The sequence below is a fragment of the Streptomyces sp. AMJ-169 genome (genome assembly GCF_055597585.1).
On sequence record NZ_JBVLTJ010000004.1, the window covers coordinates 340,514 to 398,184 of the forward strand.

General features: G+C 74.5%; 24 protein-coding genes (2 of these 24 running past the window's edge). 3 read left to right on the forward strand and 21 right to left on the reverse strand.

Going from position 1 to position 57,671, the window contains the following annotated elements; all coding sequences use genetic code 11:
* The 4 genes from ACYUD3_RS12315 to ACYUD3_RS12330 form a co-directional block, all read right to left on the reverse strand.
* Window positions 1-9,566, reverse strand: the 5' portion of a protein-coding gene (locus ACYUD3_RS12315; RefSeq protein ID WP_470967994.1) for a type I polyketide synthase. It extends 2,509 nt beyond the left edge of the window; only the first 9,566 of its 12,075 coding nucleotides appear in the window; the start codon lies at window positions 9,564-9,566; its stop codon lies beyond the left edge, outside the window.
* A gap of 50 nt (window positions 9,567-9,616) precedes the next feature.
* Window positions 9,617-20,446 carry a type I polyketide synthase gene (locus ACYUD3_RS12320; protein ID WP_470967997.1) on the reverse strand — a complete coding sequence of 3,610 codons (10,830 nt, stop codon included), beginning with the start codon at window positions 20,444-20,446 and terminating at the stop codon, window positions 9,617-9,619.
* A 5-nt stretch (window positions 20,447-20,451) separates the two neighbouring features.
* Window positions 20,452-28,851, reverse strand: a complete 8,400-nt coding sequence (locus ACYUD3_RS12325) for a type I polyketide synthase (RefSeq protein ID WP_470967999.1) — start codon at window positions 28,849-28,851, stop codon at window positions 20,452-20,454.
* 77 nt (window positions 28,852-28,928) lie between these two features.
* On the reverse strand, window positions 28,929-29,357 hold the full coding sequence (locus ACYUD3_RS12330; protein WP_470968002.1) for an NlmOI: 429 nt from the start codon (window positions 29,355-29,357) through the stop codon (window positions 28,929-28,931).
* 312 nt (window positions 29,358-29,669) lie between these two features.
* On the opposite strand from ACYUD3_RS12330, the gene ACYUD3_RS12335 reads away from it, so the two are divergent.
* A complete protein-coding gene (locus ACYUD3_RS12335) occupies window positions 29,670-30,875 on the forward strand; it encodes a cytochrome P450 (RefSeq protein ID WP_470968004.1) in 1,206 nt (401 codons plus the stop codon).
* 100 nt (window positions 30,876-30,975) lie between these two features.
* On the opposite strand, the gene ACYUD3_RS12340 is transcribed toward ACYUD3_RS12335, so the two are convergent.
* The 7 genes from ACYUD3_RS12340 to ACYUD3_RS12370 all read right to left on the reverse strand — a co-directional run bounded on the left by ACYUD3_RS12340 (window position 30,976) and on the right by ACYUD3_RS12370 (window position 37,764).
* Window positions 30,976-32,196, reverse strand: a complete 1,221-nt coding sequence (locus ACYUD3_RS12340; protein ID WP_470968007.1) for a cytochrome P450 — start codon at window positions 32,194-32,196, stop codon at window positions 30,976-30,978.
* 69 nt (window positions 32,197-32,265) lie between these two features.
* On the reverse strand, window positions 32,266-33,249 hold the full coding sequence (locus ACYUD3_RS12345) for a 3-oxoacyl-ACP synthase III family protein (RefSeq protein ID WP_470968010.1): 984 nt from the start codon (window positions 33,247-33,249) through the stop codon (window positions 32,266-32,268).
* Window positions 33,246-34,616, reverse strand: coding sequence for a crotonyl-CoA carboxylase/reductase (ccrA, locus tag ACYUD3_RS12350; protein ID WP_470968013.1), 1,371 nt, complete (start codon window positions 34,614-34,616; stop codon window positions 33,246-33,248). Before ccrA ends, ACYUD3_RS12345 begins: the two co-directional genes overlap by 4 nt.
* A 62-nt stretch (window positions 34,617-34,678) precedes the next feature.
* Complete coding sequence (locus ACYUD3_RS12355; protein ID WP_470968016.1) at window positions 34,679-34,888, reverse strand: DUF5988 family protein; 210 nt, start codon at window positions 34,886-34,888, stop codon at window positions 34,679-34,681.
* 171 nt (window positions 34,889-35,059) lie between these two features.
* Window positions 35,060-36,079 (reverse strand): zinc-dependent alcohol dehydrogenase, encoded by a 1,020-nt coding sequence (locus ACYUD3_RS12360; protein WP_470968019.1) that lies wholly within the window; start codon window positions 36,077-36,079, stop codon window positions 35,060-35,062.
* A complete protein-coding gene (locus tag ACYUD3_RS12365; RefSeq protein WP_470968021.1) occupies window positions 36,076-36,948 on the reverse strand; it encodes a fumarylacetoacetate hydrolase family protein in 873 nt (290 codons plus the stop codon). Before ACYUD3_RS12365 ends, ACYUD3_RS12360 begins: the two co-directional genes overlap by 4 nt.
* Window positions 36,949-36,963: 15 nt before the next feature.
* A complete protein-coding gene (locus ACYUD3_RS12370) occupies window positions 36,964-37,764 on the reverse strand; it encodes an IclR family transcriptional regulator (RefSeq protein WP_470968023.1) in 801 nt (266 codons plus the stop codon).
* A 48-nt stretch (window positions 37,765-37,812) separates the two neighbouring features.
* Between ACYUD3_RS12370 and ACYUD3_RS12375 the strand changes: the two genes are divergently transcribed.
* Window positions 37,813-39,519 (forward strand): IlvD/Edd family dehydratase, encoded by a 1,707-nt coding sequence (locus tag ACYUD3_RS12375; RefSeq protein ID WP_470968026.1) that lies wholly within the window; start codon window positions 37,813-37,815, stop codon window positions 39,517-39,519.
* Window positions 39,506-40,219: an SDR family NAD(P)-dependent oxidoreductase gene (locus tag ACYUD3_RS12380; protein ID WP_470968028.1), complete on the forward strand. Its 714-nt coding sequence runs from the start codon at window positions 39,506-39,508 to the stop codon at window positions 40,217-40,219. Before ACYUD3_RS12375 ends, ACYUD3_RS12380 begins: the two co-directional genes overlap by 14 nt.
* Before the next feature lie 24 nt (window positions 40,220-40,243).
* Here the strand turns inward: ACYUD3_RS12380 and ACYUD3_RS12385 are convergent, their stop codons facing one another.
* The 10 genes from ACYUD3_RS12385 to ACYUD3_RS12430 all read right to left on the reverse strand — a co-directional run.
* A complete protein-coding gene (locus ACYUD3_RS12385) occupies window positions 40,244-41,083 on the reverse strand; it encodes a DUF3592 domain-containing protein (protein ID WP_470968031.1) in 840 nt (279 codons plus the stop codon).
* Complete coding sequence (locus ACYUD3_RS12390) at window positions 41,080-42,150, reverse strand: hypothetical protein (protein ID WP_470968033.1); 1,071 nt, start codon at window positions 42,148-42,150, stop codon at window positions 41,080-41,082. Before ACYUD3_RS12390 ends, ACYUD3_RS12385 begins: the two co-directional genes overlap by 4 nt.
* Window positions 42,151-42,225: 75 nt before the next feature.
* Window positions 42,226-43,746, reverse strand: a complete 1,521-nt coding sequence (locus tag ACYUD3_RS12395) for an MFS transporter (RefSeq protein WP_470968036.1) — start codon at window positions 43,744-43,746, stop codon at window positions 42,226-42,228.
* Window positions 43,747-44,000: 254 nt separating this feature from the next.
* Window positions 44,001-44,774, reverse strand: a complete 774-nt coding sequence (locus ACYUD3_RS12400) for a thioesterase II family protein (RefSeq protein ID WP_470968039.1) — start codon at window positions 44,772-44,774, stop codon at window positions 44,001-44,003.
* Between the two features lie 23 nt (window positions 44,775-44,797).
* Window positions 44,798-45,406, reverse strand: coding sequence for a helix-turn-helix transcriptional regulator (locus tag ACYUD3_RS12405; RefSeq protein WP_470968041.1), 609 nt, complete (start codon window positions 45,404-45,406; stop codon window positions 44,798-44,800).
* A 131-nt stretch (window positions 45,407-45,537) separates the two neighbouring features.
* Window positions 45,538-46,761: a cytochrome P450 gene (locus tag ACYUD3_RS12410; RefSeq protein WP_470968044.1), complete on the reverse strand. Its 1,224-nt coding sequence runs from the start codon at window positions 46,759-46,761 to the stop codon at window positions 45,538-45,540.
* Window positions 46,758-48,710 carry an amino acid adenylation domain-containing protein gene (locus ACYUD3_RS12415; protein WP_470968046.1) on the reverse strand — a complete coding sequence of 651 codons (1,953 nt, stop codon included), beginning with the start codon at window positions 48,708-48,710 and terminating at the stop codon, window positions 46,758-46,760. Before ACYUD3_RS12415 ends, ACYUD3_RS12410 begins: the two co-directional genes overlap by 4 nt.
* Window positions 48,703-49,983, reverse strand: coding sequence for a cytochrome P450 family protein (locus tag ACYUD3_RS12420; RefSeq protein WP_470968049.1), 1,281 nt, complete (start codon window positions 49,981-49,983; stop codon window positions 48,703-48,705). Before ACYUD3_RS12420 ends, ACYUD3_RS12415 begins: the two co-directional genes overlap by 8 nt.
* Complete coding sequence (locus tag ACYUD3_RS12425) at window positions 49,980-55,916, reverse strand: type I polyketide synthase (RefSeq protein WP_470968051.1); 5,937 nt, start codon at window positions 55,914-55,916, stop codon at window positions 49,980-49,982. Before ACYUD3_RS12425 ends, ACYUD3_RS12420 begins: the two co-directional genes overlap by 4 nt.
* Window positions 55,913-57,671: the end of an amino acid adenylation domain-containing protein gene (locus ACYUD3_RS12430; protein WP_470968053.1), read on the reverse strand. 4,586 nt of this gene lie beyond the right edge of the window; 1,759 of the gene's 6,345 nt are visible here — the last part of the coding sequence; its start codon lies off the right edge, out of view — the gene reads right to left on this strand; it ends in the stop codon at window positions 55,913-55,915. The genes ACYUD3_RS12425 and ACYUD3_RS12430 overlap by 4 nt, the downstream gene beginning before the upstream one ends.

Consider the following 57,671-nt stretch of genomic DNA (forward strand, 5'->3'; position numbering starts at 1 on the left):
TCCGCTTCCACCGCCCACATGACCCCACCGGACGGCAGCTCCTGCATCAGGCGACCACGAGCGGCGACCACCCGGCAGGCATCCTCCAGCGACCACACTCCGGCGACGTGCGCGGCCACCAACTCGCCCAGGGAATGCCCGAACACCACATCCGGACGCACCCCCCACGACTCCAGCAGCCGGTACAGCGCGACTTCCACCGCGAACAACGCCGGCTGCGCAAGCCCCGTCTCCGCCAGCTCCTCCGCCGAACCCTCGAACACAGCCTCCTTCAACGACAGTTCGCCAAAACCGGCACACACCTCGTCGAAAGCGGCGGCGAACACCTCATACGCCTCGTACAACTCCCGCCCCATACCGACCCGTTGCGACCCCTGCCCCGAGAACACCACCGCGAGCCCGCCGTCCGCCGGGACGTCGGTGACGGTCGGGCCGTCGGTGGCGAGGGCGGTGAGGGCGCGGTGGAGGTCGTCGCGGTCGGTGGCGGCGAGGACGGTGGCGGCCGGCAGGACGGCCCGGGTGGTGGCCAGGGAGAGGGCGAGGTCCGCCGGGGCCGGCCCGTCGTGCCGGGCGAGATGCTCGGCGTGCCGGGCGGCCTGGGCGCGCAGGGCGGTGGCGTCCCAGGCGGAGAGGACGACCGGCGCGGTGCCTGCGGCGGTGGCGGCCGGGGCCGGGGCCAGCTCTTCGTCGGCCTGTTCGAGGATGACGTGGGCGTTGGTGCCGCTGATACCGAAGGAGGAGACGCCCGCGCGGCGCGGCCGGCCGGTGACCGGCCAGTCCACGGCTTCCGTGAGGAGTTCGACGGACCCGGAGGCCCAGTCGACCTCGGGGGTGGGCGCGTCGACGTGCAGGGTCTTCGGCAGCAGGCCTTCGCGCAGGGCGAGGACGGTCTTGATGACGCCGCCGACGCCGGCCGCTGCCTGGGTGTGGCCGATGTTGGACTTCAACGAGCCGAGCAGCAGCGGCCGTTCACGGTTCTGGCCGTAGGTCTCCAGGAGGGCCTGGGCCTCGATGGGGTCACCCAACCGGGTGCCGGTGCCGTGTGCCTCGACGGCGTCGACCTCGTCGGGGGCGAGCCCGGCGGCGGCCAGCGCGTCGCGGATCACGCGCTGCTGGGAAGGGCCGTTGGGGGCGGTGAGTCCGTTGGAGGCGCCGTCCTGGTTGACGGCAGAGCCGCGTACGACCGCCAGCACGGGGTGTCCGTTGCGGCGCGCGTCCGAGAGGCGTTCGACGACGAGGACGCCCGCGCCCTCGGCGAGCGCGAATCCGTCCGCCGCCGCCGCGAAGGCCTTGCTGCGGCCGTCGCGGGCGAGCGCCTGCTGGCGGCTGAAGCCGACGAAGGAGGCGGGTTCGGACATGACGGCCGCGCCGCCCGCGAGGGCGAGGTCGCACTCCCCGGCGCGCAGGGCCTGCGCGGCGAGGTGCAGGGCGACGAGGGAGGAGGAGCAGGCGGTGTCGACGGTGACGGCCGGTCCCTCCAGGCCGAGGGTGTAGGAGATGCGGCCGGAGGCGACGCTGGCGGCGGCGCCGGTCGCGAAGTAGCCCTGGACGTCGCCGACGGCGTCCAGCAGCCGCGCGGTGTGGCCTTGTTCGCTGATGCCGACGTAGACCCCGGTGCGCGAGCCGCGCAGGGTCGACGGGGCGATCCCGGCCCGCTCCAGCGCCTCCCAGGACGTCTCCAGCAGCAGCCGCTGCTGGGGGTCCATGGAGAGGGCCTCGCGCGGGGAGATCCCGAAGAATCCGGCGTCGAAGAGGGCCGCGTCGTGCAGGAAGCCGCCCTGGTCGACGTAGCTGGAGTCGGTGGTGGTCTCCTCCGGGTCGTGCAGCCGGTGCAGGGGCCAGCCCCGGTCGGCGGGGAAGGCGCTGACGAGGTCGGCGCCCTCGGTGACCGCCCGCCACAGCTCCTCGGGGGAGCCGATGCCGCCGGGGAAGCGGCAGCCCATGGCGACGACGGCGATCGGCTCGTCCCGGTCGGCGGCGCGCACCACGACGGGCGCCGGGCGGTCCTGGGCGCCGAACAGCTTCTCGCCGAGGTAGCCGGCCAGCGCGGTCGCGGTGGGCTGGTCGAAGATGAGCGTGGCGGGCAGCCGGACGCCGGTCGCGGTCGCGAGCCGGTTGCGCAGGTCGATGGCGGTCAGCGAGTCGAAGCCCAGGTCGCGGAAGGCCCGCTTGGGGTCGACGGCGTCGGCGCCCGGGTGGCCGAGGACGCCGGCGGCGTGTTCGCGGACGAGGTCGCGCAGGGCGCGGGTGCGGGCGCCCTGGTCGAGTCCGGCGAGGGTGCGGGCCAGTTCGGAGGCGGGGGCGGCGGACCCGGCCGACGGCTCGTCCTGCTGCGGGCGGGCCTCGGGGAGTTCGTCGAGGAGGTGGCTGGGCCGGCCGGTCGTGAAGACCTCGGCGAAGCGCGGCCAGTCCACGTCGGCGAGGAGCACGGAGACGTCGCCGTCGGCGAGGACCGTGCGCAGTCCGGCGACGGCCGTCTCCGGTTCGATGACGGGCAGTCCGGTGAGCCGCAGCTGGTCGTAGATCGTCTCGGAGACCATGCCGCCGCCCGCCCAGGGGCCCCAGGCCACCGAGAGCGTGGGGATGCCGTCGGCGCTGCGCCGTTCGGCGCGGGCGTCGAGGACGGCGTTGCCGGCCGCGTACACGCCGTGGTCGGCGGCGCCCCAGACGGCGGTGACCGAGGAGAAGTAGACGACGGCGTCCAGCTGGGCCGGGTCCAGGGCGGCCTCGACGTTGTCGATGCCGGTGACCTTCGCCGCCAGCACGGCCGCGAGGTCCGCGAAGGGCGCGTCCGCGACGGGCCCGCCGACGCCGACGCCGGCCGCGTGGACGACGGCCCGGATCAGGTCGCCGTCGCGCTGGAGGGCGTCCAGCGTCTCGGCGACGGCGGCCCGGTCGCCGGTGTCGCAGCCGACGAGGGTCACGCGGACGCCCGACTCCCGTATCTCGGCGGCGAGTTCGGCGGCGCCCGGGGCCTCGGGGCCGCGCCGGCTGAGCAGGATCAGGTGTTCGGCGCCGTCACCGGCGAGCCAGCGCGCGATGTGCGTGCCGAGGGCGCCGGTGCCGCCGGTCACCAGGACGGTGCCGTGCGCGCGCCAGCCGGGGTTGCCGTGCGCGGGCGGTCCGGTGCGCACGAGGCGGCGGGCGAGGACGCCGGCGGGGCGCAGGGCGACCTGGTCCTCCCCGGCGAGCCCGGCGGGTGCGGCCAGGACGGTGACGAGCTGGTCGGCGGTGGCCGCGTCGATCGCGGCCGGCAGGTCGATCAACCCGCCCCAGAGCCGGGGGAGTTCGAGGGCGGCGCAGCGGCCCAGCGCCCACACGGCGGTCTGCGCCGGATCGGCGGGCCCGGCGTCGTCGGCGGTGCCCTGCGCGCCCTGGGTCAGGCACCACAGGGGGGCGTCGGTCCCGGCCTTCACGAGCGCCTGGAAGAGGGTGAGCGTGGTCGCGAGGCCGGTCGGCACGTCGGCGCTCGCCGGGTGCGGGGTGGTGTCGGCGCCGGTCAGCGCGACCACGGCGGCCGGGGCGGCCTCGCGGATCCGGCCGGCGAGGGTGTCGGGGGTGTCGTGGGGCGAGACGGTCAGGACGACGGCGTGTTCGGCGCGCTGCCGCAGGGTCTGTGCGACGTCGCCGAGCGCGGTGGTCTCCGGGACGGCGATCAGCCAGGTGCCCGGCAGGGTCGCGGGCGCGGCCGGGGTGTCGAGGGGCCGCCAGTCGACGGCGTACCGCCAGGCGTCGACGGTGTCCCGTTCCCGCCGTTCGCGCCGCCAGTTCGACAGCGCGGGCAGGACGGCCGTCAGCGCGTCGCCGTCGGGCAGGTCGAGCACGGCGGCCAGCGCGCCGGCGTCCCGTGCCTCGACGGCTCGCCAGAAGTCGTCGTGCGCCGGGTCCGCGCCGCCCGCCGAGGGCAGCGTCTGCGGCCAGATCCGGGTGTGCTGGAAGGCGTACGTCGGCAGGGTGACCGGGGTGGCGGGCCCCGGCGGGTAGGCGGGCGTCCAGTCGACGGGGACGCCGCCGGCGTGGAGTTCGGCGAGCGAGGCCAGCATCCGGGCGGGGCCGCCCTCGTCGCGCCGCAGGGTGCCGGTGACCAGCGGTTCGGCCTCGGCGCGCTCGGCGGTCTCGGTGAGCGGGGAGGTCAGCACGGGGTGCGGGCTGATCTCGACGAAGACGTGGTGTCCGGCCTCGACGAGGCCGCGCACGGTGGGTTCGAGGCGGACGGTCGAGCGCAGGTTGCGGTACCAGTACCCGGCGTCGAGCCCCGCCGTGTCGAACGGCCCGGCCTCGACCGTGGAGTGGAAGGGGACGGCGGCCGTCGTGGGCGTGATCCCCTCCAGCGCGGAGACGACCGTGTGCCGGATCTCCTCGACCTGTGCCGAGTGCGACGCGTAGTCGACGTCGATCCGGCGGGCCCGGCCGCCGCTCGCGGTGACCTCGGCGAGGACCTCTTCCGTGTCGGCGGGGGCGCCCGCGACGACCACCGAGGCGGGGCCGTTGACGGCGGCCACGTCGACCCGCCCCTCGGCGACGGCCTTGAGCGAGCGCACCGCGTCGGCGGACAGCTGGACGGAGACCATGGCCCCCCGTCCGGACAGCGCGAGGATGGCCTGCGAGCGCAGCGCGACCACCCGCGCGCCGTCCGCCAGGGACAGCGCCCCCGCGACGACGGCCGCCGCGATCTCACCCTGGGAGTGGCCCACCACAGCGGCGGGTTCGACCCCGTACGAACGCCAGACCTCGGCGAGGGAGACCATCACCGCCCACAGCACGGGCTGGACGACGTCCACCCGCTCCAACTCGCCTTGTCCGCGCAGGACTTCGGTCAGCGACCAGTCCGTGAACTCCGACAGCGCCGTCTCACACTCAGCCATCCGGGCGGCGAACACCGGCGAGGAATCGAGGAGTTCGACCGCCATCCCCGCCCACTGCGACCCCTGGCCCGGGAACACGAACACCGGTCCGCGTCCGGCAGGCCTGGCCGATCCGGTGGTCACGGCGGGCGCGGTGGCGGTTCCGTCCGCCAGCGCCCTGACGGCGTCGAGGAGTTCGTCCCGGTCCTGGCCGACGGCGACGGCCCGGTGCTCGAAGAGGGTGCGGCCGGACAGCAGGGCCCGGCCGACGGCCGTGGCGGAGTCGGTGGTGCCGTCCAGGCGCGCGGCGAGGCGGGCGGCCTGGGCGCGCAGGGCCTCGGGGGTGCGCGCCGACAGCAGCCAGGGACGCGGCGCCGCCGCCTCGTCCGGGGTCTCGGCGGGCGCGGTCTCGGGGGCCTGTTCGAGGACGACGTGGGCGTTGGTGCCGCTCATCCCGAACGAGGAGACCCCGGCCCGGCGCGGGCGCCCCGTGTCGGGCCACTCCCGCTGCTCAGTAAGGAGTTCGACCGCGCCGGAGGTCCAGTCGACCTGGGTGGTCGGCCGGTCGGCGTGGAGGGTGCGGGGCAGGACGCCCGCGCGCAGGGCGAGGACCGTCTTGATCACGCCGCCGACGCCGGCCGCCGCCATGGAGTGCCCGATGTTGGACTTCAACGAGCCGAGATACAGGGGGTGTTGGCGGTCCTGTCCGTAGGTGGCAAGGACCGCCTGCGCCTCGATGGGGTCGCCGAGCCTCGTGCCGGTGCCGTGCGCCTCGACGGCGTCGACCTCGTCGGGGGCGAGCCCGGCGTTGGCGAGGGCCTGGGCGATGACGCGCTGCTGGGCCGGACCGCTGGGCGCGGTCAGGCCGTTGGAGGCGCCGTCCTGGTTGATCGCGGAGCCCTTGACGACGGCGAGGACCTGGTGGCCGGCCCGGCGCGCGTCGGAGAGCCGTTCCAGGACGAGCACGCCGACGCCTTCCGACCAGCCGGTGCCGTCGGCGTCGTCGGAGAACGCCTTGCAGCGGCCGTCGGCGGCGAGGCCGCCCTGGCGGGCGAACTCCAGGAAGCCGCCCAGGGTGTTCATGACGGTGACGCCGCCCGCGAGCGCGAGGTCGCACTCCCCGGAGCGCAGCGCCTGCCCGGCGAGGTGCAGGGCGACGAGGGAGGAGGAGCAGGCGGTGTCGACGGAGACGGCCGGTCCCTCCAGGCCGAGGAGGTAGGAGACGCGGCCGGAGACGACGCTCCCGGCCGTGCCGGTCATCACGTGCCCCTCGGTCTCGGGGGACGCGGCCAGCACCCCGGCGTAGTCGGAGCCGGCGGTGCCGGTGAAGACTCCGGTGCGGGAGCCGCGCAGTGCGGCCGGGTCGAGGCCGGCGCTCTCCAGGGCCTCCCAGGAGGTCTCCAGGAGTTGGCGCTGCTGGGGGTCCATGGCGAGGGCTTCGCGCGGGGAGATGCCGAAGAAGGCGGCGTCGAAGTCGGCGGCGGCGTGCAGGAATCCGCCGGCCGTGGGCGCGCCCGCGTCGATGCGGCGCAGGGTGGCGGTGTCCCAGCCTCGGTCGCGCGGGAAGGGGGTGATGCCGTCGGTGCCCTCGGTGAGCAGCCGCCACAGCGACTCGGGTCCGGTGACGCCGCCGGGGTAGCGGCAGGCCATGCCGACCACCGCGAGGGGTTCGTCGAGGAGGGTGGCGCGGGTGACGGCGGGCAGGCCGTCCGTTTCTCCGGCGAGGAAGGCGACGACGGCCTGCGGCGTCGGGTGGTCGAAGACCAGGGTCGCGGGCAGCGTGCGGCCGGTCTCCTGGGCGAGGAGGTCGCGGAAGCGGACGGCGGACAGGGAGTCGAAGCCCAGTTCGCTGAAGGAGCGGTCGGCCGGTACGGCGTCGGCGCTCGCGTGTCCGAGGACGGCCGCCGCGGCGCCGCGCACCAGGTCGAGGACGTCGGCGGACACCGGCGCGGCGGCCCGGCGGGGCGCGGCGAGCAGCGGGGCGGCGGGCAGGAGGTTCGCGGAACCCGGGGTCGCGGGCAGCCAGTAGCGCTCGCGCTGGAAGGGGTAGGTCGGGAGGGAGGCCGCCAGGTGCGGGTCGGCGGCGGCGCCGAGGACGGCCGTCCAGTCGATGGGGGTGCCCTGGATGTGCAGGGTCGCGAGCGCGGTGAGCAGGGCGACGGGCTCGGGGTGGTCGCGGGGCAGCGCGGGGACGCAGACCGGGCCGCCCTCGGGGACGCAGTCCCGGGCCAGGACGCTGAGCGCGCCGCCGGGGCCGACCTCCAGGCAGGCGGTGACGCCTTCGGCGGCCAGCGTGCGCACACCGTCGTGGAAGCGGACGGCCTCCCGGACGTGCCGCACCCAGTAGTCGGCGGTGAGCAGTTCCCCGCCCGCGATCTCGCCGGTCAGGTTGGAGACGACGGGGATCGCCGGGGCCGTGTAGGTGACGCCCTGCGCGATCTGCCGGAACCGCGCCAGCATCGGTTCCATCAGCGGGGAGTGGAAGGCGTGGCTGACCTTGAGGCGGCGCACGCGCAGCCCGCGCTCGACGCACAGGGCGGCGGTCGCGTCGACGGCGGTCGCGGGTCCGGAGAGGACGGTCGCGCGCGGCCCGTTGACGGCGGCGACAGCCAGCGCCGCCGTAGTGCCGGCCGCTTCGAGCAGCTGCGCCACCTCGTCCTCGGGAATCTCCACGGCGAGCATCGCGCCGCCCTCGGGCAGCTCCTGCATCAGCGTGGCGCGGGCGGCGACCAGGGCGCAGGCGTCGTCGAGGGAGAACACCCCGGCGGCGTGCGCGGCGGCCAGTTCGCCCACGGAGTGGCCGAGCAGCAGGTCAGGTGCGATGCCCCAGTGTTCGAGCAGCCGGAAGAGAGCGACCTCGACGGCGAACAGGGCGGTCTGCGTGTACCCGGTGCGGCCGAGCAGCTCTTCGGAGTCCAGCGCCTCTTCCAGCGGGCGCTCCAGCAGCGGGTCGAGCCGGGTCCGTACGGCGTCGAAGGCCTCGGCGAAGACGGGGTGGGCGGCGTACAGCTGCCGTCCCATTCCCGCGCGCTGGGCGCCCTGGCCGGTGAAGAGGAAGGCGAGCTTGCCGCCGGGTCCTGCGGTGCCGCGTACGGCGTGGGCGTGCGGGCGGCCCTCGGCGAGGGCGTCGAGGCCGGCGTGGAGTTCCCCGGGGGTGGTGCCGGTGACGGCGGCGCGGTGCGGGAGGCGGGCGGCGGCCGGGGCGAGGGCGCGGGCCAGCGCGGGGGCGGCGGGGGCGCCGGGGCGGGCGGCGTGCTCGCGCAGCCGGGCGGCGCTGTCGCGGAGGGCTTCGGGGGTGCGGGCGGACAGGAGGAGGGTGACCGGGCGGGCGGGGTCGTCCTGCGGCGGCTCGGCGGGCTCGGTGTCCGGCGCCTGCTCCAGGATCACGTGCGCGTTCGTCCCGCTGATCCCGAAGGACGACACCCCGGCCCGGCGCGGGCGTCCCGTCTCGGGCCACTCCCGCTCCTCGGTGAGGAGTTCGACCGCACCGGACGTCCAGTCGACTTCGGTGCTCGGCGTCTGGAGGTGCAGTGTCCTGGGCAGGATCCCGGCCCGCAGCGCCATGACGGTCTTGATGACGCCGCCGAGCCCCGACGCGGCCTGGGTGTGCCCGATGTTGGACTTCAACGAGCCCAGGTACAGCGGGAGTTCACGGTCCTGCCCGTAGGTCGCGAGCAGTGCCTGTGCCTCGACGGGGTCGCCGAGCCGCGTCCCCGTGCCGTGCGCCTCGACGGCGTCGACCTGGCCGGGGCTGAGGCCCGCGTCGCCGAGGGCGGCGCGGATGACGCGTTCCTGGGAGGGCCCGTTGGGCGCGGTGAGCCCGTTGGAGGCGCCGTCCTGGTTGACGGCGGAGCCCCGGATCACGGCGAGGACGGGCCGGCCCTCGCGCACGGCGTCGGAGAGCCGGCACAGGACGAGCACGCCGGCGCCCTCGCCCCAGCCGGTGCCGTCGGCGGTGTCGGCGAACGACTTGCAGCGGCCGTCGCCCGCGAGCCCGCCCTGGAGCAGGAACTCCTCGTACAGGCCCGGCGCGGCCATGACGGTGGCGCCGCCGGCGAGCGCGAGGGAGCACTCGCGGGCGCGCAGGGCGCGGACGGCGAGGTGCAGGGCGACCAGGGAGGACGAGCAGGCGGTGTCGACGGTGAAGGCGGGGCCTTCGAGGCCGTAGTGGTAGGAGAGCCGGCCGGAAGCGACGCTGCTGGTGGTGCCGGTGAGGACATGGCCGCGGACCTCACCGAGGGCGGCCTCGCCGTGCGGTCCGTACTTCTGGTCGGTCATGCCGATGAACACGCCGCCGTCGGTGCCCTTGAGGGCGGCGGGGTCGAGTCCTGCGCGCTGGACCGCTTCCCAGGAGGTCTCCAGCAGCAGCCGCTGCTGGGGGTCCATGGCGAGCGCCTCGCGCGGGGAGATACCGAAGAAGGCGGCGTCGAACTCGCCCGCGTCGTACAGGAATCCGCCTTCGAGGCGGACTCCGGCGGCGGCGAGCGCCCTGGTCTGCCAGCCGCGGTCCCCGGGGAACGGGCCGATGGCGTCGCGGCCGTCCCGCACGAGGTCCCACAGGGCCTCGGGGGTGTCGGCCGCGCCGGGGAAGCGGCAGGCCATCGCGACGATGGCCACCGGCTCCCGGCGGTCGGCCTCCAGCTCACTGAGCCGGCTGCGGGTGCGCTGGAGGTCGGCGGTCACCCGCTTGAGGTAGTCAACAACCTTGTCGTCGTTCGCCACGGGTTCTCCGATGAGCCGCTTCGGTACGTACAGGGGCAGAGGGGGGCCGGTCAGGTGAGGTCGCCGAACTCGCTGTCGATGAAGGCGAGGAGTTCGTCGGCACTGGCGTCGCCGAGCTCGGTGCGCGGGCCGTCGTCCGGGGCGGCCGTGGTGAGCCGGGTGAGGATGCGGCGCAGCCGTTCGGCGGTCTCGGCGTGGGCCGGGTCGCCGGGGGCGAGCGCCTCGGCGGCCGTCTCCAGCCGGTCGAGGTCGCGCCGCAGCCGCTCGGCCGGGTCCGCCCCGGCGGGCAGCAGCAGCCGCAGCAGGTGTTCGGCGAGCGCGGCCGGGGAGGGGTGGTCGAAGACCAGGGTGGCGGGGACGGTGAGGCCGGTGGCCGCCGTGAGCCGGTTGCGCAGTTCGACGGCGGTCAGCGAGTCGAACCCCTGGTCCTTGAAGGCCTGTTCGGGGTCGACGGCTGTGGCGTGGGCGTGGCCGAGGACCTGGGCGGTGCGTTCGACGACGAGCGCCAGCATCCGCGCGGGGCGCTCCTCCTCGGGCAGCGCGGCCAGGGTCTCCTTGAGGTCCCCGGTGTCGGCGACCGCCCGGCTCGCGGCCCGGCGCTGGGGCTGGCCGAGGAGTCCGGTGAGCAGGGCGGGCGCGGGCTGCTCGCGGTGGCGGGCGCGCAGCGCGGGCAGGTCGAACGGCGCGGCGGTGACCGCCGGTTCGCGGCCGGCGAGGGCGGCGTCGAACAGGGCGAGGCCCTGCGCGGTGGTCAGCGGCCGGGTGCCGGTGCGGCGCAGCCGCTCCAGGTCCCGTTCGCCGAGCGCCGCCGTCATCCCGCTGGCCTCCTCCCACAGCCCCCACGCGATCGCCACGGCGGGCCTGCCCTCGCCCGCGCGTTCGGCGGCGAGGGCGTCCAGTGCCGCGTTGGCGGCGCAGTAGTTGGCCTGTCCGGCGGCGCCGAAGGTCGCGGACGCGGAGGAGAACAGGGCGAAGAACGCCAGGTCCGCGTCGGCGGTCAGGTCGTGCAGGTGGCGGGCGCCGTACGCCTTGGCGTGCAGGACGGCGGCGGTCCGCTCGGGGGTGAGCGCGGTCAGGACGCCGTCGTCGGTGACGCCCGCGCAGTGCACGATCCCGCTCAGCCCGTCGATGCCGGCGAGCAGGCCGGCCACGGCGTCCCGGTCGCCCGTGTCGCAGGCGGCGATCCGCGCCTCGGCGCCTGCCTCGGCCAGTTCGGCGAGCAGTTCCGGGGCGCCTTGGGCGGCGGCGCCGGAGCGGGAGGTGAGCACGAGCCGTCGTACGCCGTGTTCCCGGACGAGGTGGCGGGCGATGTGGGCGCCGAGGGTGCCGGTGCCGCCGGTGACCAGGACGGTGTCGGTGGGGGCGGGCAGGGTCAGGACGGCCTTGCCGACCAGGCGGGCCTGGGCGACGGCCCGGAAGGCGTCCGGGGCCCGGCGGACGTCCCAGGCGGTGACCGGCGGCGGGGTCAGCTCACCGGCCGTGAACAGGGGGTGCAGTGCGGCGAAGATCTCCCGGATGCGGTCGGGCCCGGCGTCCCCGAGGTCGAAGTGCCGGTACACGACCCCCGCGTGCGCGGCGGCCACCTGCGCCGGGTCCCGCAGATCGGTCTTCCCGATCTCCACGAACCGCCCACCGCGCGGCAGGAGTTGGAGGGTGGCGTCGGTGAACTCACCGGCGAGGCAGTTGAGGACGACGTCCATGCCGGCGCCGCCGGTGGTGTCGAGGAAGGCGTCGCGGAAGGCGAGTGTGCGGGAGTCGGCGATGTGGTCGTCGTCGAGCCCGGCCGCGCGCAGGGCGTCCCACTTCCCGCGTGACGCGGTCGCGAACACCTCGGCGCCCAGGTGCCGGGCCAGCTGCACGGCGGCCGTGCCGACCCCGCCCGCCCCGGCGTGGATCAGCACCCGCTGCCCGGCCGCCAACCGCCCCAGATCCACCAGCCCGTAGAACGCGGTGAGGTGGACGACGGGCACGGCGGCGGCCTGCGCGTGGCTCCAGCCGGCCGGCACCGGGGTCAGCAGCCGCTCGTCGGTGACCGCCTCGGGGGCGAAAGCGGCGTCCAGCATCCCGGTCACCCGGTCACCGGCCCTGAAGCGGGTCGCGCCGGGACCGGTCTCCACGACCACTCCGGCGCCCTCGATACCGAGTTCGGCGGCGCCCGGATACATGTCGAGGGCGATGAGGGTGTCCCGGAAGTTGACCCCGGCGGCCCGGACCGCGATCCGCACCTCACCGGCGGCGAGCTCACGCGGCGCGGCGGGCACCAGCCCGAGGTCGCCGATCGAGCCGCGCCGGACGCAGTCGAGGCGCCACGGCCCGTCCGGCTCCGCCAGCGGGGAGACCGGCGCGACCCGCTCCAGCCGGCGCCCGTACAACCGCCCCTGGCGCACCGCCAGATCGGGTTCACCGGCCGCCAGCAGCGCGGCGGCCGGCAGCTCCCCGCCGACCTGCCCGTCCGTGTCGACCAGCACGATCCGCCCGGGGTGCTCGGCCTGCGCCGCCCGTACCAGGCCGGCGGCGGCCGCGTGCGCCGCCGAGAGGGCGGCGGGCACGGCCTCCGTCAGCAGCCCGGCGGCCGGGACACCCGCCGCCCGCCGGGTCACGAACAGCAGCGGCACCTCGGCGGCCCGCTCGTTCACCAGCCACCCCTGAAGCAGTTCCAGGACCCGCCCGGTGACGGAATCCAGCTCCCCGTCGGGGCAGTCGGCGACGACGGCGTCCGAGACGACGACCGCGTCCCCGGCCCCCGACCAGTCCCCGATGTCCAGCGTCTCGGCCGGCGGCAGCTCCCCGGACACCGTCAGCTCGCTCCACCCGACCCGGTACAGCGTCTCCTGGTCGGCGGCGGACAGCCGCTCGGCGCTCGTCTCCCGCAGCACCAGCCCGCGCACGCTCACCACGGGCGCGCCCGCCGCGTCCACGGCGCTCAGCGACACCGTCCCGTCGGAATCCCGGCCGATCCGGGCCCGTACGGCGTCGGCGCCGGCCGCGTGCACCCGCACCCCCGTCCAGGCGAAGGGCAGCCGGGGCGCGTCCCCCGGCGGCAGGTCGACGCCGAGGGCGTGCAGGACGGCGTCCAGCAGCGCCGGGTGCAGGGCGAACCGGGCGGCGGCGGGCCGCTCGTCCTCGGGCAGCTCGGCCTCGGCCCACAGGGTGCCGTCCGCGCCCCGCAGGACCGCGCGCAGCCCCTGGAAGACGGGCCCGTAGTCGAAACCGGTGTCGGTCAAGCCTGCGTAGAAGCCGTCCAGGGACACCGGATCGGCCTCGCCCGCAGGCCAGTCGAACCCGTCCGCGACGCTGTCCCCCGCCGGGGCGAGGAAGCCTTCGGCGTGCCGGGTCCAGGGCGCCTGGTCGTCGTCGGAGACCGTGCGGGAGTACACGGCGACCGCGCGCCGCCCGCTCCCGTCCGCCTCGGCCACGGTGAGCTGGAGGTCGGCGACCGCGTCCCGGGCCAGGGCCAGCGGGGTGGCCAGGGTCAGTTCGGCCAGCTCCGGGCAGCCGAGCCGGTCACCGGCCCAGCAGACCAGGTCGACGAAGCCGGTGCCGGGCAGCAGGGCCGTGCCGAGGACGCCGTGGTCGGCGATCCAGGGGTGCGTGGCCTGCGAGATCCGCCCGGTGGCGATGACCTCGCCGCCCCCGGCCGACGCGATCCAGGTCCGCAGCAGCGGATGCCCGGCGGCCCCGACCCCGGCCGCCTCCAGCGCCCCGGCGGACACCCCGGCACCCTCGGGCCAGTAGCGGCGGTGCTGGAAGGCGTACGTCGGCAGCGGCACCCGCCGGGCGCCCGTGCCGTCGTACACCGCGCCCCAGTCGACGCGCACGCCGTGGACGTACGCCTCCCCCAGCGCGCCCAGCAGAGCCTGTGCCTCCGGCCGGTTCCGGCGCAGCGCGGCCACCGCCGCCAGCGCGGGCGCGGTCTCCTGGACCGTCGCCAGCAGGGAGCCGTCGGGGCCGAGTTCGAGGACCGTGGCGATGTCCTGCGCCTGGACCGTACGGACACCGTCGGCGAATCGCACGGCGGCGCGGATGTGCTTCAACCAGTAGGCAGAGGTGGCCAGTTCAGCACCCGCGAGTTCGCCCGTGACGTTGGAGACGACCGGGATCGCCGGTTCCTCGTACGCCACCTCGGCCAGCACCCGGCCGAACTCCTCCAGCATCGGCTCCATCAAGCCCGAGTGGAACGCGTGACTGACCCTGAGCTGCTTGACCCGGCGGCCCTTCGCCGCGAAACCGTCCGCCATCTCTTTCACGGCGATCTCTTCGCCGGAAAGCACCAGCGCGCGAGGGCCGTTGACCGCAGCCAGCCACACGCCCTCGGTCTCCGTCAGCTCGCTCTCCTCCGCCTCCACGGCCCACATCGCGCCGCCGGACGGCAGTTCCTGCATCAGGCGCCCGCGAGCGGCGACCACCCGGCAGGCGTCCGCCAGGGACCACACCCCGGCGACGTGCGCGGCCACCAACTCGCCCAGGGAATGCCCGAACACCACATCCGGTGTCACCCCCCACGACTCCAGCAACCGGTAGAGAGCCACCTCGACCGCGAACAGCGCGGGCTGCGCGAGACCCGTCTCCGCCAGCTCCTCCGCAGAGCCTTCGAAAACAGCTTCCTTCAGGGACAGTTCGCCAAAACCGGCACACACTTCATCGAAAGCGGCGGCGAACACCTCATACGCCTCATACAACTCCCGCCCCATACCGACCCGTTGCGACCCCTGCCCCGAGAACACCACCGCGAGCCCGCCGTCCGGGACGGTGGTGGGGGCGTCGGTGGAGGTGGCCAGGGTGTCGAGGGCGGTGCGCAGGGTGTCGGTGTCGGTGGCGAGGAGTGCGGCGCGGTGGTCGAGGGCGGCGCGGTGGACGGCGAGGGTCAGGCCGAGGTCGGGCAGGGCCGAGTCTTGCGTGAGGGTGTCCCGCAGCCGTGCGGCCTGGGCGCGCAGGGCGGGTGCGCTGCGGGCGGACAGCAGGACGGGGACGGCCGGCAGGGTGCGCGTGGGCTTGGGCTGCGGGGCGGGTTCGGGGGCCTGTTCGAGGACGACGTGGGCGTTGGTGCCGCTGACGCCGAACGCGGAGACGGCGGCGCGGCGCGGGCGTCCGGTGGCCGGCCAGTCCACGGCTTCCGTGAGCAGTTCGACGGCGCCGGAGGTCCAGTCGACCTGCCGGCTGGGCTCGTCGACGTGCAGGGTCTTGGGGAGGACGCCTCGGCGCAGGGCGAGGACGGTCTTGATGACCCCGGCGACGCCCGCGGTGGCCTGGGTGTGGCCGATGTTGGACTTCAACGAGCCCAGGTACAGCGGGTGTTCGCGGTCCTGGCCGTAGGTCGCGAGCAGTGCCTGGGCCTCGATGGGGTCGCCGAGGCGGGTGCCGGTGCCGTGCGCCTCGACGGCGTCGACCTCGCCGGCGGTGAGCCCGGCGTTCGCGAGGGCGTCGCGGATGACGCGCTGCTGGGCGGGGCCGCTCGGCGCGGTCAGGCCGTTGGAGGCGCCGTCCTGGTTGATCGCGGAGCCCCGGACGAGCGCGAGGACCTCGTGGCCACCCCGGCGGGCGTCGGAGAGGCGTTCCACGAGCAGGACGCCGACGCCCTCGCCCCAGCCGGTGCCGTCGGCGGCGTCGGCGAAGGACTTGCAGCGGCCGTCGGCGGCGAGTCCGCCCTGGCGGGTGAAGGACTCGAAGGCGGTGGTGGTGGCCATGACGGCGGCGCCGCCGACGAGCGCCAGGTCGCACTCGCCGGCGCCGAGGGCGCGGGCCGCGCTGTGCAGGGCGACCAGGGAGGAGGAGCAGGCGGTGTCGAAGGTGACCGCCGGGCCCTCCAGGCCGAGGGTGTAGGAGATCCGGCCGGAGGCGACGCTGCCCACGGCGCCGGTGAGGGCGTAGTCCTTGCCTTCCTCGGTGGTGAGGGCGAGCGTGGCGTAGTCGAAGTTGCCCGCGCCGACGTAGACGCCGGTGCGCGAGCCGCGCAGGGCGGTCGGGGCGATGCCGGCGTTCTCCAGGGCCTCCCAGGAGACTTCGAGGAGCAGGCGTTGCTGGGGGTCCATGGAGAGGGCCTCGCGCGGGGAGATGCCGAAGAATCCGGCGTCGAAGCCGGCGAGCGCGGGCAGGAAGCCGCCCCGGTCGGTGGCGACGTCGAGCCCTGCGGCCCAGCCCCGGTCGGTGGGGAAGCCGCTGGTGCCGTCGCGGCCTTCGGCGAGCAACTGCCACAGGTCCTCGGGGCTTTCGACGCCGCCGGGGAAGCGGCAGGCCATGCCGACGATCGCGATGGGGTCGTCGGTCTCTGCGCCGGCCGGGTCCTGGTGGGTGGCGGGGGTCTCGGGGGCGGGCGGGGCGGTGTGCAGCCGGGTGCGGAGTTCGGCGGCGACGGCGGCGGGGGTGGGGTGGTCGTAGACGAGGGTGCTGGGGAGGGTCAGGCCGGTCGCGGCCATGAGCCGGTTGCGCAGGTCGACGGCGGTGACGGAGTCGAGGCCGAGGTCGCGGAAGGCGCCGGTCGCGGTGACCGCCTCCGGGTCGGGGTGGCCGAGGGCCGCTGCGGCGGCGGTGCGGACCAGGCGCAGGAGGTGGCGGTCGCGTTCGCGGTCGGTGAGGGGGGCCAGCCGGGCGGCGAGCGCGGGGCCTTCGGCCGGGGCCGGGTCGGTCTCGGGCGCGGTGGCCTCGGGGAGGTCGTCGAGGAGGGGGCGGTGGCGGGCGGCGCGGTAACTGGCGGCGAACACCGGCCAGTCCGTGGCGGTGACGGTGAGGGTGGTCTCGCCGGCGCCGACGGCGTCGAAGAGCGCGGTGAGGGCGGTGTCGGGGTCGATGCCGCGCAGGCCGATCCGGTCGAAGGCGCGCTGGATGGCGGCGTCGACCATGCCGCCGCCGGCCCAGCTGCCCCAGGCGACGGAGGTCGCGGCGGCGCCCCGGGCGCGGCGCCGGGCGGCGAGGGCGTCGAGGTGGGCGTTGGCGGCGGCGTACGCGGCCTGGTGGGCGCCGCCCCAGACCGCGGCGCCGGAGGAGAACAGGACGAACGCGTCCAGGTCGAGGTGGGCGGTCAGTTCGTCGAGGTTGCGGGCGCCGTCGGCCTTGCCCGCGGCGGCCTGGGCGAGGCCGGCGGGGGTGAGCTCGTCGAGCGGGCAAAAACCGCTGGTCCCGGCGGTGTGCACGACGGCGGTCGGGGGGTGTGCGGCGATGACGGCGGCGAGCGCGTCCCGGTCCCCGGCGTCGCAGGCGACGACGGTGACCTCGGCCCCCAAGGCCCTTATCTCGTCGGCGAGTTCGGCCGCTCCGGGCGCCTCGGGGCCGCGCCTGCCGGTGAGAACGAGGTGCTGTGCGCCGTCGCTCGCGAGCTTGCGGGCGACCCGGGCGCCGAGGGCTCCGGTGCCGCCGGTGACCAGGACGGTGCCGCGCGGGGTCCAGGGGGCGGCTTCGGGCCGGGGGGCGTGGACGAGGCGCCGGACCAGCGGGCCGGGTGCGCGCAGCGCCCATTCCTGTTCGTCGCCGGGGGCGGCGAGCACGGCGGCGAGGGCGGCGGCGGTGCGGGGGTCGAGGGCGTCCGGGGCGGCGGGCAGGTCGATGAGCCCGCCCCATCCGCTCGTCCACTCCAGTCCGGCGACCCGGCCGAGGCCCCATACCTGCGCCTGCTCGGGGACGGCTCCTTCGGCGTCGGTGGCGACCGCGCCCCGGGTGAGGGTCCACAGGGGGCCGCCGGTGCCGAGGGCGCGCAGCGCCTGGACGGCGGTGAGGGTGGCGGCGGCGCCGGCCGGGATCGCGGGGTGTACGGGGTGGGGGCGGGTGTCGAGGGCGAGCAGGGAGACGGTGCCGGCGGCGTCGGCGCAGGGCGCGAACAGGGCGGCGTCCGCGTCCTGGGACACGGTGATGCGGTGGACGGCGGTGGCGCCGTGCGCGGTGAGGGCGGCGGCGGTCCAGTCGGCCTCGGCGGCGGCTCCTTCGGGTTCGAGGAGTACCCAGGTGCCGTTGAGCGGGCCTGCGGCGGGCGTCGCGGGTTTCCAGATCACGCGGTGGCGCAGGGCGTCGGCGGCGGCGCGGTCGCGGGTGCGGGCGCGCCATGCGGCGAGGGCGCGGACGGTGGCGTCGAGGTGGTCGTCGGGGGTGAGGCCGAGGCGGCGGGCGACGGCGTCGGTGTCGCTGTCGTCGACCGCGTTCCACAGTTGCGCGGTGGCCGGGTCGGCGGCGGCCGGGGCGGGGCGGTCGAGCCAGTGGCGGGTGCGCCGGTAGGCGGGGGCGGGCAGTTCGGTGCGGCGGGCGCCGGTGCCGGCGAGGAGCGCGGTGAAGTCGACGGGGGCGCCGTGGGCGTGGGCTTCGGCGAGGGCTTCGGTGAAGCGGCGGGGGCCGTCGGTGTCGCGGCGCAGGGTGGCGGTGACGGCGGCGGGGCCGGTGTGGGTGTCCAGGGTGTCCTGGACGGCGTGGGTGAGCACCGGGTGCGGGCTGGCCTCGATGAAGAGGGTGTGTCCGTCGGCGAGGAGGGCGCGGGTGGCTTCCTCGAAGCGGACGGTGTGGCGCAGGTTGCGGTACCAGTAGCGGGCGTCGAGGAGGGTGGCGTCGGCGCGGCCCGGGGTGACGGTGGAGTAGAAGGGGACCGTGGCGGGGCGGGGGGCGATCGGGGCGAGGAGGGTGTGCAGTTCGTCCTCGACGGCCTGGACGCGCGCGGTGTGGGAGGCGTAGTCGATGGCGACCCGGCGGGCGCGGACGCCGTCGCGCTCGCAGGCGGCGAGGAGTTCACCGAGGGCGTCGTCGTCGCCGGCGACGACGGTCACGGCGGGCCCGTTGAAGGCGGCGACGTCGATCCGGTCCGCCCAGGGGGCCAGCAGGGCGCGGACGGCGTCGCCGCCCTGCGGGACGGAGACCATGCCGCCGTGCCCGGACAGCTTGGTGAGGACGCGGGAGCGCAGGGCGGCGACCCGGGCGCCGTCCTCCAGGGTGAGGGCCCCGGCGACGACGGCCGCGGCGATCTCGCCCTGGGAGTGGCCGACGACGGCGTCGGGCGTGACCCCGCACGCGGCCCACAGCGCGGCGAGGGAGACCATGACCGCCCACAGGACGGGCTGTACGACGTCCGAGCGCATCAGGAAGTCGCCCTGTCCGCGCAGGACTTCGGTCAGTGACCAGTCGACGAACTCCGACAGAGCCGTCTCGCACTCGGCCATGCGGGCGGCGAACACGGGCGAGGAGTCGAGGAGGTCGACGGCCATGCCGGCCCACTGCGAGCCCTGTCCGGGGAAGACGAGGACGACGCGGGCGGCTTCGGCGGGCGCGGTGCCCTGGACGACGCCGGCGGGCAGGGTGCCGTCCGCGAACTGGTCCAGCAGCGGGGTGAGGGCGGCGAGGTCGGGGGCGAGGGCGACGGCGCGGTGCGGGAGGCGGGCGCGGGCGGTGGCGAGGGACCAGGAGAGGTCGGCGGGTTCGGGAGTGGACCCGCTCTCCGCGAGGTGCCGGCGCAGGGCGCGGGCCTGGTCCGGCAGGGCGGCCGGGGTGCGGGCGCTGAGCGGGAACGGCAGCAGGGGCGCGGCGCTGAAGACGGGGGTCTCGGGGGCGTCCGGAGCAGCGGGGACGGTGGTGTCCGCCGGTGCCTGCTCGACGATGACGTGCGCGTTGGTGCCGCTGATGCCGAAGGAGGAGACGCCCGCGCGGCGCGGCCGGTCCGGCTCCTGCGGCCAGGGCTGGGCCTCGGTCAGCAGCCGGATCGCGCCGGAGGTCCAGTCGGCCTCGGCGGTCGGCTCGTCGGCGTGCAGGGTGCGCGGCAGGACGCCTTCGCGCAGCGCGAGGACGGTCTTGATGACCCCGGCGACGCCGGCGGCGGCCTGGGTGTGCCCGATGTTGGACTTCAGCGAACCGAGGTACAGCGGGCGCTCCCGCCGGGGCCCGTACACGGCGTGCAGCGCCTCGGCCTCGATGGGGTCGCCGAGCCGGGTCCCGGTGCCGTGCGCCTCGACGGTGTCGATGTCGGCGGGCTTGAGCCCCGCGTCGGCGAGGGCGGCGCGCAGGACGCGTTCCTGGGCGGGCCCGTTGGGGGCGGTGAGGCCGTTGGAGGCGCCGTCCTGGTTGACGGCCGTGCCGCGCACGACGGCCAGCACCTGGTGTCCGTTGCGGCGGGCGTCGCTGAGCCGTTCGACGAGGATGAGGGCGGCGCCCTCGGCCCAGCCGGTGCCGTCGGCGCCCGCGCCGAACGCCTTGCAGCGGCCGTCGGCGGCGAGTCCGCCCTGGCGCTGGAAGCTGAGGAAGGTGCCCGGCGTGGACAGCACGCAGACCCCGCCGACCAGGGCCAGGGAGCAGTCGCCGCGGCGCAGGGACTGGGCGGCGAGGTGCAGGGCGACGAGGGAGGAGGAGCAGGCGGTGTCGACGGTGACGGCCGGGCCCTCGAAGTCGAAGGTGTAGGCGATGCGGCCGGAGGCGACACTCGCCGTGGTGCCGGTCAGGACGTGCCCGCCGGTGTCGCCCTCCGCCTCGTCGAGGCGGGGGCCGTAGTCCTGGGCGACGAGTCCGGTGAAGACGCCGGTGCGCCGGGCGTCCGCCGAGCGCGGGTCGATGCCGGCGTGGTCGAAGGCCTCCCAGGCGGTCTCCAGCAGCAGCCGCTGCTGGGGGTCCATGGCGGCGGCCTCGCGCGGGGAGATGCCGAAGAAGCCGGGGTCGAAGGAGGCGATGTCGGGCAGGAAGCCGCCCGGGTAGGAGACGTCCCAGCCGCGCGCGGCCGGTACCGGGCCGATGGCGTCGCGGCCGTCGGCGAGCAGCCGCCACAGCGCGCGCGGCGAGTCGGCGCCGCCGGGCAGCCGGCAGGAGAGGCCGACGATCGCGAGGGGTTCGCGGGTGTCCTCCTCCAGCCGGTGCAGCCGTCCGCGCGTCTCGTGCAGTTCGGCGGTGACGCGCTTGAGGTAGTCGACCAACCTCTCGGCTTCTGACATGTCCGTCATTCCTCGCCCTCGCGGCTGGTGTTGGCTGTGAAGTCCCGGCCGGTGCCCTGGCCGAATTCCTGGTCGATGAAGGAGAAGATCTCGTCGACGCTCGCCGCCGCGAGCGCCTCCCTGACCCCGCCGCCACCGTCTGCGGCCTGGTGCCCGGCCGGGGCGAGGACGGCGGCGCGTTCCTCGCAGCGGGCGAGCAGCAGGCGCAGCCGGTCGGCGGCGGTGTCCAGTGCGTCGGGCTCGCCGGCGGTCAGCAGGCTGTCCAGCGCGTCGAGCGCGTCGTCCAGCGAGCCCGCGGCCGGCGCGGGGGCCAGGCTGTCGCGCAGGTGCCGGGCGACGGCCAGCGGGGTGGGGTGGTTGAAGAGCAGCCCGGCGGGCATCCGGCGGCCCGCCGCGGCCGTGAGCCGGTTGCGCAGTTCGACACCCATGAGGGAGTCGAAGCCCGACTCCTTGAAGGTGCGCCCGGATTCGACCCGGGCCCCGTCCCGGTGTCCCAGGACGGCGGCGGCGTGCCCGCGCACCTGCTCCAGGAGCAGGGCCTCCTGCTCGGGCGCGGACTTCCCGGCCAGCCGGCGGACGAGGTCGGGGTCCTGTGCGGTGCCCGGGTCCGGTGCGGCGGCCTGTTTCCAGGCGGTGCCGGCGAGTTCGCGGTGCAGCGGCGGGGCGGTGCCCTCGTGCGCGGCGCGCCGGACGTCCGGCAGGGACAGGGCGAGCGGCAGCAGCAGCGGGGCGGCCGGGGCGCGCAGGGCGCTGTCGAAGAGGGCGAGGCCGTGCTCGATGCTGAGCGGGAGGAGTCCGCCGCGCCGCATCCGTTCCAGGTCGGCGGCGGTGAGCTTGCCGGTCATGCCGCCGGTCGGCGCCCAGGGCCCCCAGGCCAGCGAGACGGCGGGCAGCCCCTGGGCGCGGCGGTGGTGCGCGAGCGCGTCGAGGAAGGTGTTGGCTGCGGCGTAACTGCCCTGCCCCGCCGCGCCGGTGACCCCGGAGACGGAGGAGAACAGCACGAACGCGGACAGGTCCAGGCCGGCGGTCAGCTCGTGCAGCCACCAGGCCGCGTCCGCCTTGGGCCGCAGCACGCGGTCGAGGTCGGCGGGGTCCACGGCCTCGACGGTGGCGTCCCGCACGACCCCGGCCGTGTGGACGACGGCGGTCAGCGGATGCGCGTCCGGTACGGCGGCCAGGGCGGCGGCGAGCTGGTCGCGGTCGGCGGTGTCGCAGGCGGCGACGGTGAGCCGTACGTCGTCGGCGAGGCCGAGTTCGGCGGCCAGCGCGCCGGCGTCCCCGCCGCTGCGGCTGAGCAGCAGCAGATGGCGTACGCCGTGCTGCTCGGCGAGCCGGCGGGTGACGAGGCGGCCGAGGCCGCCGGTGCCGCCGGTGACGAGGACGGTGCCGTCCGGGTCGAGGGCCGGGCCCGGCTCGGGAGCGGTGGTGGGCCTGGCCAGCCGGGGGGCGTACAACGTGCCTGCCCGGAGGGCGAGTTGGGGTTCGCCGGTGGCGAGGGCGGCGGGGAGCGCGGCGGCGGACGCCGGGTCGTCGTCGAGGTCCATCAGGACGAAACGGCCCGGGTGTTCGGTCTGCGCGGACCTGAACAGCCCCCACACCGGGGCCTGTTCGGGTGCGCAGGAGCCGCCGTCGGGGGCGACGGCCCGCCGGGTCACCACGATCAGCCGGGTGTCGGCGCGCCGCTCGTCCGCGAGCCACGTCCGCGCGGCGGCCAGCGCGCGGTGCGCGGCACTGCGCGCCCCGTCGGGACCGGTCGCGCCCGGTTCGGCGCCGCACCCGAGGACCACGGCGTCGGCGTCCGCCCCGTCCAGGTCCGGGTGGTGCACGGCCCCGGGCAGCGCATGCGGAGCCACCGCCCCGCCGACGACGGCCCAGCGCACGCCGGCCGTGGCGTACGGCGCCTCGACGGCCCGCCACTCCAATGTGTACGGCCGGTCGGCGCCGTAAGGCCCGGTGCCGGCGCCCGCTTCGGGCAGCGGGCGCGGGAGGAGCGCGCCGACGGACACGGCCGTGCGGCCCTCGGCGTCGGTGAGGCGCACTCCGCTGGGGGTGATCAGCGCCCGCAGGCTCCCCGTCGGCCCGGCCGCCGGCACCGTCACGTCGCGGTACTCGGTGCCCAGCCCGGGTGTCCCGTCATCGGCGATGAGGAGCCGTTGGACGCTGTCCAGGAGGGCCGGGTGCAGGGTGAACCCCTCGTCGGGGACGGCGAGTTCGGCGCCGGTGACCTCGCCGTGCCGCCAGGCCGCGCGCAGGGCGCGGTAGGCGGGCCCGTACAGGGTGCCGGCCGCGGCGAGCCGGTCGTAGGGGCCGTCGGTGTCGAGCGGCAGGGCGTCTTCGGGCGCCCCCGCGTCGTCCCCGGTGAACGCCTCGGCCTCGGAGTCCAGGACGCCGTGCGCGTGCGCGGTCCAGGGGACGTCGCCGGTGGCCGGGCGGGTGTGGACGGTGAGCGTGCGGCGGCCGTCCGGACCGGCGGCGCCCACCAGGACCTGTACGTCCAGGGCGGTGTCCGCCGGGAGGTCCAGCGGTGCGGTGGGCCGCAGGGCGGCGACGCGGCGGGCGCCGGTCTCGCGGGCTGCGGTCAGCGCGAGGTCGAGGAGGACCGCGTCGGGGACGAGGGCCCGGCCGCGCACCGTGCGGTCGGCGAGCCAGGGGTGGGTGGTGTGGGCGACCCGGCCGGTCAGCAGGGTCTGGCCGGCGGCGACGGAGGTGAGCGTGGTGAGCACCGGGTGGGTGAGCGCGCTCGCGCCGGGTGCGGCCTGCGCCGTCGCCGCGGTGGGGGCGAGCCAGTAGCGGCGGCGGTCGAAGGCGTAGGTGGGCAGGGCGGCGGGGTCGGCCGGGGGGTGGCCGGCGAAGACGGCGGCCCAGTCGGGGCTGTGCCCGGCGAGGTGCAGCCGGGCGAGCGCGCCGGCGGCGGTCTCGGGCTCGTCGTGGCCCCGGCGCAGCACGGGGATGACGGTGGCCTCCTCGAACGCCTCCCGGACCAGCGCGGTGAGCACTCCGTCCGGGCCCAGCTCCACGAAGCGGGTGACGCCGAGGGCGTGCAGCTCCTTGACGCCGTCGTGGAAGCGGACCGTGCCCCGGACGTGCCGCACCCAGGTGTCGGGGTCGCACAGCTCCTGCGCGGTGGCCTCGGCGCCGGTCAGGTCGCTGATCACGGACAGCCGGGGCGCCTGGTAGCTCACCTGGGCGGCGGCCTCGGCGAACTCGGCGAGCATGGGGTCCATGTGCGGCGAGTGGAAGGCGTGCGAGACCCGCAGCTCCCGGGTGCGCCGGCCGCGCGCCTTCCAGCGGGCGGCGAGGTCGCTCACGGCCTCGGCGTCACCGGAGACGACCACCGAGCGCGGGCCGTTGACGGCGGCGAGCGTGAACTCGCCCTCGCGTCCGGTGAGTTCGGGCAGCAGCTCCTCTTCGGTGGCCTCCACGGCGGCCATCGCGCCGGCGCCGGGCAGCGCCTGCATGAGCCGGCCCCGGGTGGCGACCAGCGCGCAGGCGTCGGCCAGCGAGAGGACTCCGGCGACGTGCGCGGCGGCCAGTTCGCCGACCGAGTGGCCCAGCAGATGGTCGGGGACGATCCCCCAGTGTTCGAGGAGCCGGAAGAGGGCCACTTCGACGGCGAACAGGGCCGGCTGGGCGTACTGGGTGCGGTCCAGCAGCCCGGACTCGTCGGCCAGTACGGTCAGCAGGGGGTAGGGCAGCAGCGGGTCGAGGTGGCCGGCGATCTCGTCGAGCGCGGCGCGGAAGGCGGGCTGGGCGGTGTACAGCTCCAGTCCCATGCGCGGGCGCTGGCTGCCCTGGCCGGTGAACAGGAAGGCGGTGCGGCCTTGTCCGGCGCTCGCGCGGGGGGCCGTCGGGGTGGAGTCGCCGGCCGCGAGCGCGGCGAGGTCGGTGTGGAGGCGGTCGCGGTCGCCGGTGAGGACGGCGGCGCGGTGCGGGAGGGCGGCGCGGGCGGTGGCGAGGGTGCGGGCGAGCGGGGTGAGCGCGGTGGTGTCCGTGAGGCGGGCGCGCAGCCGGGCGGCCTGGGCGCTGAGCGCCTCGGGGCTCGCGGCGGACAGCACCAGCGGGACGGGAGCACTCGACTGCGCTTCCCCGGCGGGAGGCTGAGCGGCGGGAGCCTGTTCCAGGACGACGTGGGCGTTGGTGCCGCTGATGCCGAAGGAGGACACGCCCGCCCGGCGCGGACGCCCGGTCTCGGGCCACTCCCGCTCCTGGGTGAGGAGTTCGACCGCGCCCGAGGACCAGTCGGCGTACGGGGACGGCTCGTCGGCGTGGAGGGTCCTCGGCAGCCGGCCGTGCGCCAGCGCGAGGACGGTCTTGATCACCCCGGCGACCCCGGCCGCCGCCTGCGCGTGGCCGATGTTGGACTTCAACGAGCCGAGGTACAGCGGGTGTTCACGGTCCTGGCCGTAGGCCGCGAGCAGCGCGCCCGCCTCGATGGGGTCGCCGAGCTTGGTGCCGGTGCCGTGCGCCTCGACGGCGTCGACCTCGTCGGGCCGCAGCCCGGCGTCGACCAGCGCGTCCTGGATGACCCGCCGCTGGGCCGGACCGCTCGGCGCGGTGAGCCCGTTGGAGGCACCGTCCTGGTTGATCGCCGAACCGCGCACGACGGCGAGGACGGGGTGGCCGTTGCGCCGGGCCTCGGAGAGCCGTTCGACGAGCAGGACGCCCACGCCCTCCGCCCAGCCCGTGCCGTCGGCGCCGGCCCCGAACGCCTTGCAGCGGCCGTCCGGTGAGAGCCCCCCTTGCCGGGAGAACTCGCTGAACAGTCCCGGCGTGGCCATGACGGTCACGCCGGCGGCGAGCGCCAGCGCCGACTCGCCCCTGCGCACCGACTCGGCCGCGAGGTGCAGGGCGACGAGGGAGGAGGAGCAGGCGGTGTCGACGGTGACCGCCGGGCCCTCCAGGCCGAAGACGTAGGACAGCCGGCCCGACAGGACGCCCGCCGTGGTGCCGGTGAGGAGATGTCCGCGCAGGTCGTCGGGGGCGTCGTACAGGCGGGGGCCGTACTCCTGGTTCATGGCGCCGACGTAGACGCCGGTGCGTGAGCCGCGCAGCGCGGTCGGTGCGATGCCGGCCCGTTCCAGGGCCTCCCAGGCGGTCTCCAGCAGCAGCCGCTGCTGGGGGTCCATGGCGAGGGCCTCGCGCGGGGAGATGCCGAAGAGGTCGGCGTCGAAGTGCCCCGCGTCGGCGAGGAATCCGCCCGGGTGCCCGCCGAGGGGCCAGCCCCGGTCGGCGGGCGGCGCGCCGACCGCGTCGAGCCCTTCACCGAGCGCCCGCCACAACCGCTCGGGGTCCCCGATCCCACCGGGCAGCCGGCAGGCCATGCCGACGATGACGACGGGGTCGGTGCCGGAGCGCCCGACAGCCTTGACACTGACCGATTCTGATGGTCCGTCAGCGAGATGACGGGCCAGCGCGGCCGGTGTCGGGTGGTCGAACAGCAGCGTGGCCGGCAGCGCCCGCCCGGTCGCCGCGGTGAGCCTGCCGCGCAGCTCCAGCGCGAGATGCGAGTCGAACCCGAGGTCCTTGAAGGTGAGTTCGGGTACGACGTCGGCGGTGCCGGAGTGCCCGAGGACGGCGGCGGCCTCGGCGCGGACGAGGTCGAGGGTGTCGACCGGGGTGCGCGACGGCTGGCGCACCTCGTCGGGCGCGGCGAAGACGGCCGCCGGCGGCTCCTCGGCGGCTGCGGCCGGCGTCAGCCAGTGGCTGCGCCGCCGGAAGGCGTAGGTGGGCAGCTCGACGCGGGGGTAGGGGCCCTGGAGGGTGCGGGTCCAGTCGACCGGGACGCCGTGGACGTACGCCTGGGCGAGGGAGGCGGCGAGGCGGTCGGGGCCGCCGTCGTCGCGGCGCAGGGTGGGGACGACGGCGGCGTGGGCGCCCGCCGCCTCGGCGGTCGCGGCGAGCGCGGGGGCGAGCACCGGGTGCGGGCTGATCTCGATGAACGTGCGGTGTCCGGCCTCGGTGAGGGCGGTGACGGCCGCCGCGAAGGAGACCGGTTCGCGCAGGTTGCGGTACCAGTACTCGCCGTCGGGCAGCGGGTCGACGGTGCCGGGGACGACCGCCGAGTGGAAGGGGACGGCGAAGGGGCGCGGGGTGATGCCGGCGAGCGCGGTGGCGAGTCCGGCGCGGATCGCCTCGACGTGGGAGGAGTGGGAGGCGTAGTCGACGGCGACCTTGCGGGCGCGGACCTCGTCCGCCGCGCAGGAGGCGAGGAGCGCGTCGACGCCTTCGGTGCCGCCGGCCACGATCACCGAGTCGGGCCCGTTGACGGCGGCGATCTCGACGGCGTCGCCCAGCGCGGCGAGCCGTGCCGCGACCGCCTCCGCCGGTTCCCAGACGGCGGCCATCCCGCCCTTGCCCGACAGCTCCCGGCCGATCAGCTCGGCCCGGCGGACCACGACTCGGGCGCCGTCCGCCAAGGACAGCGCCCCGGCGACGACGGCGGCGGCGACCTCGCCCTGCGAGTGCCCGACGACGGCGGCCGGCTCCACGCCGTACGCCCGCCAGACCGCCGCCAGCGACACCATCACGGCCCACAGCACGGGCTGGAGGACGTCGACGCGGTCGAGGTCGGGGGCGCCGGGGGCCTGGCGTGCGGCGTCGGTCAGGTCCCAGTCGGTGTACCGGGCGAGCGCCTCGGCGCACTCGGCCCAGGCGGCGGCGAACGCGGGTTCGGTGTCGAGGAGTCCGGCGGCCATGCCGGGCCACTGGGAGCCCTGGCCGGGGAAGACGAACACCGGTCCCGGGCCCTGTCCTGCGGGGGCGGGGGTGGTGACGGCGGCGGGCGAGGGGCGGCCCTCGGCGAGCGCGGCCAGCGCCTCGCGGCGGGCCTGGGCGTCGGGGGCGAGGATCACCGCGCGGTGCGGGAAGGAGGTGCGGGTGGTGAGCAGCGCGTGCGCGACGGCTCCGGGCCCGGCGGCCGGTGCGGGGTCGGCGTCGAGGAGGCGGCGGGCCTGACCCGCGAGGGCGTCGGGGGTGCGGGCGGAGAGGATCCAGGGCGCCGGAGCGGACTCCGCCGGTGCTTCTTCCGACGGTGCTTCTTCCGACGGCGCTTCCTCTGTCGGTGCTTCCTCCGACGGCGCTCCCTCCGTCGGCGCTCCCCAAGAACCCAGCACCACATGGCAGTTGGTGCCGCCGAGGCCGAACGAGCTGACGCCGGCGATCCGTTCGCCGTTGCGCGCCGGCCAGGGTTCGGCCACGCGCTGCACGGTGAGGCCGAGGTCCGCGAGGGGGATGTCCGGGTGCGGGGTGTCGTGGTGGAGGGTGGGGACGTGGTGGCCGTCGCGCAGGCACAGCAGGGTCTTGATGAGCCCGGCGATGCCCGCCGCGCCTTCCAGGTGCCCGATGTTGGTCTTGACCGAGCCGACGCGCAGCGCCTGGTGCGCGGGGCGTCCGCCGCCGAGGGCGGCGCCGAGCGCGGCGGCCTCGACGGGGTCGCCGGCCGGGGTGCCGGTGCCGTGGAGCTCGACGTACTGGACCGCTTCGGGGGCGACGCCCGCGCGCCGGCAGGCGGCCTGGACGACCTGGCGCTGGGCGTCCGCGTCGGGGGCGGTGAGCGCGGTGCCGCCGCCGTCGTTGTTGACGGCGCTGCCCCGGATGACGGCGTGCACCCGGTCGCCGTCGGCGAGGGCCCGCTCCAGCGGCTTGAGGACGACGAGACCGCCGCCCTCGCCCCGGACGTATCCGTTGGCGCGGGCGTCGAAGGTGTGGCAGCGGCTGTCCGGGGAGAGGGCGCCGAGCTGGTGGACGGCGAGGGTGCTGTCGGGGCTGAGGATGAGGTTGACGCCGCCGGCGAGCGCGACCTCGCACTCACCGCGGCGCAGGCTCTCGGCGGCGAGGTGGACGGCGACCAGCGAGGAGGACTGCCCGGAGTCGACGGTCAGGCTGGGGCCGGTCAGTCCGAGGGTGTAGGAGAGCCGGTTGGCGAGCAGGGAGCGCTGGACGCCGGTGAAGGTGTGCGGGCCGGGTGCGCTCTGGCGCTGGGTGAGGCGGGCCCAGTCGTCGGCGAGGGTGCCGACGAAGACTCCGGTGGCGCTGCCGTCGAGGGCGGCGGGCAGGGTGCCGGCGTGTTCGAGGGCCTCCCAGCCGAGTTCGAGGAGCAGGCGCTGCTGCGGGTCGAGGGCGGCGGCCTCCCGGGGGGAGATCCCGAAGAAGGGCGCGTCGAAGGTGTCGACGCGCTCCAGGAAGCCCGCCCGGGCGGGGACACCGGGGCCGGCCGGCCAGCTGTCGCGGCGGGCCTCAGGGGGTTCGGTGACGGCGTCGCCGCCGCGGGCGAGCAGCGCGGCGAACTCCTGCGGGCCGCCGGCGCCCGGCAGCCGGCAGGCGATGCCGACGACGGCGACCGGCCGGACCTCCTCGGCGCCGGCGTCGGCGGCGGGCGGCTGGGTCTCCTCGAACGCTCCCGGCATCCGGGGCCCTCCCTGGGACGGGGCCCGGGGTGGTCCGGGTCCGGTGTGGACGATGGGGCAGGTGGCCGGGCGGCCGGTCAGCCGCGGTGGAAGCGCACGATGTCGCCGGGGACGGCGTCGTCACCGACGTAGACGTAGCCCTTCTTGAGGACGGCGCCGTCCTCGTCGATCTCGTAGTCGTCGATGAAGCGGTGGATGACGCCGAAGACGGCGCAGTCGCCGGTGATCCGGAAGTGGCCGTCCTCCTCCCAGCCGGGGCTGGCGAAGACGCCGTGGTGGCCCCAGTCGTCGTAGTAGAAGGAGACGAACCGGCCCTCGATGTCGCTCCAGCCGATCAGCCAGACGGCGGTGATGCCGGGAACCGGGATGTACTGGGTGATCTCGTAGAAGCGGCCGCCGGCGATGACCTTGCCGGAGGAGGTGGCCTCGCCGGTGGTGACCGTCTCGGTGGTCAGGTTCGTGTACTCCAGGCGGAATTCACCGAGCAGGAAATCAAGCTGCTTCATTTCCGGTGCTATTTCATTCCGCTCCGGAAAGACCACTTCGCCGCCGGCCGCGGGAACGGAATCCGCAGGGGACTGCGCAGACTGGTCACTCATGTGCCAACTCCGAGGAATTCAAAGGGCCGTTCCCGCCGTCCGGGACATGGCCCAAGCTATCCGGCGGAGCAGTCCCCCGGGCAAGCCCTGACCGGCCTCTTAGGGGTGCCGGGGCCGGTTTCCGGGGCCCCTTTAGGGGTGTCCGGGAGAGGTGCCCACTTTTAGGCTGACGCGGACGGGACGGGCTCACCGTCCGGTTCCCTCCCAAGGAGCGAGACGATGACCACCGAACAGCAGGATCTCACCGGCCGAGCACAGGACGACTTCCCGTCGCTGCTCTCCTGGCTGGACCTGAACAGGGCCGAGAACCCGGTGCTCGCCGACACCTTTCCCGGGGTGTGGCACGTGTTCCGGTACGCCGACGTGGCGCGCGTCCTCGCCGACACGGAGACGTACTCCAGCGACATGTCGGCCGTGATCCCGACGCACCCGGACACCGCCTGGATGGCGAAGGGCAACATCGTCGGCATCGACCCGCCGTGGCACCGCCGGCTGAAATCCCTGGTCGGCAAGGTGTTCACGCCGAAGCTCGTGGCCGATCTGGAGCCGCGGATCACCGAGCTGACCGCCGGGCTGCTCGACCAGGTCGCCGGGCGCGACACGTTCGACCTGGTGGAGGCGCTCACGCATCCGCTGCCCGTGTTCGTGATCGCCGAGCTGCTCGGCATCCCCGTGTCGGACCGGCCGCTGTTCGAGAAGTGGGCGCTGGACTTCATCTCGGCCAACGGCGGCGGCGAGAGCGCGCTGCCGAGCGAGGCGAACATCCTGGCGTTCGTCGAGACGGCCAAGGAGATGCGCGCGTACATGCTGGAGCACATCCAGCAGCGGCGCGTCCAGCCGCGCGACGACCTCATCGGCCGGCTCGTCGACGCCCGCACCGAGGACGGGCAGCTCGACGACGACGAGATCATCGGTTTCGCCGGCACCCTTCTGATGGCCGGTCACATCACCACGACCGCCGTCCTGGGCAGCACCGTCCTGTGCCTGGACGAGAACCCGGCGGCGTTCGCCGAGGTGCGCCGCGACCGCTCGCTGGTGCCCGCGGCGGTCGAGGAGGCGATCCGGCTGCGCCCGGCCTTCTCCCGCCTGGTGCGGATGACGAAGGCCGAGTCGGAGATCGCGGGCCAGGTGATCCCGGCCGGGCAGGTCCTGACGATGTGGACGGTCTCCGCGAACCGTGACCCCGAGCGCTTCGAGCGCCCGGACGCCTTCGACCTGCACCGCGACCAGACCCGTCACCTGGGCTTCGGTCAGGGCCTGCACTTCTGCATGGGCGCCCCGCTGGCCCGCCTGGAGGGCCGGGTGGTCCTGAACCTCCTCCTGGACCGGTTCCCGGACCTGGCGGTCTCCACGGCCCCGGACGCGGTGGCCTACCACCACCCGAAGAACGTCGTGGGTCCGCGCCGCCTGTTCGTCACGGCGTAGCCCGCCGGCCGCCCCCGCCCCGGGGGCGGCCCGTCCCGCGCCGGACAGCACTGTGCCCCGCCGGATCTCACGTCCTCGGCGGGGCACGGTGCTGTGCGGTCTACCAGCTCACCGGTATCCGGTCGAGCTCCGGGTGCCAGCCGGGCCGGTCGTACAGTTCCTCGATCGGCTTGTCCAGCTTCAGGCCGGGCAGCCGGCTGAAGAGGGCGCCGTAGGCGATCTCCAGGCCGACCTTGGTGAGGTTGGCGCCGAGGCAGTGGTGGATGCCGGAGCCGAAGGCCAGGTGGCCGCGGGCCGCGCGGCGCACGTCGAGGCGGTCGGGGACGGGGAACTCGGCGGGGTCGCGGTTGGCGGCGCCGTTGGCGACGACGACGCTCTCGCCCGCCTTGATGAGCTGACCCCCGACCTCGACGTCCTCCAGGGCCACGCGCGGCATCAGGTCGAGCGGGCTGATGAGCCGCATCATCTCGTCGACCGCCCCGGGCAGCAGGGCGGGCTCGGTGCGCAGCAGGTCCACCTGGTCGGGGTTGTCCAGCAGGAGGCCGACACCGGCGGTCAGCATGGCCTGCACCGGGGACTGGCCCGCGATGAAGATGAGGAAGCAGAGGTTGGCGAGTTCCGTCTTGCCGAGCGTGCCCGTCGTGACGTGCTTCTGGATGACGCGGCTGGTGGGGTCGTCGCCGGGGTTCTTCTCCTTGTCGTCGATGAACCGCAGGAAGTACTGCTGGAGGGCGACCATGCGGTGCCCGACCTCGTCGCCGACCTGGTGGTCGTCGGCGACCGAGAGCGCCTTGTCCCGTACCTCCCGGCTGTCCAGCAGCCACGCCTGGAGGTCGGCGTAGTCCATGCCGAGCGCCCAGCAGGTGATGGTGCCGGAGAAGGGTTCGGCGAAGGAGGCGACCAGGTCGGCGGTGTTCCCGCCGGCCTCCATGGCGTCGATGAGCTCGTCGGCCTTGCGCCGCATCTCCTCGCGCAGGTGCTCGGCGCGGCGCATGGTGAACTCGCCCACCACCGCCTTGCGCTGCGTGGTGTGCTGCGGGGGGTCCATCGTGAACAGCATCGGGAAGGCCCGCGCCGCCTCGAACGCCTCGGCGTAGATGGGGTATCCGGGGTTGGTGATGTCGGAGCTGAACCGGGAGTCGTTCAGGATCGCCTGGGCCTGGTCGTGGCGGGTGATGTACCAGACCCGTTTGCCGTGGTAGAGCCGGCCCGGCGCGGGGGCTCCGGTGGCGCGCATCTCCCGGTACTCCTCGGGAGGCGAGTAGGGGCATTTTCTGAGCAGCGGGGCCTCGAACTCCCCGGTGACGACGGCTTCGGACACAGGTTTTCCTTCGCTACGGAACAAAGCGGGACACACAGGGAGGGGGGGAGGAGGGAGGGGCCGTCCGGGCTACCAGCGCAGCAGGCACAGGCCGGCCGCCATGCCGGCCCCGAAGCCGGCGAGCAGCAGCAGTTCGCCGTCGGCGACGAGTCCTTCGCGGACGGCCTCGTCGAGGGCGACGGGCACCGAGGCCGCGCCCATGTTGCCGTACTTGACCAGCGGGGTATGGGTGCGGGCCGCGCTGAGGCCGCAGCGTTCGACGAGTTCGCCGAGGAGGACGCCGTTGGCCTGGTGCGGGACGAAGTGGTCGACCTGGTCGATCGACGTGCCCGCGCGCTCCAGCAGGGGCGCGATCATGGGCGGCACGTTGGTCATGACGAAGTCGGCGACGCCCCGGCCGATCATGCGCAGGTAGTGGCCGCCGCCGTCGACGGTGGCGTGCGAGGCGGGGGTGCGGCTGCCGCCGCCCTCGAACCAGATCAGTTCGTGGGCGTCACCGCGCCCTGCGAGTTCGGTGCCGAGGATGCCGCGGCCCTCGGGGACCTCGCCGACGACGGCGGCTCCGGCGGCGTCGCCGAGGAGGACGGCGGTGCCGCGGTCGTCGTAGTCGAGGAAGCGGGAGTAGAGGTCGGCGCCGATGACCAGGGCGTGGCTGCCGGGGCGCTGGGCGACGAGGGCGCGGGCGATGTCGAGGGCGTAGACGAAGCCGGCGCAGGCGATGTTGATGTCGAAGCAGGCGGCGCGGGTGGCGCCGAGGCCGTTCTGCACCAGGGAGGAGGTGGGCGGCAGCGGGGCGTCACCCGTGGAGGTCGCGACGATCAGGTAGTCGACGCGGTCGGCGGCGACGCCGGCGGCCTCCAGGGCCGCGTTCGCCGCGTTGCGGGCGAGGTCGGAGGTGGCCTCGTGGGGGGCGGCGTAGCGGCGGCCGTGGATGAGGGTACGGCGGCCGATCCACTCGGCGGTGATGTTCGGGACCCGGCGCGCGATCTCCTCGTTGGTGATCTCCTCCTTGGGCAGGTAGGAGCCGGTGCCGAGGATGCCGACGGCGGTCATGCGACGGCCCCCAGGGCGCCCGGGCCGGCGACCGCGAAGGGGCGCAGCGGGGTGATGCGGTCGGCGCCGATGCGCTCGCGCAGTGCGGGGTCGGTGACGCCGAGCCCGGGTTCGGGGGCGAGGCACAGGACGCCCACCTTGCCGATGTGCTCGTTGAGCTGGACCAGCCGGGTGGCCTCGCCGACCTCGGCCAGCGGGTAGAGGGAGGAGAGCGCGGGCATGATCCGGCCCTGCCCGAACAGGCGGGCGCACTCCCACTGTTCGTGCAGGTTGGCGACGTGGCTGCCGATGATCCGCTTGAGTTTCATCCATAGATAGCGGTTGTCGTAACTGTGCCGGTAGCCGGTGCTGGAGCCGCAGGTGATGACGGTGCCGCCGCGGCGGGCGACAAAGACGGACATGCCGAAGGTCTGCCGGCCGACGTGGTCGAAGACGATGTGCGGGTCCTCGCCGGTGGCCTGCCGGATGGCCCGGCCGAGTTTCTTGCCGTCGGCGATGGCGTGCGCGAAGTCGTCGTCGCCCTCGTGGCCGCCGAGGCCGAGTTCGCTGCGGTCGATGACGACGTCGCAGCCCAGCGCGCGCAGCGCTTCGGCCTTGTGCGGCGACCCGACGACCCCTACGGGTATCCCGCCGCCGTTCTTCACGAACTGCACGGCGTACGCGCCGGTCCCGCCGGTGGCGCCCCAGATGAGGACGACGTCCCCCTGCTTCATGCGGGCCCCCCGGTCGGAGACGAGCATGCGGTACGACGTCCCGGCGCAGGCCGGCACGGAGGCGGCCTCTTCCCAGGTCAGGTGGGCCGGTTTGGGGATGAGCTGGCTGGCGCGGGCGAGGCAGTAGTGGGCGATGCCGCCGTAGTTGGTCTCGTACCCCCAGGCCAGCTGATGCTCGCCGAGCATACCGTCGCTCTGGGTGATGGCCTCCTGCTCGTCGACGACGGCCGCGTTGACGAGGACGTGGTCGCCGACCTTCCAGTGCCGTACGGCGGAGCCGGTGCGCACGACGACGCCGGCCGCGTCGGAGCCGAGGACGTGGAAGGGCTGGTCGTGCCGGGCGGCCCAACCGCCTTGCTTTCCGTAGGAGTTCAGGAAGCGGAAGGTGGACAGCGGTTCGAAGGTGGCCGACCAGACCGTGTTGTAGTTGATCGAGCTGGCCATGACGGCGACCAGGACCTCGTCGGGAGCGGGCTCGGGCATCGGGACCGGGCCGACCCGGAGGGTCTTGCGGACGTCCTTGTCCGCCACGCCCCGGAAGACATCCTGGTCCTCGACGCGCAGATGCGCGGCGAGGAACTCCTCCGGCAGGGTCGCGCGTTCCAGGTCCTGCGGGTCTGCGCCCACCAGGACCGCTTCGGTGACAGAGGCCATGAATCCCTTCCTAGGGACGGGGGTTGACGGTCACGGCACGGGGTGGTGCCCGGCGGGAAAGGTCATTCGGCGATGGCGGTGCGGCGTTCCCACTGATATACCGCGAATTCCTCGCCGTCGACGGTGATGAATTCACCGGCGTGCACGAAGTGTTCGTATCCCGCTCCCCACCGGTGCTTGATCTTCTCCGTGATACGGGTGACGAACTGTTTGCGGTCCTCGGCGGGAAAGTCCTGAGGGCCGCCGGAGAGGAGAACCTTCGAATGCGACATAGTGATGACCCTCCCGGGGAGGAAAGCGGCGGGCTGCGAGAGACGCGCGCGGGAATACGCTGATTCGTTTCCCGGCAAGGTGATTTTCTCTGCGCTGAGGCTCGCAGCAGCGCCGCCCCCCGGACAACCCCTATTCCCCGGGGCGGCGGGGCAGGGGTCCCCCGGGGTGTGTCAGTCGCGCAGCGGGTCGACGAGCGTCTTGGGCCCGCCGCCGGTCCGCTCACCGGCGAGCACCGGACCCACCCCGCTGAGCCCGACCGTCGCCCCGATCAGCGGACGCGGGTCCACCGCGCCGCAGGCGTACGCCTCGATGGTCGCGGCGAGCCCCGGGGACGCGGAGAGGATGCCGATCGCGGTGACGTCCTTCAGGACGAGCGCGCGGGTGTCGACCCGGCTCGGCTCACCGGCGAGACCGATGTAGACGAGCCGCCCGCACGGCTCCACCCACTCCAGCGCCCGCGCGGGCAGTCCGGCGGCGTTGGTGGCGTCCACGACCGCGTCGTAAGGGAGTTCGGGGAGCCCGTCGTCCGACCACACGTCGGGGAAGCCGAGTTGGCCTGCGAACGTCAGCGATTCCTTTGTCGCGCCCAGGAGATGGACCTCCGCGCCCGCCGCGCGCAGGAACAGCGCCGTGAGGAGGCCGATCGTGCCGGGGCCGCAGACCAGGACCCGGTCCCCGGGGCCCGCCCCGGTCGCGCGGGCGGCGCGCAGGGCGTTGCCGCCGGGCTCGACCAGGGCGCCCAGCTCGGCGTCGACCGACTCCGGAAGGGCGTGCAACGAGCTTGCGGGCACCGCCAGTTGCTCGGCGAGCGCGCCGTGCCGGCCGCCCCGGATGCCCACCTCCTGCCGCCCGGCGCACGTGTGCTGACCGCCCCTGCCGCAGCGGCGGCAGCTCCCGCAGCCCAGCATGGTGTCGCCCATGACCCGCCGCCCGAGCCACGCCGGATCGGCCCCGGCGCCGACCGCCGAGACCCGCCCCGCCCACTCGTGCCCGAGGCGCAGCGGATACGCGGCGTGGCCGTCGTGGAGGTAGGCCATCTCGCCGGAGAAGAACTCGGCGTCGGTGCCGCACACCCCGGCCCGCTCGACGTCGACGACCACCTCACCAGGGGCCGCGGCCGGCGCCGGCACGTCCTGGACGGCGTACCGGCCGGGCGCGGTGAGGACGAACGCGCGGATCGTAGGGGTCACCGGGGTCCGACGACGTGCTGGCGCTGGGCGCCGAGGCCGCGGATGCCGAGTTCCATGACGTCGCCGGGCTTGAGGTAGACGGGCGGGGTGAGGCCCATGCCGACGCCGGGCGGGGTGCCGGTGTTGATGAGGTCGCCGGGCTCCAGGACGAGGAACTGACTCAGGTAGTGCACGATGAAGTACGGGTCGAAGATCATCGTCTTGGTGCTGCCGGTCTGCCGCCGCACCCCATTGACGTCGAGCCACATGTCGAGCGCGAGGACGTCGTCGATCTCGTCGGCGGTGGCGAGCCAGGGCCCGGCCGGGTTGAAGGTCTCGGCGGACTTGCCCTTGGCCCACTGCCCGCCGCGCTCCAGCTGGAAGCCGCGCTCGCTGACGTCGTTGACGACGACGTACCCGGCGATGGCGTCCCGCGCCTCCTCGGGCGAGCCGAGATAGCTCGTCCGCCTGCCGATGACGATCCCCAGCTCGACCTCCCAGTCGGCCTTCTCGGAGCCGCGCGGGATACGGACGTCGTCGTGCGGGCCGACGAGGGTGTTCGGGGACTTGGTGAAGAGGATCGGCTCGTCGGGCACCGCCATGCCTGACTCGGCCGCGTGGTCGCGGTAGTTGAGGCCGATGCACAGGATCTGGTGCGGACGGGCGATGGGCGCGCCGATCCGCTCCCCCGCGAACCGGGACACCTGCCCGGCGGCGATCCGCTCCGCGACCAGCGGGCGGATCCGGTCGAGCCCGCCGGAACCGAAGAACGCCTCGTCGAAGTCGAAGTCGAAGCCTGTGCCGAGGTCGGACAGGTCGACGTAGGTCTCGTCGTCGACGCGGACGACGGGCTTCTCGGCGCCGGGCGCGCCGATACGCATCAAGTGCACGGTTTCTCCTGGGGGTTAGCGGTGCGGTTCGCCCAACGGGCCGAGCAGCGTACGGAATTCGGTCACCGCGCCGGTCAACTCCCCCAGCGGGGTGCGGTAGGTGAGCGCGCTGACGCTCACCGCCCCGGACGGTAGGGCCGGCGAGGTCGCGTACACGGGCAGGGCCAGGCAGTTGACGCCGGCCTCGTTCTCCTGGTCGTCGAGGGCGTACCCGCGCTCCCGCGTCAGCGCCAGCTCCCGGTGCAACTCCTCGGCCGTGCACCGGGTGTGGGAGGTACGCCGCTCCAGCGGGCGGTCCCCGATCCAGTCCCGCACCTCGGCGGGCGTGCTCAACTCGGCGGCCAGCAGCACCTTTCCGACGCCGGTCGCGTGGGCGGGGTTGCGGCCGCCGATGGTGGAGGTGAGCCGGACGGCGCCGGAGGGCGGGTCGACCTTGGCGCGGTAGACGACCTCGCGGCCGTCGAGCACGGCGTAGTGCGCGGTCTCGCCGAAGCGCGCGGCCAACGTCTCCAACAGGGGCCGGACGCGGACGTGTTCGGGGCGGGCCTCGTGGTGTGCGAAGGCCATGCGCAGGAACTCGTCGCCGAGCAGATAGCGGCCCCGCGCGTCCTGCGCGGCGAGCCCGGCGCGGCGCAGCGCGGTCAGCGCCCGGTGCACGGTCGGCTTCGGACTCCCGATCTCCCGGGTCAGCTCATCGAGCCCCGCCCCGTCGGGGTGCCGGGCGAGCTGCTTGAGCACCGCGAGCACCCGGTCGGCGCCCACGAGCCGGTCGGCTCCGGGGGCTGTCGGTGCGGCGTAGGGCTGCGTATGCTCCATGGCGTTCCAAAGATTAGACCTGCGTGTCGATTATTGGAAGGCGCTCCTATGGCGAAGCTCCGCAGCGCTCAGTGGTACGGCGGCCAGGACCGCAACTCCTACATCCACCGGGCGTGGATGCGCCGGGGCGCCCCCGACGACGCGTTCACCGGCCGCCCGCAGATCGCCATCGCCAACACCGCCTCCGAACTGACGCCCTGCAACGCCCACTTGGACGAGATCGCGGCGTCGGTGCGCAATGGTGTGTACGAGGCGGGCGGGGTGCCGCTGAACCTGCCGGTGGTGTCGCTGGGCGAGACCAATGTGCGGCCCACGGCGATGCTGTGGCGCAACATGGCCGCCATGGCGACGGAGGAGATGCTGCGCGCCAACCCGGTCGACGGCGTCGTCCTCCTCGGCGGCTGCGACAAGACGATCCCGTCCCTGCTGATGGCCGCCGCCTCCGTCGACCTCCCCGCGGTCGTCGTCCCCGGCGGCCCGATGCTCACCGGCACTTTCCGCGGCAAGCCGCTCGGCTGCGGCACCGACGTCTGGCGCCTCTCGGAGGAGGTCCGCGCCGGCACCCTCACCCAACTCGACTTCACCCGCTCGGAGTCGGCGATGATCCGCAGCCGGGGGCACTGCAACACGATGGGTACGGCGTCCACGATGGCGCTGGTCGCGGAAGCGCTCGGGACGGTCGTCCCCGGGGTCGCGGGGACGCCCGCGCCGGACAGCCGGCTGCTCCAAGCCGCCCATGGGACGGGGAAGTTGGCGGTCGAGATGGTCGCGGCGGACCGGCGGCCGGGGGCGTTCCTGACGAAGGCGAACTTCCACAACGCGATCGTCGCGCTGGCCGCGGTCGGCGGTTCGACCAATGCCGTGGTCCATCTCCTCGCGATCGCCGGGCGGCTGGGGATCGGGCTGACACTGGACGACTTCGACCGGATCGGGTCGCGGGTGCCGGTGCTGGTGGACCTCCAGCCGGCCGGGCGGTTCCTGATGGAGGACTTCCACCGGGCGGGGGGTCTGCTCGCCGTACTGCGGGAGGTGCGGGACCTGCTGGACCCGGAGGCGCTGACGGTGACCGGCGAGCCGCTGGTCAACTACCTTGCGGACGCCGGGATCTGGGACGCCGAGGTGATCCGCAGCCGCGCCCAGCCGCTCGTCGCCGAGGGCGGGATCGCCGTGCTGCGCGGCAATCTCGCCCCGGACGGCGCCCTGTTGAAACCGGCGGCGGCCTCGCCCCATCTGCTGCGGCACCGGGGGCGGGCGCTGGTGTTCGACTCCGTCGAGGACTTCCACGCCCGCGTGGACGACCCGGACCTCGACGTCGACGCCGACTCGGTCCTCGTCCTGCGCGGCTGCGGGCCCAAGGGCTATCCGGGCATGCCCGAGGTCTCCAACATGCCGCTGCCGAAGAAGCTGCTGGAGCAGGGGGTGCGCGACATGGTCCGCGTCTGCGACGGCCGCATGAGCGGGACGGCGTACGGCACGGTCGTCCTCCACGTCGCCCCGGAGGCGGCTGCGGGCGGTCCGCTCGCGCTCGTGCGCACCGGCGACGTCATCGAACTGGACGTGCCGGCCCGCCGGATCGACGTGGCTGTCCCGCCGGACGAACTGGCCCGCAGAAAACCCTCCGAGACGGGCTTCGCGGCGCCCCGGCGGGGCTGGGAGCGGCTCTACGTGGACCACGTCCTCCAGGCCGACACGGGCGCCGACCTGGACTTCCTTCTCGGGTCGAGCGGGAGTGAGGTGTCCCGTGAGTCGCACTGAGCGGGAGGAGAAGCCCGGCGCTCGCACTGAACGCGCGGCTCTCGTCACCGGCGGCGGGCGCGGCCTCGGCCTCGCGGTGGCCGAACGGCTCCGCGCCGAGGGCCTGAAGGTGACCACCCTCGACCTCGCCGACGCGGACCTCTCCATCGACGTCACCGACGAGTCGGCGCTCGCTCAACTCGCCGCCGGCATGGGCCCGGTGGACGTCCTCGTCAACTCCGCCGGCATCGTCGGCCCCGCCGCCCCGCTCACCGAGACGCGCAACGCCGACTGGCGCCGGGTCCTGGAGGTCAACGTCCTCGGCACCGTCAACACCATGCGGGCCTTCGTCCCCGGTATGCGTGAGCGCGGCTGGGGCCGGGTCGTCAACTTCGCGAGCATGGCGGGCAAGGACGGCAACCCCCTCCAGTCCGTCTACTCCGCGTCGAAGGCGGCGGTCATCGCGCTGACGAAGTCGGCGGGCAAGGAGCTGGCGACGACCGGCGTCCTGGTCAACGTCATCGCCCCGGCCGTCATCGCGACCCCCATGAACGCCGACACCGCCCCCGAGGTCCTGGACCACCTCACCGGCCTCATCCCGATGCACCGCCTGGGCCGCGCGGAGGAGGTCGCCGAACTGGTCGCGTTCCTGGCGTCGGAGCGGGTGAGCTTCTCGACGGGGGCGGTGTACGACATCAGCGGGGGCAGGGCGACTTACTGAACCAGCCCTCATAGAGACACCCCCTCACGCCAGCACCGCCCCCACCACAGCCGCCCCCGCCAACACCACCAGCACCCCCACATGCACCGCGATGTCCACCCCCCACGCCCGATGCTCCGCCGCCCGGTCGAACGTGAACACGGCCGGATTCTCCCCCGCGTAATGCACCACGACCTCCTCCCCGTACTTCCCGGACTCGCAGAACGCGGTCACCTCCCCCACCCCGGCCCCGAACACCACCACCGGAGTGACCGTCGTGGAGGTACCCCCCTCAGAATCGGTGCTGACATCCTTCAGCACCGCGACGATCCGCCCCCGCGCGCTCTCCATCCCGGCGATCCGCGCCCGCCGCTCCCGCACGTTCCGCACATTCCCGGGCAGCTGCCACCCGGCCCACACCGCCAGTGGCCCGCACCCGCAGACCAGCGCCCACGGCCACCCCCGCTCGGCCGCGACGCCGGTCACCGCCCCCACGAAAACAAGAAAAACGGCGAAGTGCGGCAGCCCGAGCCCCCGCCCGCCCTCCTCCAGATAGCTCGTGAAGCGGTACTCGTGCGCCCTCCCCCGCGGATACCGCACCCCGATCTCCCGCCCCACCCAGGCGACTTGGACCGCCTCCCCGCGCTCCCCGTCATTGGTGACGACGACCCGCTCCCCGCCCGCCGGGTCGGGGTAGGAGACGACCACGGAGATCCCGCCCTGCTTGGACCCCCCGTGCCGGGGCCGGTCCACCCGCTCGATCCGCCCCGTGACCCGCACGGTCCGCTGCGCCCGCGTCACCCCGGCCAGCACCCGCGCGTACCCCACGACGGCCACGACCGCCCACCCGGCGCACCACAGCACGGCGTACCCGTACAGGCTCATCCCGCCGCCCCCCGGCGGACGACCTTGCCGGTCCCGTCCGCCTCGACCGAACCGCCCGCGCCGGTGATCCGCAGCGAGACGGAACCGGTCAGCCCGTCGGCGGTGAGCTGCCAGGCGGTGCCGCCGCCGGCCTGCGCGACGAGGGCGGGGACGCGGTCGTAGGGAAGGGTGGTCGGGTCGAAGCCCGGGGTGCGGGCGCCGTCGGGGGCGAAGACGACCGACAGGGTGCGGTCGGTCACGACGAGGGTGAGGGCCTGGCGGGTGCCGTCGGTCTTGGCGAGCGATTCGACGGACCTGCGCAACTCGCCCTTGTCCAGCATCGATTGACCGGGTCCGAGGGTGACCGTACCGGAGGCGGAGGTCACCGTGGAGGTCTCCGACGACGAGGAGGAAGACGAGGAGGAGGAAGAGGAAGAGGACGGCGGCGAAGGGGAGTCGTCGAAGATCTCGGCGCGGTGGAGGAAGACCACGGCGGCGGCGCCGAGCAGCAGTCCCACGAGGACGAGGAAACCGCCCGCGCAGCTCGTCGGCAGCTCGTACCGCAGCACCGGACCCGGCGCGGAGTCGAGCCGCGCCCCGCCCGCCCGCTCGGCCCACTCGGGCGTCGGCCGCTTCACGATCCGCGTCTTCCAGGGCCGGTCCGGCGGATACCGCACCACCACGACGTCGCGCGGCCGGTAGTCGGGAAGGTCGACGAGGTTGATGTCCTGCCGCATCTCGACGCGGAACGCGGCCCCGTCGTCCGGTACGACGCTCAGCACGAACCGCACGGGTATGTCGCTGCTCTCCCCGCCGACGGCCTCCCGCTCCTCGATCATCGCGAGCGCGGTGCGGGGCACGACGGCCGCCTCGCGCCGGCGCCTCGGTGCCCCGGCGATGATGCACGCCACCCCGTAGACCACGGGCAGGGTCAGGCTCGTGACGGCCAGCGGGACGTCCTCGAGACCGGCGGCCGCGACGAAGGCCGCGATCGAGAAGCCGATGACGGCGCCGGTCAGGAACCTTCCGGCGAGGGCGAGGACGCCGAGGGGCTGCGGCCTGGGCGGCACGCCCGTGGTGATCGTCATACCGGGGATTGTGCCCGTCGCGGACGGCGGCGGACAGACCCCCGGATGACCTTCCTTACTCCGTTATATGAGCCCTCACATGTGGACGGTCGGGGCGGCGTCGGAGGAGATCTCCGGGACACCGCGACGGTAGAGGAACAGGGTGAGCAGCGCACCGGCGGCGAAGAATCCGGCGGACCACCAGTAGGCGGTGGAGTACGACTCCAGCGCGGCCTGGGCCTGGACGACCTTGCTGGTCGCGTCCTTTCCGGCAAGGTAGCTGGTCGCGGCGGAGGCGGCGAGGGTGTTCAGCAGGGCCGTGCCGATGGAACCGCCGATCTGCTGCATGGTGTTGACGGACGCCGAGGCGACTCCGGCGTCGTCGGCCTTGACGCCGGCGGTCGCGAGGCTCATCGCGGGGGCCATGACGAGGCCGATGCCGAGGCCGGTGACGAGCAGGGCGGGCAGGACGTCGGCGGCGTAGGTGCTGGAGAGGTCGAGCCGGGTCAGCCAGACCAGGCCCGCGGCGCCCATGGCCGAGCCGAGGGGGACGACGGTGCGGGGGCCGATGCGCGGGACGAGGAGGCTGGTGGCGAGGGTCGCGGCGAGCATCAGGGCGCCGACCATCGGCAGGAACGCGAGGCCGGTGCGGATCGCGGTGAAACCGAGGTTGAGCTGGAGGTAGTAGGTGAGGAAGAGGAAGACGCCGAACATGCCGGCGCTGGAGATCAGCATGACCGCGAAGGAGGCGCCCCGGTTGCGGTCGAGCAGGACGCGCAGCGGCAGCAGCGGGTGCGCGGCCTTGGTCTGCCACCAGGCGAACGCGGCGACGAGGACCGTGCCGGCGGTCAGGAAGCCCCAGGAGCGCGGGGAGCTCCAGTCGTGCGACTCGGCCATCGAGAAGCCGTAGACGACCGCGAAGAGTCCGGCGGTGACGAGGACCGTGCCGGGGATGTCGAGCTTGGCGCCGGGTTCGCGCTCGGTGCGCTTGAGCAGCAGCCAGCCGCCGGTCAGCGGGACGATCGCGAGGACCAGGTTGACGTACAGGGTCCAGCGCCAGTCCAGGTACTCGGTGAGGACGCCGCCGAGCAGCAGGCCGACGGCGGCGCCGGAGCCGGCGATCGCGCCGAAGATGCCGAAGGCGCGGGCCCGTTCGCGGGCGTCGGTGAAGGTGGTCGTGAGCAGCGAGAGGGCGGCCGGGGCGAGGAGGGCGCCGAAGACGCCCTGGAGGGCGCGGCCCGCGACCAGCATCTCGAAGTTGGCGGAGGCGCCGGCGATGGCGGAGGCGACCGCGAAGCCGCCGACGCCGACGAGGAAGGCGATCTTGCGGCCGAAGAGGTCGGCTATCCGGCCGCCCAGCAGCAGGAGGCTGCCGAAGGCGAGCGAGTAGCCGGTGACGATCCAGGTCCGGTTGCCGTCGGAGAAGCCGAGGTCGGCCTGGGCGGACGGCAGGGCGATGTTCACGATCGTCGCGTCCAGCGTGACCATCAGCTGCGCGATGCCGATCAGCGCGAGGATCCACCAGCGGTGCCGTGCGCCGGACTCCTCGGCGGGAGCGCCGGCCTTCTTCCTGAGTGACGCCGGCTCCGACTCCGGCGAGGTGGCTGTCTGAGCCATGGAGGTACTCCAGTTCCGAGAGTCCGGGAACGAAACGGTTTCGTACCCGGACACTAAAGTACCCCGCTAACGAAACGCAAAAGTTTCGCTAGTCGGGCGGTGAGACGAACGCCACACACGGCAGGGGCCCGGGAACGAATCCGTTCCCGGGCCCCTGCCTTTTCCCGACGCGGGTCTCATGGGCGGGCGCGCCCGCACGGAGGGGAACGTACCCCGTCCACGCCGGAGCGCGGAGCACCCCGCGCCGTGTCGCGTCAGGTCACCGGCGTGTGCGCCCGGATGAGCTGGTGGAGCTGGGTGGCCGGCTCCGGGTGTTCGAAGAGGTAGAAGTGACCGCCCCTGAACGCCGTGTACCTCGGAGGCAGGACGCACGCCTCGTCCCAGGTCCGCAAGTCCGCCTCCGGCAGGGTCTGGTCGCCGCCGCCGTACCAGATCTCGTACGGGACCCGGGGCGGCTGCGACGGCGACGGGCTGTAGGTGTCGGCCAGGTGCAGATCGCGGCCGAGCTGGGTGACGGCCGTCTCGACGAAGTCGGGGTCCTCCAGCATCTCCGACGGTACGCCCCCGAACAGCGCGAGGTCGCCGAGGACGGACTTCCGGGTCCGGGTGGTGAAGGGGGCCGGCGGCATGGTCGCGGCGCGGGCCGCCGAGAGGGGGCCCCGGGAGGCGGAGGCGATGACCGCGCGGACGTGGGCGCGGGCCGCCTCGGCGGGCAGCATGGTGACGAGGTGGTGCGCGAAGAGCGCGCCGAGGCTGTGTCCCACGACCACGCAGGTCCGGTCGACCAGCGGCAGGAAGTCGAGGAAGAAGCGGTCGGCGGCGGCGGTGAACGAGGCGTTCGAGGCGTACTCGACGGCGTCCCCGGTGTCACCGTCACGCCCTTCGAGCTCGAAGAGGTACGAGTCGCAGGCGCCCGCCATCTTCATGGCGAGGGGAAAGAAGGACGCGGCGGACCCGCCGGCGTGATGGAACGCGATGAAACGCACCGGCGCGTCCCCCGTGCCCACCAGGTGATAACTAAAGGCCATCGGAATTTCCTCGTTTCCGGCGTTTACCGACGTGTCTCCTGCCGGCAGCTCTGCACCTGGGGCGGCCAGGTGTTCGGCGCCAGAATCTGGAGGACGTAGGCGCGGGCGATGAGCGCCGAGCGGTTGGGCGCCCCGAGTTTCCGCATCAGCGCCCGGATGTGATAGGTGATACCGGTTCTGCTCATATGCATGAGGTTTTCCAGCTCGACCGTGGTGCAGCCGGCCGAAATTCCCTCGAGGACCTGTGCCTCGGTCCTGGTCAGCGGGTCGGTGCGGTATCCGTGGTCGATGAGGGTGCTGCGGTCGTCCGGGAACCACAGGATGACGAACCGGGAGCGGCGCCCGGCGGGGCGGCGCAGCAGGGCGAGCACCCCGGAGGAGGCGGAGCCGTCCTCGCGGCTGGCGTCCGCCATGGTGACGTAGGTCCGCCGGTCCCCCGCGGCCATGCCGAGCAGGATGGACTCCACGGGCCGGCGGTCGATGGGCTGGAAGAGCGCCATCGGGCGGCGGCCGAGCACTTCCGACCGGTGCCGGCCCAGGGAGTTCAGCAGCTCCGAGTTGACCGCCGTGACCAGGCGGTCGGAGTCGAGCAGGGCGACCCCCGCGCCCAGTCCTTCGAAAGGGGGCTGCATCAGTGATTCCGGGGCATCCGGTATGCCTACGCTCACGAGATATGCCGTTTCATGATGGGAGGGCCAGGCTTTCGGCGCGCCGTCTCCACCTTAGGCGAGCCGCCTGACCCTCCCGTACCCGCTTGCGGTAATCAGCAGTTCCGGCGGATCTCGATCGGCATATGCACTATTCCGCGGATGAAATTGGAACGCAGCAGCCGGACGGGTCCGGAAACGCTGTAGGTCAATTCCTTGGTGACGAGCCGGCGCAGCAGAATTCCGAGTTCGACCTGGGCGAGCGTCGCGCCGATGCAGCGGTGGATGCCCGAGCCGAAGGAGATGTGCCGGTTCGGTGAGCGGGTGACGCGGAAGGCCAGCGGGTCGGGGAACTGCTCCTCGTCGAAGTTCGCCGAGACGTTCCACAGCGTGACCGAGTCGCCGGCCTTGATCTCCCGGCCGCCGATCACCGTGTCCTGGACAGCCTGGCGCAGCACGTAGGCGTTGGTGGAGCCCCAGCGCAGCAGCTCGCCCACCGCGTCACCGGCGAGGTCGGGGGACTCCTTGAGCAGGGCCGCCTGCCGGGGGTTGTCGTGCAGCGCGAGCGCGCCGGCGCAGGCGGTGTACGAGGAGGTCTCGTTGCCGCCGACCGCCACGTTCATGCAGTTGTAGAGGATCTCCTCGTCGGTCCAGGGCCGGCCGGTGCGGCGGGCGGCCAGCAGGAAGCTGATCAGGTCGTCGCCGGGCTCCTCGCGGCGCCGGGCGACCAGCTCCGCGAAGAAGTCGAAGATGTCGGCCTGGGTGACGGCGAGCCCCAGCCGCTGGTCCTCGTCGGGGTCGACGAAGAACGGGTCGCGGAAGCCGATCATGCGGCGGGTCATGGCGATGATCTCGTGCGCCTGGGTGCGGGAGACGTTCATCATCGCCATCACCGCCCCGGCGGGCAGCTCGGGCGCGATGTCGGCGGCGAAGTCGCAGCCGCCGTCGGCGAGCGCCCGGTCGATGGCCTGCTCGACCAGCTCGGCGACCTGGTGCTTCATCCGCTCCAGCAGGTGCGGGGCGAACGCCTTGTGGACGGTCTGGCGCAGGTGCTTGTGCCGGGGCGTGTCGGAGGCGACGAGCATCTTGCCGGCCGAGGAGTCCTGGCTGGAGCGGAACGAGCCGCCCAGCATCGGGCCGCCCTCGGAGCTGAGCGCCTCGTGCTCGCCATAGGCGGCCTCGACGTCCGCGTACCGGGTCACGGCCCAGAACCCGCCGCCGTCTTCGAGGGGGTGCCAGTGCACCGGGTCCTCGCGGCGCAGGGCGGCGAAGTACTGGTGCACGTCCGGCCGGGCGAACAGGTCCGGGTCGGTCAGGTCCAGCGTCGTCATGGTGGTCATGCGTCGTCCCCCGTCCGTCGGGACCGCACGAGCGCGGACAGGGCGCCGAGCTCGCTGGTGGTGAGGATCTCCCGGTTGCTGATCTCGACGCCGAGGTCCTGGGAGATCCGGCGGCGCAGCCGGAACGCCTGCAAGGAGTTGCCGCCGAGCTGGAAGAAGTCGTCGTCGCGGCCGATCTCCTCCAGGGAGATGATCTCCTTCCACAGTTCGGCGACCTGGATCTCCACCGGGTCGGTGGGCGCGATCCGGCGGGCCTGGCGCGCGCGGTGCTCGGCGACGAGCGTCCGCAGCTGCTCGGCGTCGCGCTTGCCGCGGTCGTTGGCGGGGATCTCCGGCACCCGGACGAAGGAGCTGGGCACCATGTACCCGGGCATCACGTCCTCGGCGAAGGACCGCAGCTCCTTCAGCGACAGCTCGTCCCCGAAGCCGACGACGAGCGCGACGAGGGTCGCGTCGCCCTCGGTGCGGGGGACGACGACGGCCGCCTCCCGCACCTTGGGGTGGCGGGCGAGGAGCTGTTCGACCTCGCGGGGCTCGACGCGGTAGCCGCGGATCTTGACCTGGTCGTCGCCGCGGCCCCGGTAGCGCAGCAGTCCGTCGGCGCCGCGCTCCACCAGGTCGCCGGTGGCGTAGCTCCGGCCGCCGGCGGCGGGCAGGAACCGTTCGGCGCTCAGCGCCGGTTCGCCGAGGTAGCCCCGGGCGACGGTGGGCCCGCTGATGTGGAGTTCGCCGACCGTGCCGGGCGCCGCCTCCTCGCCCCGCTCGTCCAGGACGGCGAGAAAGACGCCGTCGAGGGCGCGGCCGATGGGGACGGAGCCGGCGCCGGCGTCCGCCGGGGTGACCTCGTGCGCGGCGCAGGCGGTCGTGCCCTCGGTGGGTCCGTAGAGGTTGACCAGCCGGCCGGCGAAGCCCGAGTCGAACAGGGCCTGGCAGGCCTTCGGGGACAGCACGTCGCCGCCGGTCGTGACCAGCCGCAGCGACGCGAAGGTCTCCGGGTGCTCCTGCGCCAGGTGGTTGAAGGCCATGGTGGGCACGAGCATCGCGGTGATCCGGCGCCGCCGCAGCTCGCGTCCCATGTCCGTGCTGACCAGGTCGGGCACGGCGGGCAGGGCGACGATCTGGGCGCCGGCCGCGAACGCGCCCCACGTCTCCCAGTGGAAGGCGTCGAAGGCCAGGTTGGAGACGTGCCCGATCCGGTCGTCCGGGGTCAGCGCGGGCAGCCCCGCGTTGCCGGCGAAGTGGACCAGGTTGCCGTGGTCGAGCCGCACCGGCTTGGGCAGCCCGGTCGAACCGGACGTGAACAGCACGGCCGCCGGATGGTCCGGGCCCACCTTGACCTCGTCCGCCGCGGCGGGGTCGAGGGCGTCCGAGTCGAGGAAGTCGAGGGAGTCGAGGCCGAGGACGTCGAGCGAGTCCGGCAGCCCGTACTCCTCGCCCCAGCCCGGCTCGGCGACGACCAGGGCCGCGCCGCTGCGCTCCACCAGCAGCCGCACCCGCTCGGCGGGCGCCCCCGGATCGAGCGGGACGTAGGCGCCGCCGGCCGTGAGCACGGCCAGCATCGCGACGAAGGGCTTCAGGCCCCGGGGCAGCAAGTAGGCGACACGGTCCCCGGGTTCGACCCCGCGCTGGCGCAGCCGGGCGGCGAGCCGGCCGGCGAGCGCGGCCAGCTCGGCGTAGGTCAGGGTCCGTTCACCGTCGCTCACCGCGGGGCGGTCCGGGAACAGCCCGGCGGTGTCCGCGAACAGCTCCAGCAGCGTGCCGCTCCGGTCGGCCGGGGCGACGGGCAGCGGCACCTGGCCGCCGCCGCGCCGGCCGGCCTCCGCCAGGCACTCCTCACGGCTACCGGTGAAGCCGCTCTCCCGCCAGCCGCGGGGGACGGGCCGGCCGGCCCGCACCAGACCCGGGCCGCCGTCGGCATCGGTGAGCAGCAGGTACGTGTGGTCAGACATGGGCCCCTCCCAGGACGGCTTCGGCACGGACGGCCGGCTGCGGGACCTCGTCGACGAGCAGCCGGAACTCGTTGACCATCCGCAGGAACCCGGGCCGCCACGTCAGGTTCTCCGCGCCCCCGGCGATCTCGAAGCGCGGGTAGCGGTGCAGCAGGGCGCCGATCGCGGACTCGGCCTCGATCTTGGCGAGCCGGGCGCCCAGGCAGTAGTGGATGCCGGCCCCGAAGCCCAGCTGCATGGGCGTGGAGGCGGGCCGCTGGATGTCGAAGGCGTCCGGGTGCGGATAGGCGCGCGGGTCGCGGTTGGCGGCGGCGGTGGCGATCACGACGAGGGAGCCCTTGGGGATGACGGTCCCGCCGATCTCCACGTCTTCGGCGGCGACGCGCTGGATACCGGGGTTGACCGGTCCGTCGTAGCGCATCACCTCGTCCGTCATCGCCGACAGCAGCCCCGGGTCGGCGCGCAGCGCGGTCAGCTGCTCGGGGTGGGCGAGCAGGGCCTGGAGGCCGTTGACGATGAGCTGGACGGTCGTCTCGTGGCCGGCGAAGAGCATCAGGCCGACCATGGCGACCAGTTCGTCCTCGCTGAGCCGGTCGCCGTCCTCGGAGGCGTGGATGAGGTCGCTCAGCAGGTCGTCCTGCGGCACGGCCCGCTTCTGGGCGAGGACCTCGCGGACGTAGGCGTCGAAGGCGTCCAGGCTGGCGATGGTCTGCCGGGCCCAGTCGTCGTCGTCCATGAAACCGGCCAGGACGCCGGCCGCGTCGCGGAAGACCGCCGCGCCCTCGACCGGGACGCCCAGCAGGCGGCACACCATCTGGATGGACAGCGGGTGGGCCAGCGCCTCCAGCAGGTCGATCTCCCGCTGCCCGGCGACCGCGTCCAGCAACTGGCCGGTCAGCTCCTGCACATCGGGCCGCAGGGCCTCCATGCGCTTGGCGCTGAAGGCGCGGACGACGAGCTTGCGCAGCCGGGTGTGGTCCGGCGGGTCCATGTTGACCATGGCGTCCTGCTGGACGGCCGCCGCCCGCTTGATGGCCTCGCCGACCAGCGGGGACTTGGGCGCCGGGGCGTCGTCGCCGGTGATGGCCTGGTAGAGCAGGTTGCTGAACCGGGGGTCGTTCAGGGCGGCCTGGGCGTCCTCGTACCGGGTGATCAGCCAGCGGGGCACCGCGAGGCCGTCGAGGAGGCGCACCGGCTGGACCGCGGCCTCCTCGCGCAGTTCGTTCAGCAGCGGGAAGGGGTCGGCGATGAACGTCGGATGGATCTGCCTCATGAGCGGGGCTCTTTCTCGGTCTCAGGGGTGGTGGCGGGCGCGTACTTCCGCAGGGTCCGGTGCACCTCGGCGGCGAGGTTCTCGACGTTGCGGCGGTTGAGGACCGTCCAGTGGTCGCCGGGGATCGGCCGGACCTCGACGGACGTGTAGAGCGAGCGGATCTGCCGGGCCAGCCGCCGGCACGCCTCCTCGTCGTACCCGGCCGCCTTCAGCACCACCGCCGGGCTCGGCACCGGCCGCGGCACGTACCGGAACATGGCGTTGATGCTGCGGTTGTGGACGTCGACGAGGGTGTCGCCGGTCTCCTTGGCGGCGGCGTGGCCGCGGCTCCAGCGGACGATCTCGCCGATCCGGGGCACCACTCCGGACTGGGCGCCGGGCTCGCCCTGGCCCGCGCCGCCGAGGCCGAAGACGGCCTGCGCCTGGTAGAGGAGGCCGCCGGCGAGCAGGCCCGGGCGGGTGGCGACGGGCAGGCCGTGGGTGTCGGGCAGATAGCCCTCGATGCCGAGCAGCAGCGCCACCTCGGCGCCCTCGGCGGTGAGCCGGCGGGCGATGGCGTGGCTGAGCATCATCCCGAACGACCAGCCGCCCAGCAGGTACGGGCCCTCGGGCTGGACCTCGCGGATCAGCCGGATGTGGTGGTCGGCGATCTCCTCCATCCGGCCCGGCGTCCTGCTCCCGTCGTGCAGCCCCGGCGTCTCCAGGCCGTAGAAGGGGCGGTCCTGGATGTGCGCGGCCAGCTCCCGGTAGCAGAGGGTGCTGCCGGAGGCGGGGGCGGAGAAGAAGAGCGGGGTGCCGCCGGACTGGACGTTGTTGAGGGAGAGGAGGCTGGCGGAGCGGACCGAGGCGGCGGCCGGGGTGGCGGCCACGGGAGCCGGGGCCCGCTTCGGCGCTTTCTCCGCCGCCGCGCCGACCAGCGCGCTGAGGCCCGCGTACGTGGAGTCCCGGGTGAAGTCGGCCATCGCGATACGGACGCCGTACGCCTTGCGGACCTGGGCCAGCAGGTGGACGGCGGCCAGGGACTCACCGCCCAGGGTGAAGAAGTCGTCGCCGGGACGGGCGGCGGTGAGGCCCAGCTCACGGCACCAGAGGCGTTCCAGGGCTTCGAGGCCCTGGGTGGGGGTGGGGGTGGCGGCGGGGGGTTCAGGGGTGACGACGGCGGGGGCGGCGGCCACCGGAGCCGGGGCCGGGGTCTCAGCCGCGGGCGCCGGCTGCTCCGACTGCCCTCCCCACCTTTCGACCGGCACCAACTTCCGCTCGGGCACGTGCAGTTCGGCCGACCTGGGCAGCCACGGCTGGCTCAGCACGGCCGGCAGCGCGGCCAGGACGTCGGCGCTCAGCTTCCCCGCGTGGACGAGGCTGTAGTCGCCGGAGCCTGCGGAATCGGCAACCCCGTCGGCCGACAGCAGCGCCTGCGTCACCTCGTCCAGCGGCCCCGTCGCCAGCAGCACCGCGGGCCGGTCCGCGAACGCCGCCGACCGGCGCAGCTCCCGCCACCGCTCGGCCGCGACCCGCGCCTGCGCCTGGTCCGGCGAGCGCACGATCCCCAGGAGGAGTTCGGCCTCCTGCTCCCGCGAAGGGGCGGTGGGCGCGGCGGCGAGCATGACGTGGTGGTCGGCGGGGACGTCCTCGGGGACGGTGACGACCTGGCCGAACCCGGACTCGGTGAGGATGCGCCGCCACACGGAGCGGTCCAGGATGATCGACTCGGTGCGGATGCCGTCGTCGAAGTCCCACCAGCCCGGGGCGAGTCCCCACAGCAGGTGGCTCCAGCGGGTCACGGTGGTCGACTCCACGACCGCGAGCCGGCCCGCCGGGGACAGCAGGGTGCGGATGTGCCCGAACGCCTCGTGGATCGAGGGCGCGACGTGCAGCACGTTGTACGCGATGACCAGGTCGAAGCTGCCGGCGGCGAGGCCCTGTTCGACGGGGTCGCGGGTCATGTCGTAGGTGGAGAAGCGCATACCGGTGATGCCGTGGGCGCGGGCGTGCTCGCCGGCGCGGCGGACCAGCAGGGTGCTGATATCCGTAAAGTGATAGTCGATGTTCCCCCGCTCCGGCAGACTGGCCATAAGCGGCCAGGTGAACTGGCCGTGACCGGCCCCGACTTCGAGGATTCGAAGCGGGCGGTCGCCCCACTGCTGGAGCAGGGAGTGGACGGTCTCGCGGACGTAGGCCAGGCACGAGTCGCCGTCGTAGATGTCGAGCCGGTTGTCCGGCAGCCAGGAGCGCAGCATGCTGTCGTCGCCGTCGGGCCACAGGACGGCGACCGGCTCCTGGGCCCCGGTGTAGAGGGAGCCGAGTTGCTGGGCGATGTGGTCGAGAAGGCGGCGCAGGCCGTGGACCTCGGAGAGCGAGTCGCCGGCCGTCAGGAGGGCGTCGGGTCCGGTGACGACCTCGTAGCCGTCGGAGCCGGTGAGCCGCAGGACGTCTTCCTCGACGAGGGAGCGCAGCAGGAAGTCCGTGAAGCGCGGGAGTTTGCCCAACGGGTTGAGCTTGCCGAGGAGTTCGGCGCGGCTGAGCCGGTCACCGGGATGCAGCCCGGTGTGGCCGAGCACGAAGCGGGCGATGAGCCCGGCCGCGTAGCGGTCGACCTGGCTGTTCAGTTCCGGGCGCTGGGAGAGCCGTCCGGCGCTGGGCTCCCAGCGCTTGCCGGCCGCGAGCGCGGCGGGCGACGGCGAGCGGGGCGGTGCGGTGGCGCCGGGCAGCGCGGTGACCTTCACTCCGGCGCCGGCCAGGTCGGCGGCGACGACGGCGGTGTCCGTGCCGAGCGCGGCGAGCGCCACGCGCGGTACGGCCGCCGTCGCGTCGAGCGGGACCGGCTGGGCGTGCAGGGCCCACCAGGCGCCCGCGTGCCAGGAGTAGCGGGCCGCTCCGGGCCAGGGCGAGGGCAGGGTGGCGGGGGTCGCGCCGGTGCCGAGGTCGAGGACGGCGAGGTCGTCGGCGTCCGTCGCGTCGGCGAGCCAGGCGGCGAGGTCGGGGCGGACGGCGGCGAGGTCGGGCGTCTCGTCGCGGACGTCGAACAGGCCCCGGGTCAGGACGTACAGCGGGACCGAGCCGTCGCGGGCGAGCACCCGCAGCCGGTCCAGTTCGGCCAAGTCGCCTTCCGCCGACGGGAGTTCGGTGACCAGGACGCGGGGTGCGCCCTGCGCGGGGGCGGGCGCGTCAAGGGCGGCCGGGTCGTACCCGGACAGCCGCCGGGACACCTTGGACCAGGTCTCGGCGGTCAGGGAGACGGTCTCGGTGCGCTCTGCGGCCTGAGGGGCAACAGGCTTGACCGGAGCCGGCGTAGCGGCAGCGGTCCGCGTGGGCGGGGTGCTGCGCTCGAAGGGGTGCGGCGGGAGCGCCGTGATGTACGGCTCCTCGTCGGCGACGAACGCCTCCAGGTCGACGTCCGCGCCGTGCTCCCACAGCGTCGCGCACAGCCGCAGGACGGCTTCGGTCTCCTGGTCGGCCTGGCGGCCGAGGGCGGGCAGCGCCTCGACCGTGTCGTCCCAGGCGGGGTGCATCCGCAGGGCGCGCAACGCGCTCTGGCCCGGGCCGAGTTCGAGGATCAGGTCGCGGGGGCGGTCGAGGAGGGCGGTCATCGCCTCGTCGAGCCGGACGCGGGCGCGCAGGTGCTCGGCCCAGTGGCCGGGGTCGGCGAGCGCGGCGGGGTCGACGACCGTGCCGGTGAGGGTGGAGACGACCGGTGGGGCGCTCGCGTCGGGCGCGGTCGCGCCGGCCGTCTCGGCGGCGGCGCGCAGCAGGTGTGAGGGCGCCTCCATCATCGGCGAGTGCGAGCCCCGGTCGATCTCCAGCATGCGGCACGACCAGTCCTGGGCGGTCCAGGTGTCGTAGGCCTCGGTCATGGGCTGCGGCGGTCCGGAGAGGACCAGCTGGTGGGGGGCGTCGATGGCGATGGTGACGCCTTCGGGCAGGTCGAGTTCCCGGCCCTCCTGCTTGACGACGGCCATCATGCGGCCGGGCTCGGCGCTGGTCATGGCCTGGCCGCGGGCGTGGACGAGGGCCACCGCGGCCGGCAGGTCCCAGACTCCGGCGAGCGCGGCGGCGGCGTACTCGCCGATGCTGTTGCCCATCATCGCGACCGGCCGCACGCCCCACTCGACGAGCTGGGAGCCGAGCGCGTAGCCGAGGGTGAACAGGCCGAGCTGGTGGAAGGTCAGGTCGTCGAGGGGGACGGGCCGGCCCTCGGGGAGCGCGGCGAGGTCGATGCCGAACCGCTCCTCGGCGACGGCGGCGGCCTCGTCGAAGACGCGCCGGAACCCGGGCAGCAGCCGGTGCGCGGCGGCGCCCGCGCCCTGGTAGAGGGTGCCGTGGCCGGGGAAGACGAAGACGACCGGGGCGGGCTGGTCGCCGGAGACGGCACGCGGCGTCCGCCGGGCGCGCAGGGCCTCGGCCAACTCGGCGGCGGTGGCGGCGACTTCGGCGGTGCGGTAGGGGTGGCGGCGGCGGCCTTCGGCGAGGGTGAAGGCGACGTCGTCGAGACGCGGGCCCCCCTCAGTGACGGCGGCGTCGTCGAGACGCGGACCTCCCTCAGCGGCGGCGCCGTCCGAGATGCTGAGGGCGTCGGCCAGCGCCCCCCGCTGCCGTTCCAGCGCCGCCGGGCTGTGCGCGGACACCGGGAAGATCCGGGGGCGTGCGGCGACGGCGGTCCGCTCGGCGGGCGGGGCGCTCTCCAGGACGACGTGCGCGTTGGTCCCGCCGATCCCGAAGGAGCTGACCCCGGCGTACAGGGCCCCCTCCCCCGCCCACGGCTGGAGTTCGGTCGCGATGCGGAACGGGCTCTGTTCCAGGCCGAGTTGGGCGTTGGGGGTGCGGAAGTGCGGGGTGGGCGCGATCTGCCGGTGCTTCAGCTGGAGCACGGTCTTGATCAGCCCGGCGACGCCGGCCGCCGCCCCGGTGTGCCCGAGGTTGGCCTTGGCCGAGCCGAGCAGGCAGTACCCGGTGCGGTCGGTGCCCTCACGGAACGCGGAGGTCAGCGCGGCGACCTCGATCGGGTCGCCGACCTGGGTGGCGGTGCCGTGCGCCTCGACGTACCCGACCTGTCCCGGCTCGACGCCGGCCCGCTTCAGGGCGAGCTGGATGACGTCGCGCTGCCCGGTGACCGAGGGCGCGGTGTAACCGACCTTGCTGCCGCCGTCGTTGTTCAGCGCCCAGCCCCGGATCACGGCGAGGACGTTGTCCCCGCTGGCGAGGGCGTCGTCGAGGCGGCGCAGGACGACGATGCCGGCGCCGGCGCTGGGGACGGTGCCGCCGCTGTCGGCGTCGAAGGGGCGGCAGTGGCCGTCGGGGGACATGATGTGGCCGTCGCGGTAGGCGTAGCCGAACTCCTGCGGCAGCCGCAGGGCGACGCCGCCGGCGAGGGCGACGTCGCAGTCGTGCCCGATGAGCGCGGTGCAGGCCTGGGCGATCGCGACGAGGGAGGTCGAGCAGGCGGTCTGGACGGCGACGGCGGGTCCGCGCAGGCCCAGTTTGTAGGCGACGCGGGTGGCGACGAAGTCCTTCTCGGTGCCGATGATCTGGCCCATGGGGTCGCCGTCGGGGTCCCAGGGCGGGGTGATGTCGCTGCCGGCGAAGACGCCGATCCAGCCCTTGCCGCGGGCGGGGTCGACCCCGGCGTCGTCGAGGGCCTCGGAGGCGACCTCCAGGAAGACGCGCTGCTGGGGGTCGACGGTGGCGGCCTCGGCGGGGCTGTAGCCGAAGAAGGAGTGGTCGAAGTGCTCGCCGCCGGGGATCGTGCCGCGTACGGGCACGTAGTCGGGGTCCTGGAGGAGCTCGGGGGCGACGCCGGCGGTGCGCAGCTGTTCGGGGGTGAAGCGGGTCAGTCCCTCGTCGCCGGCGGTGAGCAGGCGCCAGAAGGCGGCGACGTCGGGGGCGCCGGGCAGCCGTGCGGCCATGCCGATGACGGCGATGTTCTGGTGGGTGGTCATGCGTTGCGCCTCCTGCGCGTCGTCGTGCCTTCGGGCGCCCCTGCGGTGGGGGTGGGGGTGCGCCAGCGGGTGGCACGCTCGGAGATCTCGTCGGACCGGGCGGGGTCCGTGGCGGCGCCGTTGCCGCCGTCCGTCAGATGCCGTGCCAGCAGGCGCACGGTGGGGTACTCGAACAGGCGGGCCACGGGCAGTTCGACGGCCAGGTCGGTGCGCAGCCGGGCGTGCAGGGCGGCGAGGCGCAGCGAGTTGCCGCCGAGTTCGAAGAAGTTGTCGTCGGCGCCGACCCGGTCGACGTCGAGGACGGCCTTCCAGAGGGCGGCGATGTCGCGTTGCAGCCCTGCGGCGGGCTCGGTCCAGCCGGGGCGGGTGGTGAGCTGGTCGCGGCTGGGGCGGGGCAGCCTGGCGGTGTCGACCTTGCCGTGGGCCGTGGTGGGCAGTTCGTTCAGCCAGATCAGGACGTCGGGCACCAGGTGGGCGGGGACGCGTCCGGAGAGCCGGCTCTGGACCTGCCGGGTGTCGCCGCCGTCGGGGACGGTGGGGACGACGTGGGCGGTGAGGGTGGTGGCGCTGCCGCTGACGAAGGCGCGCAGCACCAGCGGGTCGTCGAGGAGGTGGGCCTCCACCTCCTGGGGTTCGATGCGGTGGCCGCGCACCTTCAGCTGGCGGTCGAGCCGGCCCAGGAACTCCAGGGTCCCGTCGGGCAGCCAGCGGGCCCGGTCGCCGGTGCGGTAGAGCGGTCCGGGGACGTTCTCCAGGCCGTCGGCGAGGATCTTCTCCCGGGTCAGCTCGGGCCGTCCCCGGTACTCCAGGGCGATGCCGGCGCCGCCGATGTACAGCTCGCCGACCATGCCGACGGGGCAGCGGTGGCCCGTCTCGGTCAGGACGTACACGGACTTGCCGGCGATGGGGCGGCCGATGATGTTGAGGGGGGCGTCGGCGGGCAGCGGGCCCGGCTGCCAGGTCGCGACGACCGTGCCTTCGGTGGGGCCGTAGTTGTTGGCGACCCGGTAGGTGAGGTCGGTCGGCGGGCGGCGGGTCTGGCTGGAGGCGGCGAACAGCATCCAGCGCAGGTCGGGGAGTTGTGCCCCGGCGCTCCACAGCGTCTCGGCGACGGGCGTCGACAGATACGTCATGGTGATCCGGCGCTTCGCGAGCCAGGGCGCGATCTCGGGGATCACCACGGGCTGCTCGTGCGGCACGACGCAGGCGCCGGCCGAGAGGTAGGGCCAGGTCTCCCACTGCGTCGCGTCGAAGCCGACGCTGGACAGGTGCGCGGCCCGGTCCCCGGGCGTGATGTCGTACGCCTCCTGATGCCACAGCGCGAGCTGCGCGAGCCCCTGGTGCACGAGCACGGCGCCCTTGGGCCGGCCGGTGGTGCCGGAGGTGTACAGGACGTAGGCGGGGTCCTCGGGTTTCGGTACGACGGGTTCGGGGGCGCCCTCCAGCGGCAGGTACAGGCTCTCGTCGGCGGCGTCGAGGACGCTCGCGGCGCCGCCGATGGTCTCGGGGCGGGCGGCGACGACCGCTCCCGCGCCGACGTCCTCGATGGTCAGGGCGATGCGTTCGGCCGGGTAGCTGGGGTCGATGGGGCAGACGGCGCAGCCCGCGTACCAGGTGGCGAGCATCGCGGTGACGAGGTGCTGCCCCCGGCCGACGACGACGGCGACGACGGGTTCGCGGCCGGCGGTCAGTTCGCGCAGCCGGGCGGACAGGTTGCGGGCCCGCTCGTGGAGTTGGGCGTAGGTGAGGACGCCG

Bases quoted from the DNA above. Each gene is read 5' to 3' on its own strand.
- ACYUD3_RS12320 (WP_470967997.1), bottom strand. From the start codon at position 20,446: ATGTCAGAAGCCGAGAGGTTGGTCGACTACCTCAAGCGCGTCACCGCC.
- ACYUD3_RS12325 (WP_470967999.1), bottom strand. From the start codon at position 28,851: ATGCCGGGAGCGTTCGAGGAGACCCAGCCGCCCGCCGCCGACGCCGGC.
- ACYUD3_RS12330 (WP_470968002.1), bottom strand. From the start codon at position 29,357: ATGAAGCAGCTTGATTTCCTGCTCGGTGAATTCCGCCTGGAGTACACG.
- ACYUD3_RS12335 (WP_470968004.1), top strand. From the start codon at position 29,670: ATGACCACCGAACAGCAGGATCTCACCGGCCGAGCACAGGACGACTTC.
- ACYUD3_RS12345 (WP_470968010.1), bottom strand. From the start codon at position 33,249: ATGACCGCCGTCGGCATCCTCGGCACCGGCTCCTACCTGCCCAAGGAG.
- ccrA (WP_470968013.1), bottom strand. From the start codon at position 34,616: ATGGCCTCTGTCACCGAAGCGGTCCTGGTGGGCGCAGACCCGCAGGAC.
- ACYUD3_RS12355 (WP_470968016.1), bottom strand. From the start codon at position 34,888: ATGTCGCATTCGAAGGTTCTCCTCTCCGGCGGCCCTCAGGACTTTCCC.
- ACYUD3_RS12370 (WP_470968023.1), bottom strand. From the start codon at position 37,764: ATGGAGCATACGCAGCCCTACGCCGCACCGACAGCCCCCGGAGCCGAC.
- ACYUD3_RS12375 (WP_470968026.1), top strand. From the start codon at position 37,813: ATGGCGAAGCTCCGCAGCGCTCAGTGGTACGGCGGCCAGGACCGCAAC.
- ACYUD3_RS12385 (WP_470968031.1), bottom strand. From the start codon at position 41,083: ATGAGCCTGTACGGGTACGCCGTGCTGTGGTGCGCCGGGTGGGCGGTC.
- ACYUD3_RS12390 (WP_470968033.1), bottom strand. From the start codon at position 42,150: ATGACGATCACCACGGGCGTGCCGCCCAGGCCGCAGCCCCTCGGCGTC.
- ACYUD3_RS12395 (WP_470968036.1), bottom strand. From the start codon at position 43,746: ATGGCTCAGACAGCCACCTCGCCGGAGTCGGAGCCGGCGTCACTCAGG.
- ACYUD3_RS12400 (WP_470968039.1), bottom strand. From the start codon at position 44,774: ATGGCCTTTAGTTATCACCTGGTGGGCACGGGGGACGCGCCGGTGCGT.
- ACYUD3_RS12405 (WP_470968041.1), bottom strand. From the start codon at position 45,406: ATGCAGCCCCCTTTCGAAGGACTGGGCGCGGGGGTCGCCCTGCTCGAC.
- ACYUD3_RS12410 (WP_470968044.1), bottom strand. From the start codon at position 46,761: ATGACCACCATGACGACGCTGGACCTGACCGACCCGGACCTGTTCGCC.
- ACYUD3_RS12415 (WP_470968046.1), bottom strand. From the start codon at position 48,710: ATGTCTGACCACACGTACCTGCTGCTCACCGATGCCGACGGCGGCCCG.
- ACYUD3_RS12420 (WP_470968049.1), bottom strand. From the start codon at position 49,983: ATGAGGCAGATCCATCCGACGTTCATCGCCGACCCCTTCCCGCTGCTG.
- ACYUD3_RS12425 (WP_470968051.1), bottom strand. From the start codon at position 55,916: ATGACCACCCACCAGAACATCGCCGTCATCGGCATGGCCGCACGGCTG.